Genomic DNA, 47227 nt, shown 5'->3' on the forward strand with positions numbered 1-47227 from the left:
GCTACTACATGCTGACCCGGCGCGAGGAGGAGTACGAGAGCCGGACGCTGGAGATGTACGACGCCCTCGGCTCCCAGTCGCTGCTCTTCTCCTTCCTGAAGCGGGCGGGTCATCGGGACGCCGTGTTCGTGGAGGAATCACAGAAGTGGTTCGACGCCCTCTGGGAAACCATCACCACTGACATGACACTCTCCTAGTGACTCCTGATACGGATCAGACGGAACCGGTGACCGAGCGGGCCGGCGGCCTGGGGGACCTGGTCGGGGGTGCCCGCGTCGTCCTGTGGGACTTCGACGGCCCCATCTGCAGACTGTTCGCGGGATACTCCGCCGACCGGGTGGCGGGCGAACTGGTGGACTGGCTGGAACGGCTGGGCCTCAAGGGGATGCTGACCGAGGAGGAGCAGGTCCACCCCGACCCGCACGTCCTGCTGGGTGCGGTCAACCGCCGGCGCCACGACAGCGACCTGGTCGCCGACTTCGAGGAGCGGCTGACCCGGGAGGAACTGCGCGCCGTACCGACCGCGTGGCCGACCGCGTACGCGGACCCGCTGATCCGCACCTGGGCGGCGCTCGGGGTCGGGCTGGCGGTGACGACCAACAACTCGCCCCGGGTGGTGGGCGAGTACCTCGCCACGCGCGGCCTGCTGGACTGCTTCGCCCCGCACATCTACGGCCGCACCCGGGACCTGCACCTGCTCAAACCCGACCCCTACTGCCTCAACCGCGCCCTCAGCGCCATGGGGGTGGCTCCCGCGCAGGCGCTGATGGTCGGGGACACCACGTCCGACCTCACCGCCGCCCAGCGGGCCGGGGTGCCGTTCCTGGGCTACGCGCGCAACGAGGAGAAGGCGAAGGCCCTCAGGGAGGCGGGCGCGGAGACGGTCGTCGACTCCCTGCAGCCGGTCCTGCGGCTGCTGTGGGAGGACGCGGCGGGGCGGGTGCACGTGTGAGCCGCGGGTGCTGCATGAGCGTGGAACGCGGTGCGGGAGGCGGCAGGGAGTTCGAGCGCGTCCTGGGGGCGCTGCGCGGGCAACTGGCCGACGGCACCTACGGACTGCACGCGACCCTCCCGGCCCAGCGCGAGCCGGCCGGTGCGTTCGGCGTCACGCTCGACACCGTGCAGCGGGTGCTCGGCGAGCTGAAGTCGGAGGGCTGGGTCGAGTCCCGGCAGGGCAGCGGGACCCGGGTGATCAAGCTCCCCATCCACGCGGCGGTCCGCCCGAAGACGGAGCCGGCACCGGTACGGGTCTCGCTCGGCCCCTTCGTCGCACGCGCCTTCGACCGGCCGGACGTGCGGCTCGACGTGTTCACCCTGACCTCGGAGAGCCTGGACGCGCACATCCGGCTCCAGGCGGAACGGATCCGGGCGGAGGAGATCGAGCCCGCCGGCATCACCCTGCGCATGCTGCTGCCCTCTGAGGGACTGGAGCTGCCGTATCCGCGCCCCAGGACGGCCCCGGACGGCCCCGGAGGCGAGGACTCCGCTCAGCGGCTGCGGGAGCGCTTGCAGCTCCGCTTTCGCGACATCACCGAGCGCCACACGGCTTCGCTGGTCGCGGCCCTGCGCGACCTGAGGACCGAGGGGCTGGTGCCGTCCGTGGACGTGGAGGTCCGGCACGTGCCGCTGGTGCCCACCTTCAAGCTCTACCTGCGCCCGGAGGCGGAGGCCCTCCACGGGCCGTACGAAGTCGTGGAGAGGACGATCCTGCTGGACGACGGCACCGAGGTCGAGGCACTGGACGTCCTGGGCCTGGGCTCGGTGCTGACCCGGCACGTGCACGACGAGGGGGACGCGGGCTCGGCGGGCTCGCTGTTCGTGCAGAGCATGCAGGCCTGGTTCGACTCGTGCTGGGAGCTGCTGGCCGACCCGGTCCGACCGGCGAACGTCCATCGGGAGTAGCGGTTCGCCCGTTCCGGTCACCCGAGTTGCCCCTGGGCGTCCCGAATACTGGAGTACTCACAGCGGACCGTGGGACGTGGCTGTACTGTGTGGCCACTTTCTTCGTCGCGGCGGAGATCTGGCGCGTGGCACGTCCCTCCTGGAGCACTCTGTGAGTCGTCCCTCCCCGCTCGGCAGTCCGGCGCTGGAGCGGGCGGCGGACGACGCGTTCGACCGGTTCCTGGCCTCGGCGACGGCGCTCGGGAAGTTCGGCCGGGGGCACCACAACCTGAACTACATGGTGCGGCCGCTGACCGAGGGGGACTCCAGGCTGGTCGCCGCCGAGCGCGGCGCGCGGGTCACCGTACGCAAGCGCATCCCCTCGGCGCTGCCGGTGGTGATCCGCACCTGGCAGGACGAGGCAGACCTGCTCAACCGGATCTGGGGGGTGCTGCACAACGTCCCGCGCTGCCTGGCCAAACACCGCGACGTCGTCGTCCTCAGCTATGTCGAGGGCGTGCCCCTGTCGAGCATCTGCCCCAACGACACGCCGGTCGACCACGACCTGATCGTCGCGCTGGCCGGGCTGCTGGCGGACATGACGCAGGTGCGCCGGCAGCACCTGCCGCCGCTGCCCGCGTACTGGCCGCGGTCGAGCCGGGACGGCGGGGCCTTCCTCAAGGCGCTGGCGTTCGCGGCGGACGAGCAGATCAGGCGGCGCAACCGGGCCGACTTCGGGGGACTGTTCGCCATGCTGGGTATTCCGGAGGACGCCCTGGTCCGGTTCGCCGAGCGGGTGCCCACGCTGGTCAGCCGGCCGTTCAGCCTGGTCCACACGGACCTGCACCGCGACAACGTGATCGTCTCCTACGCCGGGGACCCGCCGCTGATCTGCGTCGACTGGGAGCTGGCCAGCTACGGCGACCCCCTGCACGACCTCGCCACGCACCTGGTGCGGATGCGCTACCCCGACCACCAGTGGCCGGAGGTCGTCGAGGCCTGGCGCAAGGTGATGGGGGAGCGGCGCGGCAAGGCGGTCAACGGCCTGGACCGGGATCTGAGGCACTACGTCGCCTTCGAGCGGGCCCAGTCGGTCTATCCGGACGTCATGCGGGCGGCGAAGTCGCTGGGGGACTCCTTCGACCAGCGCGACCTGGACGCCGCGACCCGGGCGGTGCGCAGGGCGCTGCTGGCGGCCGAAGAACCGTTGCGGCTCAAGAGCGTGCCGGACGAGCCGGCCATCGAGCGCATCCTCTTCCGGTGGCACGAGTCCCGGGGGGTGCGGTCCAGCCGCGAACGGAAGCTGTCCCAGATCGTGTGGCAGCGCGACCAGCGGGTGCCGGTCCGTGGTGACTTCCCCCTGTGGGCGGTCAGCCGGGCGCTGCTCGAGGAGGGTGCGGCCTCCGCCGAGCGGGTCTTCAAGGGGACGGCCCACCAGAACACGGTCGTGAACGTCGAGGGCGTCGACCTTCCCGTCGTGGTGCGGCGCAAGGTCGCCATCAAGGAAACCCGGGAACGCAGGTTCCTCAGCGAACACGCCGTCCTGGGGGCGATCGAGACCTCCGGGGCTCGCGTACGGGCACCGCGCGTCCTGGCCCTGGGCACCAGTGGGCTGAGCGAGCTGTTCACCATCCACTCCTACGAGGGCCCGGCGGACGGCTTCGGTCCGCCGGAGCACCCGGCACAGGGGTTGAGTCCGTACGAGGCGGACGACCTGGTGGACCAACTGGGCGAGCTGACCCAGGTCGATTGCGGAGCGCTGGACCCCCTGAACAGGGCCGCCTTCTTCCCGTTTCTGCGCGGTGAGCTGGTCCGGCTGGTGGGCGAGCTGCCCAAGGCGACGATGGAACTGGCCCAGGAACTCGGGCTGCCGGACAACGTGCGACTGGGGCAGATTCTCACCCGCCACACCCTGAGCCGACGCAGTCCCGTGCTGCTCCACGGCGACCTCAACCCCTGGAATCTGGTGCGCCGACCGGACCGGGGTGGTCTGACGCTGATCGACTGGGAGATGGCGATGGTGGGCGATCCCCTGTACGACCTCGTGCGCCACATGCACCTGACCCCCACCCGGCCCGAGATCCGGGACCGGATGTTCCGTCGCTGGGAGCGTCGGCTGCCCCTCGACTGCACCCGCGACTGGCAGGCCGACTGGCGGGTGTACCGGTGGATCGAGACCGTCCGCTCCGCCTACATCGATCTCGACCGCCTGGTGACCCGCGCGAGCCTGGACGCCCCCAACGTCAAGCGCGCCGTCCAGAGCTACGCGATGACCCTGGCCGAGGCCACGGCGGCCCTGGGGCTGCCGGACAAGTCCATGGCCAATCCCTATCTCGCCCGCGCACTGCCGCACGGCGGAGAACCGAGCGCGAGCACGGTCAGGTTGCCGGCGGACGTCTGATCCGCCACCGGCACTTCGAGGCGGCGCCCTCGGCGTAGGGTCGTCGCATGGTGGAGAGCGGGCTGCGGGAGCGGAAGAGGCAGCGGACGTTGCAGGTGCTGTCGGACGTCGCCGTCGGGCTCTTCCTGGAGAAGGGGTTCGACGCGGTGTCCGTCGCGGAGGTGGCCGCCGCGGCCGAGGTGTCCAAGCCGACGCTCTTCCGGTACTTCCCGGCGAAGGAGGACCTCGTCCTGCACCGCATCGCCGACCACGAGGACGAGGCGGCGCGGGTCGCGGGGCAGGGGCCGGATCCGCTCGACGCGCTGCGGCTCCACTTCCTGGCGGGTCTGGAGCAGGGCGACCCGGTGACCGGGCTCAACGACCGTCCCGCCGTACTGGACTTCCACCGGCTGCTCTACGGCACGCCCGCCCTCGTCGCCCGGATGCACACGCAGCTCGAACGGTCCGAGGCCGCCCTCGCGCGGGTGCTCGGCGGTGATCTGGAGGCCCGGCTGGCCGCCGGTCAGATCATCGCCGTACAGCGGATCCTCGCGCTGGAGAACTGGCGGCGGATCGCGGCCGGGGAGCGGGTGGCGGACGTGCGGCCGGACGCGGTGGCGGCGGCGGAGCGGGCGTTCGGGGGGCTGGCGGCCGGGCTGCCGGGCTTGGCTGTTACTCGGTAAGTAATTTAACTCGGTTACGTAATCCGGTACGGTTGCTGGAATGACGTCGACCGAGCCCGCTCTCCAGCACGCCCTCGCCCTCGAACGCGCCCACCACGAGCACTGCCGGGACGTCCTCGCCGCCATGGTCGACGGGGCCCGGGAGCACGTCGTCACCGGCGAGGAGGTCTCCGCCTCCGGCGCCGACGCCGAGGTGCTGGGGTACCGGCTGCGCAGCCGGGCCAAGGAACTGCGCGAGCTGCCCGAGGGCCCGCTGTTCTTCGGGCGGCTGGACTTCGCGGAAGCGCAAGCGGAGGCGGAAGCGGAAGCGAGGGTGGAAGCGGGGGCGGAAGCGGAAGCGTCGGAGGCCGAGGCGCCGGTGCTGCATCTCGGGCGGCTGCGGATCAGCGAGCATCCCGCCTCCCCGCCCCTCGTCGTCGACTGGCGCGCCCCCGTCTCCCGCGCCTTCTACCAGGCCACCGCGGGCGACCCCCGGGGCGTCGCCGTCCGCCGCCGTTTCGGCTGGGCGCCCGGCAGCCGCGGGGACTCGGCCGACCTCACCGGGCTGGAGGACGAGCACCTCGGGCGCGGCGAGTCCCGGGCCAGTGCCCTCGTCGCCCGGGAGATCGAGCGGCCCCGCGTCGGACCCATGCGGGACATTGCCGCCACCATCCAGCCCGAGCAGGACGACCTCGTCCGGGCCGGCCTCACCACCACCCTCTGCGTCCAGGGTGCCCCGGGCACCGGCAAGACCGCCGTCGGCCTGCACCGGGCCGCGTACCTCCTCTACACCCACCCGCAGCGCATCCGGCGCGGCGGCATGCTGATCCTCGGCCCCAACCCCGCCTTCCTCTCCTACATCGCCGAGGTGCTCCCCGCCCTCGGCGAGACCGGCGTACGGCAGTCCACCCTCCCGGCGGAGATCGCCCGGCACCCGGTCACCGGCACCGACGGCGAGCGGACCGCCGCCGTCAAGCACGACGCCCGGACGGCCGAGGTGCTGCGCCGCGCCCTGTACGCGCGCGTGGCGCCCGAGGCGGCCGGCGACCTCGTCGTGCCGGACGGGGCCGCCCGCCGGCGCGTCCCGGCCGACGCGCTGGCCCGGATTGTCGCGGACGTGCGCGAGGAGGAGCCGCCGTACACCGTGGGGCGCGAGCGGGTGCGCGCCCGGATCGTGCGGTACGTCCAGGACCGGGCCGAACGGCGCGGCGGACCCCGCCCGCCCGCCTGGGTGCGCCGTGTCGAACGGGCCCGGCCGGTCGGCGCCCACCTCGACGCGGTGTGGCCCCGGGTGCGTCCGGAGGAGGTCGTCGCGGGGCTGCTCGGCGACCCCGGCGCCCTGGCGCGGGCCGCCGAAGGGCTGCTGGACGGCGACGAGCAGCGGGCGCTGCTGTGGCCCACGGGGGCGCCGCGGTCGTGGCGGTCGGCGCGCTGGTCCGCCGCCGACCTGGTCCTCCTCGACGAGGTGGCCGGGCTCCTCGAACATCCCGAGGGCTACGGCCACATCGTCGTCGACGAGGCCCAGGACCTCTCCCCGATGGAGTGCCGGGCGATCGCCCGCCGCTGCACCTTCGGCTCGCTCACCGTCCTCGGCGACCTCGCCCAGGGCACCACGCCGTGGGCCGCGCGGTCCTGGGCCGGGACCCTCGCCCACCTGGGCCGGCCGGACGCCGTCGTGGTGCCGCTGACCACCGGGTTCCGGGTGCCCCGGGAGGTCGTGGGCCTCGCCAACCGGCTGCTGGCCCGGCTGGACGTGGACGTACCGCCGGCCCGTTCACTGCGCGGCGACGGCGAGCTGACCCTGCGCGAGGTGGCTCCCGGCGCGGTGCCGGGGGCGGTCGTGGAGGCCGTACGGCACGCGCTCACCCGGGAGGGCTCGGTGGGTGTCGTCGCCGCCGACACGGACGTGCCCCGCCTGCGGGAGGCCCTCGGCGCGGCCGGGATCGAAACGGCCGGCCCGGAGGTGCCCGGCGCCCGGGCGGCCCTGCTGCCCGCGAGCGTCGTCAAGGGCCTGGAGTACGACCACGTCGTCGCCGTCGAACCGGCGGCGATCGCGGCGGCGGAGGGCCCCTCGGGGCGGGGCCTGCACCGCCTCTACGTGGTGCTCACCCGTGCGGTCTCCCGGCTGGACGTGGTGCACGGGCGGCCCCTGCCGTTCTGACCCCCCGGTGCGGGAGTCAGCGCCGGCTGATCACGTCCGCGACCCGGGTGTACCCGTCCGTGCCGTGCCCGAGCGCGATGACCCGCCGGGCCTGCCCCTCGATCACGCGCATCAGGCTCGCGTCGATGCCGTGCGCCTCGGAGGCGTGGACGATGTGCGCCATGGTCGACGCGGCCGAGGTGACCGGGTTCAGCTCGCCCGAGTACGTACCGGCGTCGGTGTCGGCGGCGAATTCGGTGAACAGCGGCGGCAGGATCGCGGCGATGCCCTGCGCGAAGGGGGCGAGTTCGGCGCCGGTGACACCCTCCGCCCGGGCCAGCGCGAGGGCGTGCGTGTAACCCGCCATCGCCGTCCAGAAGATGTCGAGCAGGGCGACGTCGTAGGCAGCGGCCCGCCCCGCGTCCTCGCCCAGGTGGGTGTGGCTGCCGCCGAGCGCCGCCAGCACGGGCCGGTGCTCCCCGTACAGCTCCTCGGCACCGCTGTACAGGAACACCGCGTCGTCCGTGCCGATGGCCGGCGTCGGGGTCATGATCGCGCCGTCCAGGTAGCGGATGCCGTGCCGCCCGGCCCACTCGGCCGTGTCCCGGGCGCGCTCGGGGGTGTCGGCGCTCAGGTTCACCACCGTACGGCCCTTGAGCGCGGCGGCGACGGGCTCCTGGCGCAGTACGGCGTCCGAGGCGTCGTAGTTCACCACACAGACGACGGTCAGCGGCGAGGCGGCGACCGCCTCCTCGGCCGACGCCGCCACGGCGGCGCCGCGGGCGGCGAGGTCGCCGTCCCGGCCAGCGGTGCGGTTCCAGACGGTGGTCCGCAGCCCGGCCTCCAGGAACGCGGCGGCCAGCGCCCGTCCCATGGGACCGAGCCCGAGAACAGTGACGGCGGCGGCAGAACGGTCGGTGTGCATGGCCATGTGATGAACTCCCCTGATGTAATGAGAAATTGGTGTAAGCGAGGGTCGTGTCGCACGTGTCGCACGTGCCGCCGCGGCGGTTGACGGCCGAAGGCTGACGGAAGGGATACGGCATGGCGCACCGACGCCAGGACGCGAACACCTGCGGAGTGACCGCCGCGATCGCCGTGATCGAGGGCAGGTGGAAGACCACGCTGCTGTGGCTGCTGGAGTCCGGCCCGCGCCGCCCGGCCGAACTGCGGCGGCTGGTGCCCGGCCTCAGCGAGAAGGTGCTGACCCAGGCGCTGCGCGAGATGGAGGCGGACGGGCTCGTGGACCGGCGGGTGTACGACGTGCTTCCGCTGAAGACCGAGTACTCCCTCACCGGCTTCGGCCGTGATCTCGCCGAGGCGCTCTCTCCTCTCTCCGACTGGGGCCACCGGCGCATGGCCAGGCAGGCCGGCCCGGACGCCGCCGCCCGCACGACTCCCTGACGTCCACCCGCCTCATCAGCTTCGGCGCGGCGGGCGCCGCTGCCAAGTACGCACAAAAAAGTGGGTGGGTGGGCCGGATGGCTCACTATTGCAAGCAGCTTGCTTGCAATAGTTAGCAAGGTCGGGCATGGTGGAGGCATGGCCTCGCTCAACGTCGGCAATCTCGGTGAGTACCTGCGCGAGCAGCGGCGCAACGCGCAGCTGTCGTTGCGGCAGCTCGCCGATGCCGCGGGCGTGTCCAACCCGTACCTGAGTCAGATCGAGCGCGGGCTGCGCAAGCCGAGCGCGGAGGTGCTCCAGCAGGTCGCCAAGGCGCTGCGCATCTCCGCCGAGACGCTGTACGTCCGCGCGGGGATCCTCGACGCCGAGCGGGACCGGGACGACGTGGAGACGCGCGCGGTCATCCTCGCCGACCCCTCGTTGAACGAGGGACAGAAGCAGGTCCTGCTCCAGGTCTACGAGTCCTTCCGCAGGGAGAACGGGTTCGGGACCGATGCGGACGGCGACGGCTCCGTCATACCGGGCCCGCCGACCGCCGAAGCACCACAAAACCCTCAGTAATACGTCATTCCGGAGGACCAGCATCATGGCCATCACCGACGACCTGCGCAAGACCCTCAGCGACCCCACCCCGCTCTACTTCGCCGCGGGCACCGCCGACCTGGCCTTCCAGCAGGCCAAGAAGGTGCCGGTGCTGGTGGAGCAGCTGCGCACCGAGGCGCCGGCGCGTATCGACGCCGTGCGCAACACCGACCCGAAGGCCGTCCAGGAGCGGGCGACGGCTCGGGTCAAGGAGACCCAGGGGACCCTCCAGGCCAAGGCCAACGAGCTGTTCGGCAACCTCGACGCCGACTTCAAGAAGCTCGGCGAGAGCGCCCAGGACCTCGCGCTGCGCTCGGTCGGCGTGGCCGCCGAGTACGCCGTCAAGGCCCGCGAGACCTACGAGAAGGTCGCCGAGCGCGGCGAGCACGCGGTGCGCACCTGGCGCGGCCAGGCCGCCGACGGCATCGAGGACATCGCCGAGGACGTGGAGGAGCTGGCCGTCGCCGTCGAGCCGGCGAAGCCCAAGCCCGCCCCGTCCGAGCCCGTCCGGGTCACGGACGACAAGGCCGCCGCCGCGAAGAAGACCCCGGCTCCGCGCAAGGCCCCGGCCAAGAAGGCCCCCGCCGCCAAGAAGACGACCCCGCCCGCCAAGTAGGCGGCGGAGCGGTCACCGGGAGCGGGCCGGGCACCCTTGGGGTGTCCGGCCCGTTCTCCGGGTACGGTGACCGCGTAATGACGACCCGATTCTGGTGGTGGACGTTGTGCTGATGCAGGGTTTCGCAGGCTTCATGTGGCTGCTGAGCATCGCCCTGATCCTTTTCAGCGGCTTCGCTTTGATCGACGCCGCCACGCGCCGCGAGGACGCCTACCGCGCGGCCGACAAGAAGACCAAGCCCTTCTGGCTGATCATCCTCGGGCTCGCCTTCGTGGTGAACCTGATCTTCAACATCCTGTCGTTCCTGCCGATCATCGGCCTCATCGCGACCATCGTGTACATGGTCGACGTGCGGCCCGCGCTGCGCGGACTGCCGGGCGGCGGCCGCAGCACCCGTCGCGGCTCCAGCAGCGACGGCCCCTACGGCCCGTACAACGGCGGCCGCTGACCGGCCCGACCGGGGCCCCACCCCGCGCGGCGCGCGGTCGCCGGGACCGGGCGGCTCAGGCCGTCCGGTCCAGCAGGACCACCGCCAGGTCGTCCGCCAGCTCGCCGCCGTTCAGCTCGCGCACCTCGTTGACGGTCGCCCGCAGCAACTGCTCGCCCTGCAGCCCCTCGGCGAACTGGCGGCGGACCATCTCCACCATGCCGTCCTGGCCCAGCCGCTCCCGGCCCTCGCCGATGTGGCCCTCGATCAGGCCGTCGGTGTAGAGCATCAGGCTCCACTCGGCACCCAGCTCCACCTGCATGCGCGGCCAGCGGGCTCCCGGCAGCAGACCCAGCGCCGGGCCGTTGTTGTCGTACGGCAGCAGCCGTGCGGGCCGGCCAGGGGCGGCGACCAGCGGGGATGGGTGCCCGGCCAGGCACAGGCCGGCCCGGCGGCCGTCCGGGGAGATGTCCACCGCGCACAGCGTCGCGAAGATCTCGTCGTCGGCGCGCTCGTGCTCCAGCACTTGCTGAAGGGTGCCGAGCAGCTCGTCGCCGCAGAGCCCCGCCAACGTCAGCGCACGCCACGCGATCCGCAGCTCCACGCCGAGCGCCGCCTCGTCCGGGCCGTGCCCGCAGACATCGCCGATCATGGCGTGCACGGTGCCGTCGGGGGTGCGCACGACGTCGTAGAAGTCACCGCCGAGCAGCGCCCGGGAACGGCCCGGGCGGTACCGGGCGGCGAAACGCAGCGAGGAGCCCGCGAGCAGCGGGGTCGGCAGCAGGCCGCGCTCGAGACGGCGGTTCTCCTGCGCCCGCAGCCGGCCCTCGGCCAGGCGCCGCTCCGCGAAGTCGGACCGCTTGCGCTCCACGGCGTACCGGATCGCCCGGCTCAGCAGGCGGCCGTCCAGCTCGTCGCGGAACAGGTAGTCCTGGGCGCCGACCGCCACGGCCTCCGCGCCGCGCTCGGCGTCGCTGGAGGAGGTGAGCGCGAGCACGGCGTGCCGGGGCGCCAGCTCCAGTACGTGCCTGAGCACCGCCAGCTCGTCGTGGCCCTCCCCGCTCCCGTCGCCGTCGGTGTCCGCGTGGGCGCGGGCCGGGGCCGGAGCCGGCAGGGCGAGGTCCAGCAGGATGCAGTGGACGTCGTCGGTCAGCAGCCGCTCGGCCTCGGTGAGGTTGCGGGCGGTGCGGACGCGGATCGGCTTGCCGGTCTGGTCGATCAGGTCGGGCACGATCGGCGAGCCGGCCGGATCGTCCTCGATCAGCAGCAGCGTCAGGTTCGTGGGGATGGTGCTCCCACGGCGGCTGGTGGGGTTCTCGCTCTTCTCCGTCGTGTTCTCTCGCTGACTGGTGGGGTTGTCGGCCGGGTTCGTCCCGGGCGGGGCCTGTTCCTTGGAAGGGCCGCTGTCCGGGGACGCGGCGGGCGCCTGACCACACTCCACGGCCGGGATCGCCCTCTGCCGCGGTACGGGTACGGGCATTGTCTTGGTTTCCTTCCCTCCCCCCGAGGGCATGGCGGGGCGAAGGACCTCGACCCACCGACGGGGACCATAACGGGTGACGGCACCGCTGCGGAATGGTCCAGCACACGCCGGTCCGCCATCGGCCACTGTCATATGCCGCGTTATCGGCCGCAGTTGGACAGGTCGCCCCCCGACCGGGGATGACGAACGTCACGCGGGGGGTGCGCCGGGCGTGCGGTGGGTCACGTGGCCCGCTTCACGTCCCCGGCGCGTCGCGCGTGGCCCGGGTCACTGATCCGGTGTCGCCGGGTCCGGCCGGACCACCCCGAGGATCGGCATCGTGCCCGCTCCGGCGATCGTGATCGAGCGCCCCGGGCGCGGGGCGTGCACCATGGAGCCGTCGCCGACGTACATGCCGACGTGGCTGGCGTCGTCGAAGTAGATGATCAGGTCGCCGGGGCGCATGTCCTCGACGTCGACGCGCTTCAGCTGCTTCCACTGCTCCTGCGAGGTGCGCGGGATCGTCTGTCCGGCCGCGATCCAGGCCTGGGAGGTCAGACCGGAGCAGTCGTAGGACGTGGGGCCCTCGGCGCCCCACTGGTACGGCTTGCCGATCTGGGCGGTGGCGTACTCGACCGCCTTCCGTCCCCGCTCGGTCGCCTCGCGGTCGAGGTCCTTGAGGATGCCGGAGTCGAGCCAGGCGGTCTGGGCCTTGGCCTGGGCCTCCCGCTCCAGCTTGGCGAGGCGCTCCTTCTCCTCCTGGGCCAGCTCGGACTCCAGCTTCTCGGCCGCCGCGATCTGCTTCTCGATCTTCTTCTGGGCGGTGGCCTTGGTCTTGCGGTTCGCCTCCAGCTTCTTGAAGCGGGCGGAGGCGTCCGCCGCGTAGGTCTTCAGGTCCTCCTGCGCGCGGGACAACTCGCCGAGCAGGCCCTTGGTCGCCCGCTGGCCCTGGAGCACCCGGCCGCTGCCGTCCAGGAAGTCGCCCGGGTCGTCGCTGAGCATCAGCTTGGCCTCGTCGGGCAGGCCGCCGGTGCGGTACTGGGCGCGGGCCGCGGCGCCGGCGCGGTCCTTGAGCCGGTCCAGCTTCTCCTGGCCCTGGACGATCTTCTTGGCAAGCTCGACGATCTCGGCGTTCTGCTGCTCGGCCTTCTCCTCGGCGGCGTTGTACTCGTCCGTGGCCAGGGCGGCCGCGCGGTAGAGCGAGTCGAGCTTCTTGCGCACGGCCTCCAGGTCCTTGGCGCGCCCGGGGTCCGGGGCGGGGGAGGCGGGGGAGGCGCTGGGCGTGCCCCGTGACGGTGTGGGGCCGGGGTCCGCGAACGCGGTGCCCGGTGCCGCGAGCACGGTGACCGCGCAGACCACGGTCACGGCAGCGGTCATCAAGCCATGCTTCCCCGTACGCATACCTCGCCCCCAAACTGGTTAACCGTCAGTAACATAGCGTCCGGGGGATCGTGCCATGCCGGCGCGGAAAGCGACAGAGGCCGCGCTTCCCTCCTGCTTCCCCTCTTCTACCGCGCCGTACGACGATTCCCCCGGTGTGTGACGAACGCCGCGCGGAGATCGTTCCCGCCGGGCCCGTGTCCCCGGTCCGGCCGGCCCCCGCCGCCCGCGGATTCAGCCGCGTGGTGCCAACGCCTCCCAGCGCACCGTCACTTCGCCCTGGCGCCAGCGCGCCGGTCCGTCCGTCACCGGCCAGTCGGCCGTCAGATCCCGCACCGCGCGCATCCAGCGCTGGCGGGCGCCGTAAGAGGCGTAGGGCGCGGCGGCGGCCCAGGCGCGGTCGAAGTCGCGCAGGAAGGCGTGCACGGGCTCGCCGGGGACGTTGCGGTGGATGAGCGCCTTCGGCAGCCGCTCGGCCAGGTCGGAGGGGCGGTCCAGGGAGCCGAGGCGGGTCGCGAGGGTGACCGTGCGAGGACCCTCGGGACCCAGCGCCACCCACACGTGCCGGCGCCCGATCTCGTCGCAGGTGCCCTCGACCAGGAGCCCTCCGCGCGAGTGCCCTGACGCCGGCGCGAGCCGCGCGCACAGCCGCCGCCAGACGGCGGCCACCTCGTCCTCGTCGTACTGGCGCAGCACGTTCGCCGCGCGGATCAGCGACGGGGGCGGGGAGACGGGCACCTCGAAGCCGCCGTGCCGGAAGACGAGCCCCGCGCGTGCGTACGGTTCGGCCGCCGCCACCCGGGCCGGGTCGATCTCGACGCCCACCACGCGCGCGTGCGGGGCGACGGTGCGCAGGCGGTGCAACAGCTCGACGGCCGTCCAGGGGGCGGCGCCGTAGCCGAGGTCGACGGCGACCGGGTCGGCGGCGCGGCGCAGTTCGGCGCCGTGCGTGGCCGTGATCCAACGGTCCATGCGGCGTAGGCGGTTCGGGTTCGTGGTCCCGCGCGTGACCGTGCCCAGGGGGCGGGGGGCGCGGGGAGGTGGCATGTGTACGAGGGTATGCGGCCGGGCGGGGGCGCGGTTCCGGGTGGCCGGGTGGTCGGGTGGTCGGGTGGCCGGGTGGTCGGCGGCTTGACTGGCTAATGGCGTTAGCCTTACTGTCCCTTGTGGCTAATGACGTTAGCCCGCTCGCTCTCCCGGGAGGCATCCATGAGCACGGTCGCACCGGCAGGCACCACCCGCACGGTCACCGCCCACACGACCACCCGCGCGGTCACCACCCGCGCGGTCGTGAGTCGCGCCGCGTGGCTGCTGGGCGCCCTCTTCTGGTCGGTGTTCGCCGTCCTGGAGGCTGTCGATCACGGCTGGGTCGCGGGTCTGCTCGCCTTCGCCTTCTTCCTGGCGCCCGACCTGACCTTCCTCGTCGGCCTGTCCGACGCGCCTCGCATGGAGAAGGGGCGGCTGACGCCCCGCGCGGTGCCGTACTACAACGCCGCCCACCGCGCCCTGATCCCGCTCGCGCTCGTGGTGCTCCACACCGTGACGCCGGTGACCTGGGCGCCCGCGTTCGCGGCGCTGTGCGGGTGGCTCGCGCACATCTCGTACGATCGCGCCTTCGGTTACGGACTGCGCACCAAGGAGGGCTACCAGCGTGACTGACCGCCTGTCCCCCCGGGCCCGGGAGATCGCCGCGGCCGCCCGCGCGCTCCTGGAGGAGTCCGGGCCCGCCGCGCTCACCCTGCGGGCCGTCGCCGACCGCCTCGGCATCAAGGCCCCCTCCCTGTACAAGCACTTCCCCGACAAGGAGGCGGTCGAGACCGAGCTGATCGTCCAGGCGCTCGCCGAGGCGGGCGAGGCCATGGAGGCCGCGGAGGCGAAGGATCCCGGCTCGTTGACGGCGCTCGCGGAGGCGTACCGGGCCTACGCGCTGGCCCACCCCCACCTGTACTGCCTGATGACCGAACGTCCGCTGCCCCGCGCGTCCCTCCCGGCCGGCCTGGAGGGCCGGGCCGCGGCGCCGCTGATGCGGGTCTGCGGCGGGGACCGGGACCTGGCCCGCTCGTTCTGGGCGTTCGCCCACGGGATGGTGGTACTCGAGATCCACGGCAGGTTTCCCGCCGACGCGGACCTGGGGGCGGCCTGGGCGCGGGGGGTCGGGGCGCTGCGCCCGTAGGGCAGCCCGTAGGGCGCAGGCGCACAGGCGGCCCGAGGGGTGGGACGCGTCCAGTGCTCGAACGGTTGAGCGACAGCCGGTAATGATTCGGCAAAGGTCGGGAAACCGGAAATGGAGCACGGTCGTCCGGTGTTCCCCCCTTGGAGGGCGGCGCGTGCCCTCCGACCGGCATGCCCGCAGCGAGGAGGAATGGCTCGTGAGCCAGTACGTCAGCAGGCTCGGGCGTCGCTCACCGGCGGCCTCCCCGCGGCTCCGGCTGCTGCGCAGGCCCCGCCGCGTCGCCATGCTCTCCGTGCACACCTCACCGCTCCACCAGCCCGGCACCGGCGACGCCGGCGGCATGAACGTGTACATCGTGGAGCTGGCGCAGCGCCTCGCCGCGATCAACATCGAGGTCGAGATCTTCACGCGCGCGACGGCCGGGGGACTCCCGCCGTCCGTCCAGCTGGCCCCCGGCGTCCTCGTCCGGCACGTCGACGCGGGCCCCTACGAGGGACTGGCCAAGGAGGAACTGCCCGCCCAGCTCTGCGCCTTCACCCACGGCGTCATGCAGGCGTGGGCCGGACACCGCCCCGGCCACTACGACCTGGTCCACTCCCACTACTGGCTCTCCGGCCACGTCGGCTGGCTCGCCGCCCAGCGCTGGGGCGCCCCCCTCGTGCACGCCATGCACACCATGGCCAAGGTCAAGAACGCCAACCTGGCCGACGGCGACACCCCCGAACCGGCCGCCCGCGTCATCGGCGAGACCCAGATCGTCTCCGCCTCCGACCGCCTCATCGCCAACACCGCGGAGGAGGCCGACGAACTCGTCCGCCACTACGCCGCGGACCCCGCCAAGGTCGCCGTCGTCCACCCCGGCGTGAACCTCGACCGCTTCCGCCCCTTCCCCAAGGGCGCCGTCCCCGGCCCGGACCGCAGCGGCAACGCCCGCGCCGCCGCCCGCGCCCGCCTCGGCCTGCCCCAGGACGCGCTGATCCCGCTCTTCGCGGGCCGCATACAGCCCCTCAAGGCACCGGACGTACTGCTGCGCGCCGTCGCCGTACTCCTCGACGAACGCCCGGACCTCCGCTCCCGCATCGTCGTCCCCGTCGTCGGCGGCCCCAGCGGCAGCGGCCTCGCCAAGCCGGAGGGCCTGCAGAAGCTCGCCGCGCGCCTCGGCATCGCTGACGTCGTGCGGTTCCGCCCGCCCGTCGGGCAGGAGCAGCTCGCCGACTGGTTCCGGGCCGCGTCCGTGCTCGTCATGCCGTCGTACAGCGAGTCCTTCGGCCTCGTCGCCATTGAGGCCCAGGCGGCCGGCACGCCGGTGCTCGCCGCGGCGGTCGGCGGCCTCCCGGTCGCCGTGCGGGACGGGCTCACCGGCCGCCTCGTCCAGGGCCACGACCCCGCCGCGTACGCGCGCGTGCTGCGCGACTTCGCCGACAACCCGGAGCTGACGCCGAGGATGGGCGACGCCGCCGCCCGGCACGCCCAGTCCTTCGGCTGGGAGAGCGCCGCCGCCGCCACGGCCGACGTCTACACGGCCGCGATCCAGGCCCACCGCCGTCGCGTACGCTCGCACCATGGCTGACGCGCGCGGGACGACGGCAGAGGTGATCGAGGAGGCGCTGGGGGACGCCGACGTCGAATGGGAGAGCCCCGAACCCGGCAACTACGTCGTCAAACTCCCCGGCACCCGCAAGCTGTCGACGACCGTCTCCCTCCTCCTGGGCCGGCACTCGCTCTCCCTCAACGCGTTCGTCATCCGCCACCCCGACGAGAACGAACCGGCCGTCCACCGCTGGCTGCTGGAGCGCAACCTCAAGCTCTACGGCGTCGGTTACGCCGTCGACCGCCTCGGCGACGTCTACGTCACCGCGAAACTCCCCCTGGCCGCCGTCACCCCCGACGAGATCGACCGGCTCCTCGGACAGGTCCTGGAGGCCGCCGACGGTGCCTTCAACACCCTGCTGGAGCTGGGCTTCGCGTCCGCCATCCGCAAGGAGCACGAGTGGCGCACCGCGCGGGGGGAGTCGACGCGGAACCTGGAGGCGTTCCGGCATCTGATCGAGCGCGGCGGGAAGTGACGTCCGCTCAGCGGGCGCCGCTGCCGCGGTAGCGCCCCGGGGTGACCCCCACCAGACGCTTGAAGTGCCGGGTCAGATGGGCCTGGTCGTAGAAGCCGGTGAGGCCGGCCGCGTCCGCCGGGGTGTGTCCCGCCAGCAGCAGCCGCCGGGCCCGGTCGACCCGCCGGGACATCAGGTACTGGTGCGGGGCGATGCCGTAGGCGCCGCTGAAAGCCCGTACCAGGTGGGCCGGATGGGCCGGCACCAGCGCGGCCGCCTCCGCCAGGCCGATGCCCTCGACGACCCGTTCGTCCAGCAGCTCCCGCAGCTGCCGGGCGAGGCCGGGGTCCCGGCGCTCCGCGCCCGCCTCGTCCCGGGGCACCAGATGGGACCGCAGCCGCTCGCCGACGAACGTCAGCCGGCTCTCCGCCTCCAGCTCGTCGCCGGGCAGGGCGAGCGTGGTGTGCAGCTGCCCGACCCGGCGGCGCAGCAGCGGATCACGCAGGTCCGGGGCGTCGACGGCCGGCCCGATCAGCTCGTCGCCCAGCCGGGAGGCGTCCAGGTACAGGACCCGCTTGCGGAAGCCGTCCGGCGTCGCGGGGGAGCCGTTGTGCGGCACGTGCGGCGGCAGCAGCGACACCGTGTCGTGCGGGGTGCCGTGCTCGTGCCGGTCCAGGTCGTACCGTACGGCGCCGTCGTCGACGATCAGGAGCGTCCACGCGTCGTGGACGTGCATCGGGTAGGCGTACTCGGTGTAGTGGGCGTGGAAGACCTCGACGACGCCCGGGACGCGGGGTCGCCAGGCGGAGACGCTCCGCTGGTCGTTTCGCCGGCCTGCCATGCAAAAAACGTACAAGACCCGGCGGGGCGCGGGTCGGCAGTCTCTCCGTATGAGCACGCACGAAGCAGCCCTCGAGGCTCCCAAGGCTCCTGAGGCCGAGACCCCCGTCCGCTTCGACACCAAGATCGCCGTCCTGCTCCGCGAGGACCTGGAGACGTGGCAGCGCCTGAACGTCACGGCCTTCCTGGTCAGCGGCCTGGGCAAGGAGTTCCCCGAGGTGATCGGGGAGCCGTACGAGGACGCGGACGCCGTCGGCTACCTGCCGATGTTCCGCCAGCCGGTGCTGGTCTTCGAGGGCACGAAGGAGACGCTGAAGAACGCCCACGCGCGCGTGCTGTCGCGCGCGCTGCCCCGCGCGCTGTTCACCTCCGACCTGTTCACCACGGGCAACGACCGCGACAACCGCGCGGCGGTACGGGCCGTGCCCACGGCGGAGCTGGACCTGGTGGGACTCGCGGTGTACGGGCCGAAGAACGCGGTGGACAAGGTGCTGAAGGGGGCGCGGATGCATCCGTGAGGGCGGGGCGACGGGGTGGGTGGGGCGCTCGGTGCGGGGTCAGGCGGCGCTGACCTCGGTCTCGGGCTTCGCGGGCGAAGGCGTTCCGGGCGAAGGCGTTCCGGCCGCGGCCACCTCCGTACCCTCCGCCCCCTCCGCCACCTCCGTCGGCAGCCCCCGCATCAGCGCCCAGTACCCGGCCGCCGCCACCGTGCCGACGACGGCGCAGATGCCCCACAGCCACTCGGCGCCCCAGCGGTCGATGACGAAACCGGACATCAGCGGGGCGACGAGCGAGGCGACGGCCCAGGACATGGTGTACATGCCCTGGTAGCGGCCGCGCCCGTGCACCGGGGAGAGGCGGACGACGAGCCCGGTCTGCGTCGGCGCGTTGACGATCTCGGCGAGCGTCCACACGCACACGGTGAGCGCGAAGACGCCGACCGACCCGGCGAAGGCGGTGAGCCCGAAGCCGTACCCGGCCAGCAGGGACGAGGCGACGAGCAGCAGCCGCGGATCACGGTGCTCGATGAACCGGGTGACGGGGATCTGGAGTACGACGATCAGGACGCCGTTGACGGCGATCGCCATGCCGAAGTCCGCGGGCGTGAACCCGGCCTCGCCCATGGCGACCGGCAGCCCCAGGTAACCCTGCTGGAAGATCACGGCGACGAGGAACGACAACCCGACGACGCTCATGTACCGCCCGTCGCGCAGCACGGTCCCGAGCGAGACCGCCGCGTCCTTGCCGAGGACGTCCGTGCCGGCCTGCGGCTCGGGCCTCGACTCGGGCAGCTTCACGAAGACGAGGACGGCGCAGACGAGGGTCATCCCCGCCTCGATCATGAAGCCGGCGAGATAGCTGACCTCGGCGATGAACCCGGCCGCCATCGAGGAGATCGCGAAGCCGAGGTTGATCGCCCAGTAGTTGAGCGAGAAGGCGCGGATACGGTCCTCGGGCCGCACGATGTCCGCCATCATCGCCTGCACGGCCGGCCGGGAGGCGTTGCTGGCCATGCCGACCACGAACGCGACGGCGGCGATGGCGACGGGGTGGTGCACGAAGCCGAGCGCGGCCACGGACAGGGCGGTCGAGGTCTGCGCGACCAGCAGCGTGGGCCGCCGCCCCAGCCGGTCGGTCATCACCCCGGCGCCCACCGAGGACACCACCCCGCCGAGCCCGTGCAGGGCGGCGACCAGACCGGCGTACGAGGCGGAGTAGCCGCGGTCGATGGTCAGGTACAGCGCCATGAAGGTGGCGACGAAGGCGCCGAGCCGGTTGACCAGGGTGCTGGTCCACAGCCACCAGAACTCGCGGGGGAGCCCGGAGACGGTCTCCCGTGCGGCACGTCTGAGACCGGCGACGGACATGGGACCCCCCGTGGAATGGCGCAAGCGTGTAGGCGTGTAAGCGGCTGAAGCGGCACGCACAACTTACGAACCCGGGGTCGCCGGAGGCCACCGGATTAACACTTCCCGTCAACCGTCCGCCCACCGGGCGCCCCGCGCGGGGGATCAGGAGGTTCGATTACGCTCGGAGCCATGGCCGACGCACCGTACAAGCTGATCCTCCTCCGCCACGGCGAGAGCGAGTGGAACGAGAAGAACCTGTTCACCGGCTGGGTGGACGTCAACCTCACCCCGAAGGGCGAGAAGGAGGCGACGCGCGGCGGCGAGCTGCTCAAGGACGCCGGCCTGCTGCCCGACGTGCTGCACACGTCCGTCCAGAAGCGCGCGATCCGCACGGCCCAGCTCGCGCTGGAGGCCGCCGACCGCCACTGGATCCCGGTCCACCGCCACTGGCGCCTGAACGAGCGCCACTACGGCGCCCTCCAGGGCAAGGACAAGGCGCAGACCCTCGCGGAGTTCGGCGAGGAGCAGTTCATGCTGTGGCGCCGTTCCTACGACACCCCGCCGCCCCCGCTGGACCGCGACGCCGAGTACTCCCAGTTCGACGACGCCCGCTACGCGACCCTCCCGCCGGAGCTGCGCCCGCAGACGGAGTGCCTGAAGGACGTCGTCGGCCGCATGCTGCCGTACTGGTTCGACGCGATCGTCCCCGACCTCCTCACCGGCCGCACGGTCCTGGTCGCCGCCCACGGCAACTCGCTGCGCGCCCTCGTCAAGCACCTCGACGGCATCTCGGACGCCGACATCGCGGGCCTGAACATCCCGACGGGCATCCCGCTGTCCTACGAACTCGACGCCGAGTTCAAGCCGCTGAACCCGGGCGGGACGTACCTGGACCCGGACGCGGCCGCGGCGGCGATCGAGGCGGTCAAGAATCAGGGCAAGAAGAAGTAAGCACCCACGAACAAGCCCCCTACCTGCGGGTTCTCCGCCGGGAGGGGGCTTTTCGCTACCTCTGGGCCGTGTTCGGTCATGAGCGAGGCTTCGTGAGGATCTCGGCCTTCACCTGGAAGGCCACCAGGAACGCCGTCACGGCAGCGGCCGCCATGAGGCCCCTCTGCTCCACTCCTATCCACTGCCGCCCTTTATGCGCCGTAGTCCGCTTGCTGGTCAGTCGTGCAGGACCGGTAAGTTGGGATGGAGGTAGCGCCAATCCAGGGCCATGTTGCGCAGGGCTTGGATGACCGCGTTCGGCAGGTCGCCAGCGGCCACGAGTTCCTCGTTCAGGTGCTCGCTTCCGCCGCGGAGGCGTCCTGTGCCGGTCGGCTCGCCGAGAAGGTCGGTGCTGAGCGTGTTCTCTAGCCACGGATCCCCCTGGACGCCGGAAGCAATGTGCAGTTCGATGGGTGGCGTGGGAATCGACGCAGTGCCGAGCAGCTCCAGGGTGAGGGTGGGCAGGGCGTGCCGGATCAGCGCGCGTACGGCCTCGTAGCACGCTTGCACCCACAAGTCGTTTGCGATCTTCTTGCCACCGGTCCAGACAAGCAGGTCAAAGAGCACGTCCAGGCTGCTGCCGCTGTTGGGCAGCGTGGCACTGCACTCCAGGCGTATGCCGGCCTGAAGCGGACCGGGAATGGGATGGCCGGCCGCTAGCCGGACGTGACGACCGTTCCCGTGCTCGGGGTCGATCGTCCATGGCCGCTGGCCCTGGTGGGTCCCTACCCGCTGCACAAGCGCGTGCAGCCGCTCCGGCAGCTCGTACGCGCATGTGAGACTGGGCGCACTTAGCGACCGCATGAGGGCGTCGACCGTTGTGCCGTGCAGTCGAAGACGGGCGGCGTCCCTTCGCAGTGGCCGGGAAACCGCGGCACGGATGACTAGGTCGGGCGGGGCCGCAGCCCTCTGAAAGCGTGTGGCCGAGCGGTGGTCAGGCAGGAAGCGCGGGTCACCGGTGTAGGCAAGCACCGGATCGGCGGCCTGCTGGAAGAGTGCGTACACGAGGCGACGGTCAGCAGGAATGTTGCGGCCGTCCAGACGGACTCGGACGACTCCCTGGTGGAACAGCGGTCGGGGCACGCTGTCCGGGTCAATCCGCACTACGAGGAGGAGCCGGTCGTCCACAGTGACCGGGATGACGTCCGGCGTCCAGCCAGGCGGGTCGAAGGTGGTCGCCATCTTGCTGACCAGCCGGTCTTTGTCGATCGCCTTGACCCCGACCAGTTCCCCGGGCAGGTTCTTGTCCTTAGGGTGGGCGTCAACACCGATGAGGACGATGCCGCCGTAACTGTTGGCCATGGCTGCGACGGTTTCGGACACTGCATCGACATTACGCTTGTAATCGAGGGTGAAACTCTCCTCCAACTCCAGCGCCAGGAAGCCGCGGACCATCTCGCTGTCGATCAGCTCGACGGGGGCGCTAAACAGAGGATGTGCGAGGTTCGGCATGGTCACCAGCATTGCGTTCCTGCATCCTTCGGCGCACACGGTTTCATTACATCGGCGACCGAGAATGGAACGCCCTCCAGCACTTCAGTGCCGGCCTCTGTTCGCGCGTGCGACTCTCTGCCCCACGGCTTGCGGCCGACTCCCAGATCGAAACTGAGCTGACGTCCGTTGATCCCTGCACCGGAGCCGCACCCAGGTGAGTGTCTAACTGCGTGACAACGCCGATGAACATCGGCGGACGAGCACGAACGCGTGCGGGCGTCAACAAAGGTCGGAGGTACGACCGCCCAAGGTAGAAGCCCCACGCAAGTTGCTTCGGGACGAAGAGGTCATCGCTCAAGGTCTCACCACCGCGCTTCGGCCGGCGTGGATTGCTGTGGTCGACGTGACCGGTGTTCGTGGCTGAGGCCGGTGAGGGTGCAGCGAGACCTCGGCGCACCCGCCATCGTGGCTGACTTTCGAAGGCCGGGGCCAGAACCCCGCTCGCGGGGCCCAACAAGGCAGAGAGTCGCGGCAACTCGACTGCTAAGGTCGCCACTTGATGTGATCCGGGTGACCGCTGTCGAGGAAGGCGAGCATGACCGCACTGCGTCCGCTGATTGTGTTTTTCGCATTCGTCCTCACTCTCGCCATCCTCATTCTCGGTCTGGCGTCTGGGGTCCTCGCCGTGTCCCATCGCGGCCTGAGCGCTGACCTATTCAAGGCACTGGCCCTCCTGGCTCTGTGCTTCGCCCTCCTCATGGGGTGCAACCGCGTTCTTACGGGCCAGTGGCACAGGTGGTCGCGCCGTTCAGTCAGTCGGGGCTGAAGCTCACGGCTGCGTAGCAGGCGTGCACCACAAGCGCACCAGATCGAGCGGGGAACAGCGGGGAACTACGGTGAAAACGATCTGGCCTGGCAAGGCCTCACCGTGAATGTCCGCGCAGGTCAGTGCCCGAACCGGCCGCAAGTAACCGCAGCTTCCCAAGCTGGTAGCTCAGGCAGTGTGCTCACGGACCGGTCATCCCAGCTTCTCCAGTCGACGGCGTCTCGACCAGCGTGGCTGAGACCAGTGGGAGTGCAGCGAGGCACACGCGCGCCTGGCCGGTCGGCAAACCCGCCATCGTGGCTGACTGTCGTCGGTTGAGGCACAGACGACTTGAGTCCACCGTGCACAGTGAGGACCAGCTGAGGTGACGCCCCTGTCCTGCGTGATTCTGAGATGTCGAAGGGGAATGCAGCCCTGTGGCGGAGTAGGGCCAGGGGAGGGGCAAACAGGTGGCGCAACGGGGCAGCGGCCGAGGCAATGACTATCAGCGGCAGCAGCAAGCTTTACGACGTGCCCAGGAGCAACGGGCGCGACAAGCGGAGCGGGAGCGTAAGGCCGCCGAGACGGCCAGCAAGCGGCAGGAACGCGAGCGGAAGGCCGCGTATCAGGAGCAGCAGGCCGAGCAGGCGCGGGTTGGCACGATCGGGGTCGAGCACGAGGTCGAGCAGCTTGGACAGTTACTCCGTGACGCGCTGGTGGGGGATCCGCCGACGACCTTTGAACGCCGGCGGAGGACTCACACGCCGAGGAAGTTAGACGAGCGTCCTTGGTCTCGTCCGGAGCCTTCCCCGCGATGGGAGGAGTTCGCACCACCGGAACCCGGTGGCCTGGCTGCTGTGCTTGGTCTTGGCAGGAAGCGCTATGAGGCTGAGGTTGCAGAGGCGCGTTCGCGGTTCGGCGAGGCACAGGATCGCCACCGGAGGGCCGAAGAGAAGCGGCTGGCAACGCTGGAGCGGAAGCGTGCCGAGCACCGCCAGGCCGAAGCGCAAGCCCTTGAGGAGGTGGCGACCTTCAACGCAAAGTTGGATGAGGAGCGCGAGGCGTACAGGGCCGGGGAGCCCGCGGCGGTCGAGGCTCATCTAGGAGCCGTTCTGGATGCGTCGGTGTACCCGGTGGGCTTCCCGCACGAGCATCGAATCGCCTTTCGACCCGCCACCGGTGACTTACTCGTTGAGATCCACATGCCGCCTGAGGCGATCGTTCCAACCGCGCGTGGCTACCGGTACGTGAAGAACCGAGACGAGACGACCGTCCTGCCTCGTCCGGAGAAGGAACGCAAGGAGATCTACGCCTCCGTCCTGGCACAAGTGGCCCTGAGGACAGTGCACGAGGTCCTGACGAGCGATCCGGACCGGGTAATCAAGGGCGTGATCCTGAACGGCCATGTGAAAACCGTCGACCGGGCCACCGGTCAAGAGGTCTCACCCTGTCTCGTGACGCTCAGCGCCAGCAGGGAGCAGTTCGGCAAGCTCCGTCTCAGTCAGGTTGATCCAGCGCAGTGCCTCAGGGGACTCAACGCCCTGGTATCGCCCAACCCCTACGATCTCGAACCGATTCGGCCCATCGTCGAGTTCGACCTGTCGAAGTATCGGCTCATGGACAGCATGGATGTTGTCGCTGGCCTGGACAGCAGGCCCGTGCTGGTGAAGCTGACGCCCACCGAGTTCGAGCACCTAATTCGCCAACTGTTTGAGGCGATCGGCATGGAGGCTTGGAACACCCAGGCGTCCAAAGACGAGGGCGTTGACGCGGTGGCCGTCAGCAAGGACCCCGTCTTCAACGGTGAGTGCATCATTCAGGCGAAGCGCTACAGCAAGCTCGTGGGTGTTGAGTCCGTCCAGGCGCTCGCCGGAGTGGTCGAGCACAAGCGTGCTGCCAAGGGGGTCCTGATCACCACATCGTGGTTCGGCAGGGCCAGCCACGACTTTGCCCGCCAACATGGCCGGCTCCAGCTCATCGAAGGGCCGGAACTCAAGTACCTGATCAAGGAACACCTTGGCAAGGATGTGATCCCGGGCCCGGTCCCTCCGAAGAGGCTCCCCTCGCGCTGAGGCCGGCGGGTCGCACACTCAGCCCGAGGAACTGGGTCCCTGGGCCGTCCGAGGCCGCTCGACAGTGGTCAATGACGACCAACGACGATCACCCGGCACACGAGCCCACCGCCCCTGAACAGCAAAAACCCAGCCCACTACGATACCCGGCAAGACCCAGGGCAAGAAGAAGTAAGCGGTACCGATCAAGCCCCCTGGCTGCGGGTTTCCCGTGCGCAGGGGGCTTGTTTCCGTGCTGGAGCCGTTGCGGATCCGGTAGAGCTGGTCACCGGCCACGGTGTACCTGTCACCGGTGATCACGACGGGTTGGTGTGGCCGCGGTGCCCGGCGAGGGCCGTGCGGTCGGCCCCGGTGTGTGGTCGGCGGCGTCAGCCGCTGTCGGCATCCGCCTCCTGAGCCTTTCGGGCGTTGTTCCTGAGGTTGGCGAAAGGCAGAGCGCCCCCGTGGAGTGCTCTGAACTCGTCGATCAGATCCTGCTCGGCCTCAGCCGCGTCCTCCCCGGCCATCGGTTGCCAGGCGACGAGCAGCGCGTCCGAGTCGGCCAGCTGCCAGATGTAGCGGCCACCCCAATGGCCGGCCAGCAGACCGGCGCCGTGGCGGCGGTATTCGGCGAGGCGCTGCCTCAGACCCTCCCGTCCCGCGGCCTTGCCGATGTACACGACCGTCGCCCCGTCCACCCAGGCAGCGCCGAGTCTGTCGGCCGTGACGGACGGGTCGCGGCCTTTGAGGTGCCCGGCAGGGCTGGCGGCGAGGAACGACGGCGGCGAGGTGTCCCGGCGGACCACCACGTAGATGCCGTGACCGGTGGGGACGTCGCTGTCGGGCAGTTCACGGAACGGCACGAAGCCGCGGAAGCCGCGTTCGGTCAGGGTCTGCTGCGCCAGTGCTGCTGTCGGGCTCATGCCGGCATGGTGCCAGGTGCCTGTCGTCGCGGGTACGGCTGCGTGGATGGACTCACTGACGGGGCGCTGACAGAGGTGCCTACCAGGGTTCGACACAAGGCCAGTTGGCCCCCTTCTGGCGGAAGCCCCGCCATCGGGGCGTCTGTCCGCTGCTCTTCTACGGGGGCCAGGCCTCGGCCATCACGAAGGAGACGGCCGTTCCTCCGAAGCGGCTCGGGCCGGAGTGCCAGGATGCGGCGATGCAATCGACCAGCAGCAGCTCTCGCCCATGGGCGTCGCCGGCATCCGGTCGGCGGAGGCGTACGTTCGCCGGAAGGCCCGGGTTGTGCACCTCTACGCGCAGGGAGGTCCCGTCACGGAACCACTCGACCCGTACGAGCCATGCGAATTCCGTAGTCCCGTAGAGAATCGCGTTGGTCACGAGCTCCGAGAGCATCAGCACGCAGTCGTCGATCGAGCAGCGTGGTTCGTACGGGGCGATGAACCTCCGGAACCAGCGACGGGCGCGGGGGACGGACTCCGGAGTCGGCAGCAATGCCATCATCCCGAGCCGTGGTGACTCTTCACAGGGATACCGGTCGATCAAGAAGAACATCCGCACTCACTTCCCCCACTGCCGTCGCCTTCGCGGCAAGGGCTGGCACCTCTCTAGACATCTCAGGATTGAGATTGAAGCTACCTCTCTAGAGACGTTAAGTGCAGTGCTGGACTGTCACCCCGATGAGGCGCCTACGACTACACGCAGCGAGCGCCCGCCCGACCTGTGGCCTAAGGTGTCTAGAGAGGCGAGTGAGGAGGGTCCCGGGATGGCCAAGACCGATGACGACCGTCGGCCCAAGTACCAGCGCATCGCGGACTCCCTGCGCGAGGCGATCGAGGCGGGCGACTACGGTCCCGGTGATCGGCTCCCGGGCGAGAACGACCTCATGGACGCGTACGGCGTGGCCCGTATGACGGCCCGGCAGGCCCTGGGTGTTCTCCGGGACGAAGGTATTGCCGAGGCCCGCAAGGGCGCCGGCGTCTTCGTCCGCGCATTTCGCCCCATCCGGCGCCGAGGCATCGACCGGCTGGCCCGCGAACAGTGGGGGAACGGCCGCTCCGTCTGGTCGGCAGACGTCGAGGACCGCGCACTTGAGGTCGACCGGATCACGGTGTCCGAGGAAGCGCCGCCGGAACGCGTCGGCGGGGTCCTGAATCTGGCCGACGAGGACTCGGCATGCGTGAGGCGCAGGCGCTTCGTCCTCGACAACAAGCCGGTCCTGCTCGCGACGAGCTATCTCCCCATGTCAGGGGTTGCCGGCTCCCGGATCACCGAGGAGGACACCGGACCGGGCGGGGCATACGCCAGGCTCGCCGAACTCGGCCACGAACCGGTGCACTTCCGTGAAGAGATCCGCTCGCGCATGCCGTCGAAGGACGAGGCGGCCCAGTTGGAAATCTCCCCGGGCACTCCGGTCGTCCTCATCTGCCGCACCGCGTTCACGGCCGACGGCCGCGCGGTCGAGGTCAACGAGATGACCCTGGACGCCGCTTCGTACGTCCTCGAGTACGACTTCGACGCCTGAGCCCGCGCGGCCCCGACCAGCCCCTCACCTGCGCGGGTGAGGGGCATTCGCATGCCCTGGTGCTCTCATGCTCCCTGGAAATTGCATGACCCGGTAATCGGCGGGACGCTGGAAACGTCAGCCTTACGGCGGCCGGATGGGCAATCGGCGGCCGATGCTGCGACCGGAAAGGCGGAGGCCGGGTGGGACGGCGGGGTGCCCTCGCCTCCTCCAAGGAGAACGTCATGCAGAGTGCAACCCTGGAAGCGATGCAGACCGAGCTGCGCGGGCCCGTCATAGGGCCGAAGGACGCCGAGTACTCCCAGGCCCGCAAGGTCTACAACGCGATGATCGACAGGCATCCCGCTGCCATCGTGCCGTGCAGGGATGCCGCTGATGTGATGTCCGCGCTCACCTTCGTCCGTGACGCCGGACTGGAAGTCGCCGTCCGAGGCGGCGGACACAGCGGCCCCGGCCTCTGTCTGGTGGACGGCGGCGTCACCATCGACCTCTCGCCGATGCGCGGAGTACGCGTCGACCCCGTCGCCAGGACCGCCCAGGCCGGCGGGGGAAGTCAGCTCGGCGACCTCGACCACGCCACCCACGCCTTCGGGCTCGCCACACCCACCGGCATCATCTCGATGACCGGTGTCGGGGGGCTGACGCTCGGCGGCGGTCACGGCTACCTCACCCGCAAGTACGGCCTGACCGTGGACAACTTGCTGGCCGCCGACGTCGTGCTGGCCGACGGCAGCTTCGTCACCGCGAGCGAGACCGAACATCCGGACCTGTTCTGGGCCCTGCGCGGTGGCGGCGGCAACTTCGGCATCGTGACCTCCTTCACCTACCGGCTCCACCCGGTGGACACCGTCGGAGGCGCGATCACCGTGTGGCCGGTCGAGCGCACCCGCGAGGTGCTGGCCTGGTACCGCGACTTCCTCCCGCAGGCTCCCGAGGACGTGTACGGATTCTTCTCGCTCTTCGTCATCCCGCCCGGCCCACCGTTCCCCGAGGAAATCCACGGGCGGAAGATGTGCGGCGTCGTGTGGTGCTACACCGGTGACCCGAGCCGCTTCGAAGAGACGCTCACGGCCGTGCGGGAGCCCGGACCGCCGGCCTTCCACTTCGCGGCACCGATGCCCTACCCGGCGTTGCAGGGCATGCTCGACGACGTGATCCCCTCCGGGTACCAGTGGTACTGGCGCGGCGACTTCTTCGACCGCATCCCGGACGCCGCCATGGACGTACACCTCAAGTACGGCGAGAACCTCCCCACCCCGCTCTCGCTGATGCACCTCTACCCGGTCGACGGGGCCGCCCACCGCGTGGGCACGGACGACACCGCGTGGAGCTACCGTGACGCCGTCTGGTCCGGCGTCCTGGCCGGTGTCGACCCCGACCCGGCCAACGCCGAGGCCATCAGGCAATGGTGCGTCGACTACTGGGAAGAGCTGCACCCGTACTCCATGGGCGGCTCGTACGTGAACTTCATGGGTACCGGCGAAGGCCAGGAGCGGGTCCGGGCCACCTATCGGGACCACTACGACCGGCTCGCACAGGTCAAGCGGACGTACGACCCGGACAACGTCCTGCACGCCAACCAGAACATCAGGCCGGCCCAGCGGCAATGACCACCGGGCCGTGCTGTCCGCGCGCCGGCAGCAGCGAGGCGCAGGAGGCTGACCATGCCCAAGTACCTCATCCAGGCCACCTACACGCACGAGGGCACGAAGGGGCTGCTCAGGGAAGGCGCGAGCGGTCGTCGCGCCGCCGTCGAGCAGGTCGTCACCGGCCTCGGCGGGCGGGTCGAGGCCATGTACTTCGCCTTCGGCGAGAGCGACGTCGTGCTCATCGTCGACTTCCCCGACCCGGTCTCCATGGCCGCCGTCAGCCTCACCGTGAAGGCCAGCGGTGCCCTCCACACCCGGGCCACCCCCCTCCTCACCCTCGACGAGATCGACGAGGCCGCCCGCCGACAGGTCACCTTCCGCGCTCCCGGCGACTGAACCCCTGCTCCCGCGCGGGCGGAGGACGTTCTAGACACCCACCCGCTCCACCAGCCGCACCGTCACCTCATCCCCCTCCCCCTTCCCGATCGCCCTCCGCACCTCCGCCTTCACCGGCAGTTTGTGGGTGCCGTCGCCCAGGGCCATGAAGGAGCTCTGGAAGGGGTGGCCGTCGATCGTGCCGCGGACCTTCACCAGGCCGTGGGTGCCGAAGAAGGCGGCCGACTCGGGCCAGACGACGTAGGTCCAGCCGCCCTTGTTCGGGCTCTTCCGCAGGGTCGCGGTGAATTGCTCGTCCATCGTCCGTACCGCCTGTTCGGGAGTTCTGCCTGTGCGTCCGTCATCAGTAGGTAGGACGGGAGCCGGCCACCGAACTCATCGGTGGCCGGGCGGATCGTGACTACGCCGGTTCCACCGGGAGCCACAGCTCGCACGTCGCCGTCGTGAAGTCCTCCGTGCGGTCCAGGACCGCCACGAGCGACGGGCCGGGGCGCAGGCGCCACGGGTTGGAGGGGAACCACTCGGTCGCCGTCGCCGCCCAGGCGGTCTGGAGGGATTCCGGGTGGGGGCCCGAGGTGCGGAAGACCGCCCACATGCCGGCCGGGACCTCGATGGCGTCGAGGTCGTCGGGGGCCGGGGTGTCCCGGGTGACCGCGACGCCGTGCAGGTAGGTCAGGTCGGTGCCCTCCGCGCCGTCGGGGGCGAGGTCGTCGCAGACCTGGAGGAGGCCCGCCGGGTCGGTGTCGCTCAGGGACTTCAGGCGGGCGTGCTCCTGCTGCGGCAGGGACGCGATGTGCTCCTGGATGTGCGGGTTGACGCCCTCGTGGATGAGGGGGACGCGGGTCGCGTGTCCGATCAGGCGGAACGCGGGGCGGTCGGCGAAACGGGTGTCCATGGGAGTGCTCCCTTCGACGGTCAGGCGGAACCTGAGCTGCGGTTGTGACTGAAGGGGGCCTCCGGCCCGGCGTACCTCGCGCGGGGCGGCGCCGTGCACGGCCCGGAACGCGCGTCCGAACGCCTCCGTCGAGCCGTATCCGTGGCGGACGGCGATGCTCAGCAGGTCGTCCTCGCCCCGTACGACATCGGCGGCGGCGACCGTCATACGGCGCCGGCGGACGTACTCCGACAGCGGCATGCCCGCCAGCGACGAGAACATCCGGCGCAGGTGGTACTCGGTCGTGCCGAGCGTCGCGGCCAGCGCGGGTACGTCGAGTTCCTCGGTGAGGCGCTCCTCGACGAGATCGATGAGCCTGTTCAGTGCCGAGATCACGGGGCCTCCCTTCCTGCGTCAACCGTGGCAGGGGGCCACGTCGCGGCGCCCGATCGTTGTGGTCCGGTGCGATCGGGGGGTTCCGCTCAGGCGGGTACGGCGGGTACGGCGGGCTGGTCGGGCCACGTGAAGGCGTAGCGCGGGTCGCCGCCGCGGGTGAGGCGTACGAAGCGCAGGAGCTCGCGGACGATGCCCGCGTTGCCCATGGCCCAGCCGACGCGCGGTTCCAGCGTGCTCGGGGTGGCGCGGTGCTCGACGTTGGACCAGCGGGCGCCGTCCTCGTCCCGGGTCGCGCGTGCGGCCAGGTCCGTCGCGAGGAGGTGGGCGAAACCTTCGGGGGTGTACGGGTCGAGTCCCTCGGCGATGCGGTCGCAGGCCAGGGCGAGGACGCCCGCGGTGCCGCAGCAGCGGCCGTTGTTGTCCCAGAAGCCGGGGCGCAGCCGCCGGGGCACGCCGGAGTGGGTGACCGTGTGCCAGCAGCGGTCGGCGAGGGCGGACCAGACGGGGTCGGCGGTGACGTCCCGCAGCAGCCGGAAGGCCTGGGCGTCGCCGGCCGGGCCGTGGCACCAGCCGTAGCTGAAGGGCTCGATCACGTCGGGGCGGAACGGGGGTGTGGAGTGGCGGACGAGGAAGCCGTCCGGGTCCTCCGGGCCCGTTTCGTCACGGGCCACGAAGTCCGTCGCACCGGCCAGCGCCAGATCCGTCAGATCCGCCCGGCCGGTGTCCGCGCCGACCCGGGCCAGCGCCAGGGCGATGCCGAGCGAGCCGTGCGAGACGTGGTGCAACCGGGCCTCGGTGTCAGGGCGGTGGGCCCACTGGACACCGTCGGGCGTGGGCTCCGCCGTGCGCAGATACGGCTCCATGGCCAGGACGGCCAGTCCGGCGTCGCCGGCCGCCAGGGCGCCGAGGCCGATGCCCGCGTTGCCGCCCATCAGCTCGAAGAGCGTGCCCCAGCGGGTTCCGTCGAAGCGGGACCGGACGAGGGCCAGCGCGTGGTCGGCCGCCGCGCCGGACGCCGCGTCGCCGAGCTGCTCCTGCACGGTCCGCAGGACGAGCGCCAGTCCGGTGCGGCCGAAGTAGAGGGAGTCGTCCTCGATCTCGTCCACGGAGTGCGCGAGGGCGCGGGCCGCGCGCAGGGCGGTGTCCGCGTAGGCGTCGTCGCCGAAGTGCCGCCACGCCTCCAGGAGTACGGGGATGTTGCCGGCCGTACCGCTGTAGAGCTGTGGGTCGGGCTCGGCGTCCGAGGGGCGTTCGGGCCAGGTGAGGCCACCTCCAGGGGCTTCCCGTGCCGCACCGGTCAGCCATCGCAGCGCGTCCACCGCGAGTTCCTCGAGCTCGTCGACCGCCACGACCGTGGCCTCAGGTGCCGTCATGCGGCCACTCTTCCATCCGCGTCCGGACCGGCCCAGGGGGGCCTACGGCGTCAGTTCGCCGCGCTGAGGCTCCCGCGGTTGCCGCGGCGGTCGCGCAGGCCCCGCCACACCGCACCCAGCGCCAGGGACTGGACCAGTGCCGAGAGCACGATGCCGCCGATGAGGAACCACGCGGGCGCGTCGCCGCCCCAGCCGCCCTCGCCGAGCCAGGCCACGAAGCCGAAGGCCGGGAAGGTGAACAGGGCGGGCCAGACCCAGATCAGGGACGCGTCCGGGTTGTCCGCGAACAGGGGCTCCAACGCCGCCACGGCCATCGCCCCGCCTACCAGGGCCAGATAGATCCCCGAGACGCGATTGGCGACGGCGAGGCGGGACAGGCGGGCGAGGGTGCGTATCGGGCTGGTCTTCTTCATGGGATCTCGATCTCCCCGGGTCCGGGTGCGGCTCCGTCTTCTTCCTGTGTCCAGGGTCGGACGTGGGAGGCTCCGGGGGCCTGAGTACCCGTACTCAAGTCGAATGACGCGACACCCGTGCGCGGCACTCGTCCGCGACACCCGTGCGCGAGACCCATGAGGTGTGGGCGGCCCGGGCGCCGTCCCAGGGCCGCCGCCACACCCGTCGTCCGAGTGCCCCGCGCCCGAGTGCCCCGCGCGGGTCGGTGTCAGGCGCCCTCGACCTGCGTGGTCGGCTGGATGTCCGCCTGGAGGTCGTCCGCGTGCTCGCCGGTGACCAGGTAGACCACGCGCTTGGCGACCGCGACGGCGTGGTCGGCGTAGCGCTCGTAGTAGCGGCCGAGCAGCGTCACGTCGACGGCGGTCTCGATGCCGTGCTTCCAGCGGTCGTCCATCAGGTGCTGGAAGAGCGTGCGGTGCAGGAGGTCCATCGCGTCGTCGTCCTGCTCCAGCTGGAGGGCCAGGTCGACGTCCTTCGTGATGATCACCTCGGCGGCCTTCGCCATCAGGCGCTGCGCGAGCTGCCCCATCTCCAGGATGGTCGCGTGCAGGTCGTGCGGGACGGCGCGCTCCGGGTAGCGCAGCCGGGCCAGCTTGGCGACGTGCTGGGCCAGGTCGCCCGAGCGCTCCAGGTCGGCGGACATCCGCAGCGAGGTGACGACGATCCGCAGGTCCGTCGCCACCGGCTGCTGCCGGGCCAGCAGGGTTATCGCCCGGGCCTCCAGCTCGTGCTGGAGTTCGTCGACCCGCTGATCGCCCTCGATGACGGCCTCGGCCAGCTTCAGGTCGGAGTCGAGGATCGCGGTCGTGGCGCGTCCGATCGCCGACCCGACCAGCCGGGCCATCTCCACCAGACCGTCGCCGATCGAATCAAGTTCCTCGTGGTACGCGTCCCGCATCAGGGTTCCCTCTCGTACGTCCGTTTAGGGGGCTCATAGAACTGGCTCGCACATGGCTCGCACCGGCTCGCACCCCTCGCCGTGCCCCCACGCTTACACGTTCCGGCCTGTACGCGTCCGTTTCCGGCACCACAAATGAACCATCACTGGCTCCAAGGTGAACTCTGGGCGACGAGTGTTCGAGGTCGCACCCCGATGGCTGGGGCGAGGACGTACGGCATGCCTAACCTGGAGACATGGACGTGAACGCGGCGGTCGCCGCAGTGGCAGCGATCGCCGGAGTACTCACCGGCGTCATCGCCATGCTGGCGTTCCGCTGGAGCGAGCGCGACCAGAAGCGCCCCACCCGCACCTCCCTGCACACGGACCCCGTCCTTCCGCCCGGGGTGGACACCGTCCTGTCGGTGCTCCGCTCCTCCGCCGTCGTCCTCGACGAGGCCGACGGGGTGGTCAAGGCCAGCTCGGCGGCGTACGCCCTCGGCCTGGTCCGGGGCGGCAAGCTCGCCGTGGAGCCCATGCTCCAGATGGCCCGGGACACCCGGAGGGACGGGGAGATACGGCAGGTCGAGCTGGACCTGCCCAGGCGCGGGAACGGACGGGGCGAGGCCCTGGCCGTCTCCGCGCGCGTCGCGCCGCTCGGGTCCCGGCTGGTGCTGCTGCTGGTCGAGGACCTCACCGAGGCCCGCCGCATCGAGGCCGTACGGCGCGACTTCGTCGCCAATGTGAGTCACGAGCTGAAGACGCCGGTCGGGGCGCTCTCCCTGCTGTCCGAGGCCGTCATGGACGCCGCGGACGATCCGGAGGCCGTGGAGCGGTTCGCCGGACGGATGCAGATCGAGGCCACCCGGCTCACCAACCTGGTGCAGGAGCTCATCGACCTGTCCCGGGTGCAGAACGACGACCCCCTCGACGACGCCGAGCCCGTCCGGGTGGACGAGCTGGTCGCCGAGGCCATCGACCGCTGCCGGCAGGCGGCCGGCAGCAAGCAGATCACCATGGCCGCCGGAGGAACGGCGGATCTGCACGTACGCGGCAACCGCGGCCAGCTCGCCGCCGCACTCGGCAACCTCGTCGAGAACGCCGTCAACTACTCGCCCGCCCGCACCCGCGTCGGCATAGCCGCCCGCCGCGTCAACGCCCCGGGCGGCGACCTGATCGAGATCGCCGTGACCGACCAGGGCATCGGCATCTCGGAGCGGGACAAGGAACGCGTCTTCGAACGCTTCTACCGCGTCGACCCGGCCCGCTCCCGGGCCACCGGAGGCACCGGTCTGGGTCTCGCCATCGTCAAACACGTGGTCGCCTCGCACGGCGGGGAGGTCACGGTGTGGAGCGCCGAAGGCCAGGGTTCCACCTTCACGCTGCGACTGCCGGAATCGGGCCTGTCCCGCGACCGCGCGGCGCGACGCCCGGACCACGACGCCGGACTCAGCGAAGAGACCGACGACACCGAACGGTCCCCCTCATCCCCCCAAACATCCCCGTACGAAACGCTTCCCGCCCCGGAGGTCCTTCCGTGACCCGTGTGCTCGTCGTCGAGGACGAGGAGTCCTTCTCCGACGCCCTGTCGTACATGCTCCGCAAGGAGGGCTTCGAGGTCGCCGTCGCGACCACCGGCCCCGACGGACTCGACGAGTTCGAGCGCAACGGCGCCGATCTCGTCCTCCTCGACCTGATGCTGCCCGGCCTGCCGGGCACCGAGGTCTGCCGCCAGCTGCGCGGCCGCTCGAACGTTCCCGTGATCATGGTGACCGCCAAGGACAGCGAGATCGACAAGGTTGTCGGGCTGGAGATAGGGGCCGACGACTACGTCACCAAGCCCTTCTCCTCCCGCGAGCTGGTCGCCCGCATCCGCGCCGTACTGCGCCGCCGCGGCGAGCCGGAGGAGGTCGCTCCCGCCGCGCTGGAGGCCGGCCCCGTCCGCATGGACGTCGACCGGCACGTGGTGACCGTGGGCGGCACCAAGATCGACCTGCCGCTCAAGGAGTTCGACCTGCTGGAGATGCTGCTGCGCAACGCCGGCCGCGTCCTCACCCGCATGCAGCTGATCGACCGGGTGTGGGGCGCCGACTACGTCGGCGACACCAAGACCCTCGACGTCCACGTCAAGCGGCTGCGCGCCAAGATCGAGCCCGACCCGGGCGCGCCGCGGTACCTCGTGACGGTGCGCGGGCTCGGCTACAAGTTCGAGCCGTAGGCCGGTAGGCCGGTCGGTACGCCGGTAGGCCGGTAAGCCGTCCCACGGACACGGCGAAGGGCGGGACCTCCCGGAGGTCCCGCCCTTCGTGCGTACGGTGCTCAGTGGCCGGCGTCGGTGCCCTCACCGGTGCCGGTGCCCTGCGAGGTGCCGGAGGTCGCCGTTCCGGTCTCGTTCGCCGAGCCGGAGGGCTCGCCCGAGGCTTCGCCGGTCTGCTCGCCCGTCCCGGGGGCCGAGGCGCCGTCGCCCGGGGTGCCCTGGCTCTCGCCGTCGGACGGCTCCCCGGAGGCCCCCTCGGAGGGCTGTGCGGACGCGCCGGGCGCCGCCGGGACGTCGCTGGGGCCCCAGCCGGAGAAGTAGCTCTCGGCGGGAACGACGAAGGCGCGCAGGCTCACCTCACCGGCCTTGCTGAAGGTGAAGGTGATCTTCTGCGCGTTGCCGTCCTGGATCGCCTCGCGGCTGCTGGGCAGGACGGCGGCGGCGTTGTCCTTGCCGCCGACGACCAGGGAGCCGCCTGCCGGGACGGTCAGGCCGCCCTTCTGGCCCTCGGCGGGCTTCAACTCGGCGGTCTTGTCGGTGCCGGCCACGGTGATGGACTCCAGCGTCTGGTCCGACCTGCCGTTGTTGAACAGCGTGGCGGAGACCACCGCCGGGCCCGTCGACTCCAGGTCCGGCTGCGTGATGACGACGGCGTTCTGGATCTGGATGTCACCGACCGTCGTCGCGGCGTTGTCCGGCTTGATCTCCAGCGACTGGGCGTTGTGACCGGCACCGCACGCGGCGAGCGAGGCGATCGAGAACGCGATGGCGGCGGCGGCGAGGGCACCGCGTCGAAGGCTGCTGCTCACGGCGGCGGCAACTCCTTGGACTCGAGCGGGGTGGCGGCAACGGATAAAGCCGCCCTAAGTGACTGTCAGCGGCCTCAGGCTACCGAGCCGTTCCCGGGCCGCCGCACCCGACCCTCCCCGAAGGGCCATGGGCTTCGCCCGGCAGGCGGCAGTCCCGGCCCTCTTCAGGGGCCGCTTTGCGGCTCGCATCCGTCCGCCATTCACCTATCAACCCGTCCGCCATACGGGTTGTCGATCGGTGCGCGAAATTTCGGTGAAGGAATGCGCGGGCCCCCGGAAATTGATCACCGAGGGCCCATCGGCGCGGCTCGTGATCAATTCCGGAATCGGCCGGAACCCCGGCGCGGCCACCGAACGGAGTAGCGGAAGTCGCACGTCTGGAACCGGACATATCGGGATGTTCAGCCCGGTGGGTGGCGCTCCGGTTGTGTGTGACGGGCCTGTTTCGCCCGGCCTGGAGAGCCGCTCCGACCTGCGAATTCTTTCTTCCGCTCACCTCGCGCAGCACGTTCCTGTTGCTGTTGTCAAGCCCCGAGATATGCCCTGACCTGCGAAAACGCCATTCAGAACCCGCCGTTTCCGTGTTACCCTGGATAGCCACGGAAGGGGTACCTGTCACATGACGTTCAAGGTTGGCGACACCGTGGTCTATCCCCATCACGGGGCCGCGCTGATCGAGGCTATCGAAACTCGTCAGATCAAAGGCGTGGACAAGACCTACTTGGTGCTGAAGGTCGCTCAGGGCGATCTGACGGTACGTGTGCCAGCGGACAATGCGGAGTTCGTCGGCGTGCGTGATGTGGTTGGTCAGGACGGGCTGGACCGGGTCTTCGAGGTGCTGCGCGCGCCGTACGCCGAGGAGCCCACGAACTGGTCGCGTCGCTACAAGGCAAACCTGGAGAAGCTCGCCTCCGGCGACGTCATCAAGGTCGCGGAAGTCGTACGCGATCTGTGGCGCCGCGAGCGCGAGCGCGGACTCTCCGCAGGTGAGAAGCGCATGCTCGCCAAGGCCCGCCAGATTCTGGTGAGCGAGCTGGCTCTCGCGGAGAACACCAACGAGGACAAGGCGGAGGCCCTGCTCGACGAGGTGCTCGCCTCCTGAGGCGAGGCGCGGACCGCCGCCCGCTCGGTTCAGCGCACTGAAATGCCGTGGTGCCCGATGACATCTTTGCCGTCGCCGGGCGCTGCGGCATGTTCGTACCCGGATGCTCTTTTGATTTCGTGCATCCGCACGTCCGGATGCCGATCATCCTCGTACGCTCCTCCCGGGAGGCTTCCCCCGGGTCCTGGTGTGCCGGGCCCGGACTCTGGGCTCGACCAGGGTCACGGAAGGGTCCGGTCAAGGCGTCGCGCCCGGCACGGTGAGGCCATACCCAACTAGGTCGAGCACACAAACCTGACAGGAACCGATGTCTGACGATTCGCGTCCCTCGCCCGCCCCGCTGTCGGCCGGCGCGGCCGCCGACGACCGTGCCAACGCCAGGACCGCGGCGGTCATTCCGGCCGCCGGCCGTGGCGTACGGCTCGGGCCGGGCGCCCCGAAAGCCCTCCGGGCGCTGGGCGGCACGCCCATGCTCATCCACGCGGTCCGGGCGATGGCCGCCTCCCGCGGGGTCTCCCTCGTGGTGGTCGTCGCCCCGCCCGACGGCGCGGCCGAGGTCAGGAGTCTGCTGGACGCGCACGCGCTGCCCGAGCGCACCGACTTCCTCGTCGTCCCGGGCGGCGAGACGCGCCAGGAGTCGGTACGGCTCGGACTGAACGCGCTGCCGCCCGAGTACGGCATCGTCCTCGTGCACGACGCGGCCCGGCCGCTGGTCCCCGTGGACACGGTGGACGCCGTGATCGAGGCGGTACGGGAGGGCGCGCCCGCCGTGGTGCCGGCCGTGCCGCTCGCCGACACCGTCAAGCAGGTCGAGCCCGCCGAGGTCCCCGGCGTGCCGGAGCCCGTGGTGGCGACGCCGGAGCGGGCGCTGCTGCGGGCGGTGCAGACGCCGCAGGGCTTCGACCGGGAGACGCTGGTGCGGGCCCACGCGACGGTGACCGACGACGTCACGGACGACGCGAGCATGGTCGAGCGGATGGGGTCGGCCGTGGTGGTCGTGCCGGGGCACGAGGAGGCGTTCAAGGTGACGCGCCCGCTGGATCTGGTCCTCGCGGAGGCGGTACTGGCGCGCAGGAGGCTCAACGATGGGTTCTGAGGGTTCTGGGGGTTCTGGGGGTTCTGAGGCGGCCGCGCTGCCGGTGTTGCCGCAGGTCGGGATCGGCACGGACATCCACGCCTTCGAGGCGGGGCGGGAACTGTGGTGCGCCGGGCTGAAGTGGGAGGGCGAGGGGGACGGGCTGGCCGGGCACTCCGACGCGGACGTCGTCGCGCACGCGGCGTGCAACGCGTTGTTCTCCGCGGCCGGGCTCGGGGATCTCGGGCAGCACTTCGGCACCGGGCGGCCGGAGTGGGCCGGGGCGTCCGGGGTGACGCTGCTGGCGGAGGCGGCGAGGATCGTGCGGGCGGCGGGGTTCCGGATCGGGAACGTCGCGGTGCAGGTGGTGGGGGCGCGGCCGAAGATCGGCAAGCGGCGGGACGAGGCGCAGCAGGTGCTGTCCGAGGTGGTGGGGGCGCCGGTGTCGGTGTCGGGGGCTACGACGGACGGGCTGGGGTTTCCCGGGCGGGGGGAAGGGCTGATGGCGGTGGCCACGGCGTTGGTGGCGCGGGTGGGGTGACGCGCTGTGCGGGGCTCCGCCCCGCGCCCCGCCAGGGGCTCCGCCCCTGGACCCCGGCCTATGCCCACCCGCCACCCGGCTCGGTCGGGCAAGAGGCTGGACTCGCCACGATCGTCCGGCTCGGTCGGGCAAGAGGCGGGGTACCAACGTCGGCCGTGTGCCCCTGGCACTGCTCGGGGCCTACTACCCTGGACTCGTGACTATTCGGCTGTACGACACCAGCGCCCGGCAGATCCGTGACTTCGCCCCCCTCACGCCGGGCTGCGTCTCGATCTACCTGTGTGGTGCCACCGTGCAGGCGGCCCCGCACATCGGGCACATCCGGTCGGGCCTGAACTTCGACATCATGCGCCGCTGGTTCGCGTACCGCGGCTACGACGTCACGTTCGTCCGCAACGTCACCGACATCGACGACAAGATCATCAGGAAGGCGGCCGACCAGAACCGCCCCTGGTGGTCCATCGGGTACGAGAACGAGCGGGCGTTCAACGACGCCTACGACGCCCTCGGATGCCTGCCGCCCACCTACGAGCCCCGCGCCACCGGGCACATCACCGAGATGGTCGAGATGATGCGCGGGCTCATCGAGCGCGGGCACGCCTACGAGGCCGAGGGCAACGTCTACTTCGACGTGCGCTCCCTGCCCGGCTACCTCTCGCTGTCCAACCAGGACCTCGACGAGCTGCGCCAGCCCTCCGGGGAGGGCGAGACCGGCAAGCGGGACCCGCGGGACTTCGCCATGTGGAAGGCGGTCAAGCCCGGGGAGCCGAGCTGGGAGACGCCGTGGGGGCGCGGGCGGCCGGGGTGGCACCTGGAGTGCTCCGCCATGGCGCACAAGTACCTGGGGAGCGAGTTCGACATCCACGGGGGCGGGATCGACCTGATCTTCCCGCACCACGAGAACGAGATCGCCCAGGCGGTGGGCTTCGGCGACGCCTTCGCCCGGTACTGGGTGCACAACGCCTGGGTCACCATGAGCGGCGAGAAGATGTCGAAGTCGCTCGGCAACAGCGTGCTCGTCTCCGAGATGGTCAAGCAGTGGCGGCCGGTCGTGCTGCGGTACTACCTCGGCACCCCGCACTACCGCTCCACCATCGAGTACAGCGAGGAGTCCCTGCGCGAGGCCGAGTCGGCGTACGCGCGCATCGAGGGCTTCGTGCAGCGCGTCACCGAGCTGGCCGGGCAGACCGTCGAGCCGGCCGCCGAGGTGCCGCCCGCCTTCGCCGAGGCGATGGACGACGACCTGGGCGTCCCGCAGGCGCTCGCCATCGTGCACACCACCGTCCGGCAGGGCAACAGCGCGCTGGCCGCCGACGACAAGGACGCCGCCGTGGCGCGGCTCGCCGAGGTGCGGGCCATGCTCGGTGTCCTCGGCCTCGACCCGCTGGCCCCGCACTGGGCGGGGGAGCAGGAGCAGGGCGAGGACCTGCGGCACGTCGTCGACAGCCTCGTACGCCTGGTGCTCGACCAGCGGGAGGCCGCGCGGGGACGGAAGGACTGGTCCACCGCGGACGCCATCCGCGACCAGCTCGGACAGTCCGGGCTGGTCATCGAGGACAGCCCGCAGGGGCCCCGCTGGAGCCTCGGGTCGCGCTGACCCGGCCGGTCGGAGAGGTCCGTCCCGTAGATCGATTGTGCCGCCCGGCCCTCCGGGCGGCACACTGCATAGAACACACCGCGTAGAACACAGCTTCACGCACACTCCCGTAGAGAGCGGAGACAGGTAACTCATGGCCGCGAACAACCGCCGCATGTCCGGCAAGAAGGGCGCGCAGGTCGGCAGCGGCGGCAAGCGGCGCCGGGGCCTGGAGGGCAAGGGGCCGACGCCTCCCGCCGAGATGCGCAAGGGGCACGCCAAGCAGCGCGCCGCCAACGCGAAGGCGCGCCGCGCCACGGGACGTCCGCAGCAGCAGCGGCGCGGGGGCGGACGGTCGACGTCCGAACTCGTCGTCGGCCGCAACCCCGTCTACGAGGCCCTGCGCGACGGTGTGCCCGCCTCGACGCTCTACGTCCAGCAGTTCATCGACAACGACGAGCGGGTGCGCGAGGCGCTCCAGCTCGCCGCCGAGCGCGGTGGCATCAACCTCATGGAGGCGCCGCGTCCCGAGCTGGACCGGATGACCAACGGGCTCAACCACCAGGGTCTCGTCCTCCAGGTCCCGCCTTACGAGTACGCGCACCCCGAGGACCTGGTCGCCGCCGCCCACGACGAGGGCGCGGACCCGCTGATCGTCGCCCTCGACGGGGTGACCGACCCGCGCAACCTCGGTGCCGTCGTCCGCTCCGTCTCCGCCTTCGGCGGCCACGGCGTCGTCGTGCCCGAGCGGCGCGCGGCCGGGATGACGGCCGGTGCGTGGAAGACGTCCGCCGGCACGGCCGCCCGTACACCGGTCGCCCGCGCCACCAACCTCACGCGCGCGCTGGAGTCGTACCAGAAGGCCGGGATCACGGTCGTGGGCCTCGCCGCCGACGGCGAGGCCGAACTCGGCGATCTGGAGGCCCTGGACGGACCCGTGGTCATCGTGGTCGGCAGCGAGGGCAAGGGACTGTCCCGGCTGGTCGGCGAGACGTGCGACTTCCGGGTGCGGATCCCGATGCCGGGCGGCGCGGAGTCGCTCAACGCGGGTGTGGCGGCGGGGATCGTGCTGTACGAGGCGGCGCGGCGGCGGCGCTGACGTCGGGTCGCCCGTGGAGCCGGCCGGGGTGATCGGTTCTTCGGGCGGGGGACGGGTGTGCGGATCCGTCCCCCACACGGGGTGTTCCGGGTGGTCCGGGCTGGTTTGACGCGGTCCGGACAGATCCGGGCGGTCAAGGCAGTGTCCTAACGACACATCACTCGGTTAGATGAGTGTGGACACCAGAACACCCCGCACACCCACGGGGGACCGCTCGTCGGGATACGACGACGCTCCCGCGTTGAGCATGGTGAAGGTGCCGAGCGATCCGGCCGAGGTCATCGTCAACCACGCGAGTTTCCGCGTGCAGTTCGGTGCCTCCGCCCGGCGGACCCATTCGCCTCGGATCGCACAGCACTTGAGCGCCACCCAGGCCACCCCCCGCATGCCCGCCGCCCCGGGCCGTCGCCGGGCCGTCGTGTGGAGCGGACGGTCCGACCCGGACGACACCGGCGCGCACCGGCTGCTCCAGGCGGTGCGGGCGGGAGCCGGTCACCACGTCGAGGACCCGGCCGCCGACGCCGGAGCCACCCAGGTCATCCCCAGAGTCGATCTCGGCGGGGGGCCCCTGGGCTACGACGACTACGACTCGGGCCCCGCCACCGAGACCCTCGAAACACCCCTCGTCGGCGCCCAGCGCGGCCCCGTACCCGAGGGCACCCGACTGCTGCCCGCCATGCGCACCGTCGGCAGCGCTTACGACGAACCCGCCTACGCCGGCCAGGACTTCGGCCGCGAAGACCACGGCGGCCACGGGGGCCACGAGGACCTCGACGGCTACGGCGACGACACGGACCCGGACGAGCCGCGCGGCAGGCGCCGTTCCGACGACCCGGCGCGGCACGCGTACTTCCCCGGCCGCCGCATGAACCTCGGCGTCGTGCTGCTGCCGCTGCGCGTCTTCCTCGGCTTCATCTCGATCTACGCCGGCATGGGCAAGCTCTGCGACCCCGTCTACTTCGACGGCGGCGAACGCGGCTCCATGGTGAAGTGGCTCAACACCCTTCACCCCTGGGACGTCGCCGAGCCGCTGCGCCAGTTCGCCCTCGCGCACCCGGTCGGCGCCGGGCTGGTCATCGCCTTCCTCCAGGTGCTGGTGGGCGTCCTGACCGTGCTGGGCTGCTGGCAGCGCGTGGCCGCCGTCGTCGGCGCGGGCCTGTCCGCCGCGCTCCTGGTCACCGTCAGCTGGAAGAGCGTCCCCGTCTACGACGCGCCGGACATCATCTACCTCGCCGCCTGGTCGCCGCTGATCATCGCCGGGGCGCCCGTCTACTCCGTGGACGGCAGACTCGCCGGCAGCGCCTGGCGCCGGCTCGGCCCGCGCGCCGACATCTGGGACCTGCGCCGCTACGTCCTGCGCCGCGGCGCCCTCGTCACCTTCCTGGTCGCCGGTGCGACCCTCCTGGTCGGCTCGGTGCTCGGCGGTGCCGTCCGGGACGCCGACCGCGTGGTCGTCCCCGGCCCCGGCGAGGCCCCGCGCAACGAACTGCCCGGCGCCCCGCTCCCGCAGGAGCCCGGAACGCGCGAGCCGAAGAGCCCTTCGGCCTCCGCCTCGCCCACCCAGGGCGCGACCAGCGGGGCCACCACCCCCTCCACGGGAGCCGCGACCACACCGGGAGCGACCCGGGAGAGCGGCACCACCGGCGGCGGTACGCCCAGCCAGACCCAGGGCGCCGGCGGACAGGCCCCGCCGCGGCAGTCGTCCCCGGCCGGCCGCAACCAGGCGCCGACCACCTCGGCCGGACCGACCGCCGGGGGCACCTCGACCGGCTCCGGGGGCTCCGGCGGCTCCACCGGCGGCTCCACCGGGGGCTCCGGAAGCGAGGAGGGCGGCGGCTCCTCCTCCACCGGCCAGCCGGGCAACGGCCGCCTCGTGGGCGGCCTGTTGGGCTAGCCGGTCCGGTGCCGTCCTCGGCAAGTTGGGGCCACTCACGAGATGAGGAGTGGCCCCACACTGTTCACAGGTGCGGGGCGGGTGCTTGGCTCGTCAGCGTTCCGACGCGTACGTCACGAAGCTCGCCCATGCGTCCGGTGCGAGGTCAAGCCGAGGACCTGCCGCGTCCTTGGAATCGCGGACATGGATGGTGCTAGGCGCTAGACCGGCGGAGTCGGCACCGCCGTCGGTCCCAGACGCCCTCCCCGCCGAACGCCTCGGCCTCGACTTCAGCGGGCCGACGGCCATGACAGGGCGTGCCGTTCCGCTGTCGCCCACGGTCAGTGGGCACAGCGCGTGCGGCCGCGGACGGCGTCGACGAGCCCCTCAGCGGCCGGACAGGGCCGCCAACTCCCGGGCCGCCTCCGTCAGGTCCTTCGCGGTGTCGATCGCGCGCCAGTAGGAGCCCTGCGGGATCGGGAAGCCGGAGAGCCGGCGTTCGCGGGCCAGCCCGGGGAACGTGGTCCGCTCGTGGTCGCCGCGCTCCGGGAGCATCGCGGCGAAGGCGGACGAGAAGACGTACACCCCGGCGTTGATCTCGAAGGTCGACGGCGGGGCCTCGATGAAGTCGGTGATGTGGCCGAAGCCGTCCGTCTGCACGGCGCCCCACGGCAGCCGCGGACGGGCCAGGGCGAGGGTCGCGACGGCGTCCCGCTCCGCGTGGAAGCCGGCCATGTCGCGCAGCGAGAAACGGGTCCAGATGTCGCCGTTGGTGGCGTACCAGGGCTGGTCCGGGTGCGGCAGGTGCGCGGCGGCGTACTTGAGGCCGCCGCCGCGGCCGAGGGGCTCGGTCTCGACGACCGTGGTGACGGAGAGCGGCAGCTCGGTGGTGTCCAGCCACTGCTGGAGCACCTCGGCCAGATGGCCGCAGGAGACCACGACGTCCGTCACGCCCTCGTCGGCGAGCCAGGCGAGCTGGTGGCCGATGATCGGAGTGCCGGTGCCCGGGATCTCGACCATCGGCTTGGGCCGGTCGTCGGTGTACGGGCGCAGCCGGGAACCCTGTCCGCCCGCCAGGACGACGGCTTGGACGGGGTGGCGGGACGCGGCGTTCGGATCGGTCATGCCCGAACTGTACGCGGCGCCCCGCCGGCCCCCGAAGCCTCCTCAGCCGTGCGCGGCCAGCACGCCCGAGGCGAAGGCGGTGTCGCAGACGGGGCGGGAGTACGACTGGGCACGCGTCGGCCCGTACACCTTGACGGCGGCGCGGCCGAGCGCGCGGGCGATGGACGCGCAGTGGCCGGCCAGCGACGGGCGTTCGTTCACCGCCTCCTGGAGGTGGGTGAGGGCGACGCCCGGGTCCTCCTCCTGCAGCTCGGTCAGCAGCCGGTCGCGCAGCACCTCGTGCGGCGCGCGGGCGGCGGTCCGGGAGGTGGATGCCTTGGCCGAGGAGGCCTCCGACGCGGCGAGCACCGAGTCCGAGGGGTCCCCGGACCAGTTGACCCTGGTGACCGCGAGGGTCCCGGAGAGCACCAGGACGACGGGCAGGACGAAGGCGAGAGAGCGGCCGATCCGGTGGGCGGGGCCCCGGCCGCGTCGCGTCTGTCGGGTAGTGGAGTGCTTCACGGAGTGCTTCACGCGAGTGAGGGTAGCGCCCGGTAATGATTTGGCGACATTTAGTCACCCTTTCGGGGGATGAAGAGCAGCCCCGAAGTGGGTAGGGGGTTGACGCGCGGGGAGTGAAAAGTCCGTTCTGCCCGGGTGTTTGACGACGACGAAAAGTGCCCCGCAGCAGGCCGCGGGGCACTTTTCGTCAACGCGGGTGAAAATCACCCGCGCGGGGACGTTCAGTCGGAGAGGCGCTCGCCCGTGGACGACGAGAACACGTGGGCCTCGCCCGGCCGCGGCACGACGTGGACCGTCGCGCCCTTCTCCGGCACCGAGCGGCTGCTGACGCGGACCACCAGGTCCTTCGACTCGCCGCCGACCTCGACCGTGCCGTAGATGTAGCCGTCGGCACCGGTCTCCTCCACGACGTTCACCGAGACGGCGAGGCCCGCCGGGGCGTCCGCGGAGTCCTTCGACAGGGTCTTGGCCGCGCCGCCGTTCAGCTCGACGACGTCGAAGTGCTCGGGGCGGACGCCGACGGTGACCGTGCGGTCGCCCTTGTCGGAGGCGGCCTTCAGGGCGTCGCGGTTGACCGGGACGACGCTGTTGCCGAACTTCACGCCGCCGTCGGTGATCGGGACCTCGACCAGGTTCATGGCCGGGGAGCCGATGAAGCCGGCGACGAAGAGGTTCGCGGGCTTGTCGTACATGTTCCGCGGGGAGTCGACCTGCTGGAGCAGACCGTCCTTGAGGACCGCCACACGGTCGCCCATCGTCATGGCCTCGACCTGGTCGTGGGTGACGTAGACGGTGGTGATGCCGAGACGGCGCTGGAGCGAGGCGATCTGGGTGCGGGTGGAGACGCGGAGCTTGGCGTCCAGGTTGGACAGCGGCTCGTCCATGAGGAACACCTGCGGCTCACGCACGATCGCGCGGCCCATCGCCACACGCTGGCGCTGACCGCCGGAGAGCGCCTTCGGCTTGCGGTCCAGGTACTCGGTGAGGTCGAGGATCTTCGCGGCCTCCTCGACCTTCTGCCGGATCTCCGCCTTGTTGACGCCGGCGATCTTGAGCGCGAAGCCCATGTTGTCGGCGACCGACATGTGCGGGTAGAGCGCGTAGTTCTGGAACACCATGGCGATGTCCCGGTCCTTCGGCGGCAGGTGCGTGACGTCGCGGTCGCCGATGCGGATGGCGCCGCCGTTGACGTCCTCGAGCCCCGCGAGCATGCGGAGCGAGGTGGACTTGCCACAACCGGAGGGGCCGACCAGGACGAGGAACTCGCCGTCCTCGATGTCGATGTCGAGACCGTCGACGGCGGGCTTGGTGGAACCCGGGTAGATGCGGGTCGCCTTGTCGAACGTAACTGTGGCCATGGTGAATGGGCCCCCTTCTACCGGCAGGAACGTGCCGGACGATCCGTTGTAGGAAGGTGGTGGTGTAGTCCACACGGGTGTAGCTGGCTCAGGACGGTACCCGGCGTTCACCTGGTCTGTCAGTACCTGTGGGCCTGTGAACTTCGCCGAAATTTTCGAATCCCACCGTTCACCGGGCTCTGTGTAGAGTGGAGCGACCCGCGCGCGCGTGCCGTCGCGCGAGTGCCTCCTTAGCTCAGCTGGTCAGAGCGCCGCTCTTGTAAAGCGAAGGTCGTCGGTTCGAATCCGACAGGGGGCTCGGAGAAGCAGCAGGCCGAAGGCCCGACACCGCGCGGTGTCGGGC

47 protein-coding genes and 1 tRNA gene (1 of these 48 running past the window's edge) are annotated in these 47227 nt (G+C 71.3%); 29 read left to right on the forward strand and 19 right to left on the reverse strand.

What is annotated here, in order from left to right; genetic code table 11:
- From ACFW01_RS24910 to ACFW01_RS24935, 6 genes are all read left to right on the forward strand, one after another.
- Nucleotides 1-197: the end of a winged helix-turn-helix domain-containing protein gene (locus ACFW01_RS24910; protein ID WP_234956992.1), read on the forward strand. 679 nt of this gene lie to the left of the window's left edge; only the last 197 of its 876 coding nucleotides appear in the window; the start codon falls outside the window, past its left edge; the stop codon is at nt 195-197.
- Complete coding sequence (locus ACFW01_RS24915) at nt 197-952, forward strand: HAD family hydrolase (RefSeq protein ID WP_234956993.1); 756 nt, start codon at nt 197-199, stop codon at nt 950-952. Before ACFW01_RS24910 ends, ACFW01_RS24915 begins: the two co-directional genes overlap by 1 nt.
- Before the next feature lie 14 nt (nt 953-966).
- Entirely contained in the window at nt 967-1902 is a 936-nt protein-coding gene (locus ACFW01_RS24920; RefSeq protein WP_384506717.1) for a GntR family transcriptional regulator, read from the forward strand.
- A 277-nt stretch (nt 1903-2179) separates the two neighbouring features.
- On the forward strand, nt 2180-4282 hold the full coding sequence (locus tag ACFW01_RS24925) for an aminoglycoside phosphotransferase family protein (RefSeq protein WP_234957294.1): 2103 nt from the start codon (nt 2180-2182) through the stop codon (nt 4280-4282).
- Nucleotides 4283-4329: 47 nt separating this feature from the next.
- Nucleotides 4330-4944, forward strand: a complete 615-nt coding sequence (locus ACFW01_RS24930; protein WP_234956995.1) for a TetR family transcriptional regulator — start codon at nt 4330-4332, stop codon at nt 4942-4944.
- Nucleotides 4945-4984: 40 nt separating this feature from the next.
- On the forward strand, nt 4985-7084 hold the full coding sequence (locus ACFW01_RS24935; protein WP_384506721.1) for a HelD family protein: 2100 nt from the start codon (nt 4985-4987) through the stop codon (nt 7082-7084).
- Nucleotides 7085-7100: 16 nt separating this feature from the next.
- On the opposite strand, the gene ACFW01_RS24940 is transcribed toward ACFW01_RS24935, so the two are convergent.
- Nucleotides 7101-7994: an NAD(P)-dependent oxidoreductase gene (locus tag ACFW01_RS24940; protein WP_384506724.1), complete on the reverse strand. Its 894-nt coding sequence runs from the start codon at nt 7992-7994 to the stop codon at nt 7101-7103.
- 113 nt (nt 7995-8107) lie between these two features.
- Here ACFW01_RS24940 and ACFW01_RS24945 point away from each other — a divergent pair, with 113 nt between their 5' ends.
- From ACFW01_RS24945 to ACFW01_RS24960, 4 genes are all read left to right on the forward strand, one after another.
- Nucleotides 8108-8467 (forward strand): winged helix-turn-helix transcriptional regulator, encoded by a 360-nt coding sequence (locus ACFW01_RS24945; RefSeq protein ID WP_384506727.1) that lies wholly within the window; start codon nt 8108-8110, stop codon nt 8465-8467.
- Nucleotides 8468-8605: 138 nt separating this feature from the next.
- Nucleotides 8606-9028: a helix-turn-helix transcriptional regulator gene (locus tag ACFW01_RS24950; protein WP_234956999.1), complete on the forward strand. Its 423-nt coding sequence runs from the start codon at nt 8606-8608 to the stop codon at nt 9026-9028.
- Between the two features lie 25 nt (nt 9029-9053).
- Nucleotides 9054-9665 (forward strand): hypothetical protein, encoded by a 612-nt coding sequence (locus ACFW01_RS24955; RefSeq protein ID WP_384506731.1) that lies wholly within the window; start codon nt 9054-9056, stop codon nt 9663-9665.
- A gap of 112 nt (nt 9666-9777) precedes the next feature.
- The gene (locus tag ACFW01_RS24960) at nt 9778-10113 is read left to right on the forward strand and encodes a DUF2516 family protein (protein WP_161342092.1); all 336 of its coding nucleotides are present in this window, start codon (nt 9778-9780) and stop codon (nt 10111-10113) included.
- A 55-nt stretch (nt 10114-10168) separates the two neighbouring features.
- Here the strand turns inward: ACFW01_RS24960 and ACFW01_RS24965 are convergent, their stop codons facing one another.
- The 3 genes from ACFW01_RS24965 to ACFW01_RS24975 form a co-directional block, all read right to left on the reverse strand.
- Nucleotides 10169-11572, reverse strand: a complete 1404-nt coding sequence (locus tag ACFW01_RS24965; RefSeq protein WP_234957001.1) for a response regulator — start codon at nt 11570-11572, stop codon at nt 10169-10171.
- A 270-nt stretch (nt 11573-11842) separates the two neighbouring features.
- On the reverse strand, nt 11843-12955 hold the full coding sequence (locus ACFW01_RS24970; protein ID WP_234957002.1) for a C40 family peptidase: 1113 nt from the start codon (nt 12953-12955) through the stop codon (nt 11843-11845).
- A gap of 213 nt (nt 12956-13168) precedes the next feature.
- The gene (locus ACFW01_RS24975; protein ID WP_234957003.1) at nt 13169-13981 is read right to left on the reverse strand and encodes a class I SAM-dependent methyltransferase; all 813 of its coding nucleotides are present in this window, start codon (nt 13979-13981) and stop codon (nt 13169-13171) included.
- Between the two features lie 162 nt (nt 13982-14143).
- Here ACFW01_RS24975 and ACFW01_RS24980 point away from each other — a divergent pair, with 162 nt between their 5' ends.
- The 4 genes from ACFW01_RS24980 (at nt 14144) to ACFW01_RS24995 (ending at nt 17173) form a co-directional block, all read left to right on the forward strand.
- Nucleotides 14144-14593: a DUF4260 family protein gene (locus ACFW01_RS24980; RefSeq protein ID WP_234957004.1), complete on the forward strand. Its 450-nt coding sequence runs from the start codon at nt 14144-14146 to the stop codon at nt 14591-14593.
- Entirely contained in the window at nt 14586-15107 is a 522-nt protein-coding gene (locus ACFW01_RS24985) for a TetR/AcrR family transcriptional regulator (protein WP_384506737.1), read from the forward strand. The genes ACFW01_RS24980 and ACFW01_RS24985 overlap by 8 nt, the downstream gene beginning before the upstream one ends.
- A gap of 196 nt (nt 15108-15303) precedes the next feature.
- Entirely contained in the window at nt 15304-16677 is a 1374-nt protein-coding gene (gene mshA / locus ACFW01_RS24990; protein ID WP_234957006.1) for a D-inositol-3-phosphate glycosyltransferase, read from the forward strand.
- A complete protein-coding gene (locus ACFW01_RS24995; protein ID WP_234957007.1) occupies nt 16670-17173 on the forward strand; it encodes a YbjN domain-containing protein in 504 nt (167 codons plus the stop codon). Before mshA ends, ACFW01_RS24995 begins: the two co-directional genes overlap by 8 nt.
- Nucleotides 17174-17180: 7 nt before the next feature.
- On the opposite strand, the gene ACFW01_RS25000 is transcribed toward ACFW01_RS24995, so the two are convergent.
- Nucleotides 17181-17993, reverse strand: coding sequence for an AraC family transcriptional regulator (locus tag ACFW01_RS25000; protein ID WP_234957008.1), 813 nt, complete (start codon nt 17991-17993; stop codon nt 17181-17183).
- A gap of 49 nt (nt 17994-18042) precedes the next feature.
- Between ACFW01_RS25000 and ACFW01_RS25005 the strand changes: the two genes are divergently transcribed.
- Entirely contained in the window at nt 18043-18510 is a 468-nt protein-coding gene (locus ACFW01_RS25005) for a DUF2000 family protein (protein WP_384506742.1), read from the forward strand.
- A gap of 39 nt (nt 18511-18549) precedes the next feature.
- Here the strand turns inward: ACFW01_RS25005 and ACFW01_RS25010 are convergent, their stop codons facing one another.
- Nucleotides 18550-19860 carry an MDR family MFS transporter gene (locus ACFW01_RS25010; protein ID WP_384506745.1) on the reverse strand — a complete coding sequence of 437 codons (1311 nt, stop codon included), beginning with the start codon at nt 19858-19860 and terminating at the stop codon, nt 18550-18552.
- A gap of 171 nt (nt 19861-20031) precedes the next feature.
- On the opposite strand from ACFW01_RS25010, the gene ACFW01_RS25015 reads away from it, so the two are divergent.
- Complete coding sequence (locus ACFW01_RS25015; RefSeq protein WP_234957011.1) at nt 20032-20793, forward strand: phosphoglyceromutase; 762 nt, start codon at nt 20032-20034, stop codon at nt 20791-20793.
- Between the two features lie 216 nt (nt 20794-21009).
- Here ACFW01_RS25015 and ACFW01_RS25020 read toward each other — a convergent pair whose 3' ends face one another.
- On the reverse strand, nt 21010-22296 hold the full coding sequence (locus ACFW01_RS25020) for an ATP-binding protein (protein ID WP_234957012.1): 1287 nt from the start codon (nt 22294-22296) through the stop codon (nt 21010-21012).
- Nucleotides 22297-23541: 1245 nt separating this feature from the next.
- Here ACFW01_RS25020 and ACFW01_RS25025 point away from each other — a divergent pair.
- A complete protein-coding gene (locus tag ACFW01_RS25025) occupies nt 23542-25143 on the forward strand; it encodes a restriction endonuclease (protein ID WP_234957013.1) in 1602 nt (533 codons plus the stop codon).
- Between the two features lie 368 nt (nt 25144-25511).
- On the opposite strand, the gene ACFW01_RS25030 is transcribed toward ACFW01_RS25025, so the two are convergent.
- Entirely contained in the window at nt 25512-26045 is a 534-nt protein-coding gene (locus ACFW01_RS25030) for a hypothetical protein (RefSeq protein ID WP_234957014.1), read from the reverse strand.
- Between the two features lie 157 nt (nt 26046-26202).
- The gene (locus tag ACFW01_RS25035) at nt 26203-26640 is read right to left on the reverse strand and encodes an ATP-binding protein (protein WP_234957015.1); all 438 of its coding nucleotides are present in this window, start codon (nt 26638-26640) and stop codon (nt 26203-26205) included.
- 211 nt (nt 26641-26851) lie between these two features.
- Here ACFW01_RS25035 and ACFW01_RS25040 point away from each other — a divergent pair, with 211 nt between their 5' ends.
- The 3 genes from ACFW01_RS25040 (at nt 26852) to ACFW01_RS25050 (ending at nt 29595) form a co-directional block, all read left to right on the forward strand.
- A complete protein-coding gene (locus ACFW01_RS25040) occupies nt 26852-27610 on the forward strand; it encodes a GntR family transcriptional regulator (RefSeq protein ID WP_234957016.1) in 759 nt (252 codons plus the stop codon).
- A 224-nt stretch (nt 27611-27834) separates the two neighbouring features.
- The gene (locus tag ACFW01_RS25045; protein ID WP_234957017.1) at nt 27835-29220 is read left to right on the forward strand and encodes an FAD-binding oxidoreductase; all 1386 of its coding nucleotides are present in this window, start codon (nt 27835-27837) and stop codon (nt 29218-29220) included.
- A gap of 54 nt (nt 29221-29274) precedes the next feature.
- The gene (locus ACFW01_RS25050) at nt 29275-29595 is read left to right on the forward strand and encodes a GYD domain-containing protein (RefSeq protein ID WP_234957018.1); all 321 of its coding nucleotides are present in this window, start codon (nt 29275-29277) and stop codon (nt 29593-29595) included.
- Between the two features lie 30 nt (nt 29596-29625).
- Here ACFW01_RS25050 and ACFW01_RS25055 read toward each other — a convergent pair whose 3' ends face one another.
- The 5 genes from ACFW01_RS25055 to phoU all read right to left on the reverse strand — a co-directional run bounded on the left by ACFW01_RS25055 (nt 29626) and on the right by phoU (nt 33589).
- Nucleotides 29626-29895: a DUF1905 domain-containing protein gene (locus ACFW01_RS25055; RefSeq protein ID WP_234957019.1), complete on the reverse strand. Its 270-nt coding sequence runs from the start codon at nt 29893-29895 to the stop codon at nt 29626-29628.
- A gap of 100 nt (nt 29896-29995) precedes the next feature.
- The gene (locus ACFW01_RS25060) at nt 29996-30865 is read right to left on the reverse strand and encodes an AraC family transcriptional regulator (RefSeq protein WP_234957020.1); all 870 of its coding nucleotides are present in this window, start codon (nt 30863-30865) and stop codon (nt 29996-29998) included.
- A gap of 86 nt (nt 30866-30951) precedes the next feature.
- Nucleotides 30952-32238: a lanthionine synthetase LanC family protein gene (locus tag ACFW01_RS25065; protein ID WP_384506754.1), complete on the reverse strand. Its 1287-nt coding sequence runs from the start codon at nt 32236-32238 to the stop codon at nt 30952-30954.
- 50 nt (nt 32239-32288) lie between these two features.
- Entirely contained in the window at nt 32289-32651 is a 363-nt protein-coding gene (locus tag ACFW01_RS25070) for an SCO4225 family membrane protein (RefSeq protein WP_234957022.1), read from the reverse strand.
- 248 nt (nt 32652-32899) lie between these two features.
- Nucleotides 32900-33589: a phosphate signaling complex protein PhoU gene (gene phoU, locus ACFW01_RS25075; protein WP_161326571.1), complete on the reverse strand. Its 690-nt coding sequence runs from the start codon at nt 33587-33589 to the stop codon at nt 32900-32902.
- Between the two features lie 236 nt (nt 33590-33825).
- Here phoU and ACFW01_RS25080 point away from each other — a divergent pair, with 236 nt between their 5' ends.
- Together ACFW01_RS25080 and ACFW01_RS25085 are read left to right on the forward strand one after the other, a co-directional pair.
- Nucleotides 33826-35109, forward strand: coding sequence for an ATP-binding protein (locus ACFW01_RS25080; protein WP_234957023.1), 1284 nt, complete (start codon nt 33826-33828; stop codon nt 35107-35109).
- Nucleotides 35106-35786, forward strand: a complete 681-nt coding sequence (locus ACFW01_RS25085) for a response regulator transcription factor (protein WP_019326704.1) — start codon at nt 35106-35108, stop codon at nt 35784-35786. The genes ACFW01_RS25080 and ACFW01_RS25085 overlap by 4 nt, the downstream gene beginning before the upstream one ends.
- A gap of 101 nt (nt 35787-35887) precedes the next feature.
- On the opposite strand, the gene ACFW01_RS25090 is transcribed toward ACFW01_RS25085, so the two are convergent.
- Nucleotides 35888-36634, reverse strand: a complete 747-nt coding sequence (locus ACFW01_RS25090) for a DUF461 domain-containing protein (protein ID WP_234957024.1) — start codon at nt 36632-36634, stop codon at nt 35888-35890.
- A gap of 619 nt (nt 36635-37253) precedes the next feature.
- Between ACFW01_RS25090 and ACFW01_RS25095 the strand changes: the two genes are divergently transcribed.
- From ACFW01_RS25095 to ACFW01_RS25120, 6 genes are all read left to right on the forward strand, one after another.
- Nucleotides 37254-37736 (forward strand): CarD family transcriptional regulator, encoded by a 483-nt coding sequence (locus tag ACFW01_RS25095; RefSeq protein WP_003953493.1) that lies wholly within the window; start codon nt 37254-37256, stop codon nt 37734-37736.
- A gap of 307 nt (nt 37737-38043) precedes the next feature.
- Nucleotides 38044-38832, forward strand: coding sequence for a 2-C-methyl-D-erythritol 4-phosphate cytidylyltransferase (ispD, locus tag ACFW01_RS25100; protein ID WP_384506760.1), 789 nt, complete (start codon nt 38044-38046; stop codon nt 38830-38832).
- Nucleotides 38822-39352 (forward strand): 2-C-methyl-D-erythritol 2,4-cyclodiphosphate synthase, encoded by a 531-nt coding sequence (gene ispF / locus ACFW01_RS25105; RefSeq protein WP_234957026.1) that lies wholly within the window; start codon nt 38822-38824, stop codon nt 39350-39352. The genes ispD and ispF overlap by 11 nt, the downstream gene beginning before the upstream one ends.
- 196 nt (nt 39353-39548) lie before the next feature.
- The gene (gene cysS / locus ACFW01_RS25110) at nt 39549-40949 is read left to right on the forward strand and encodes a cysteine--tRNA ligase (protein ID WP_234957027.1); all 1401 of its coding nucleotides are present in this window, start codon (nt 39549-39551) and stop codon (nt 40947-40949) included.
- 133 nt (nt 40950-41082) lie between these two features.
- Nucleotides 41083-42027 (forward strand): 23S rRNA (guanosine(2251)-2'-O)-methyltransferase RlmB, encoded by a 945-nt coding sequence (rlmB, locus tag ACFW01_RS25115; protein WP_234957028.1) that lies wholly within the window; start codon nt 41083-41085, stop codon nt 42025-42027.
- A gap of 169 nt (nt 42028-42196) precedes the next feature.
- Nucleotides 42197-43921, forward strand: a complete 1725-nt coding sequence (locus tag ACFW01_RS25120) for a DoxX family membrane protein (protein WP_384506766.1) — start codon at nt 42197-42199, stop codon at nt 43919-43921.
- A 93-nt stretch (nt 43922-44014) separates the two neighbouring features.
- Here the strand turns inward: ACFW01_RS25120 and ACFW01_RS25125 are convergent, their stop codons facing one another.
- The 4 genes from ACFW01_RS25125 to msiK all read right to left on the reverse strand — a co-directional run bounded on the left by ACFW01_RS25125 (nt 44015) and on the right by msiK (nt 46884).
- Nucleotides 44015-44209, reverse strand: a complete 195-nt coding sequence (locus ACFW01_RS25125; RefSeq protein ID WP_384506769.1) for a DUF397 domain-containing protein — start codon at nt 44207-44209, stop codon at nt 44015-44017.
- A 78-nt stretch (nt 44210-44287) separates the two neighbouring features.
- Nucleotides 44288-45025 (reverse strand): nucleotidyltransferase family protein, encoded by a 738-nt coding sequence (locus ACFW01_RS25130; RefSeq protein ID WP_234957030.1) that lies wholly within the window; start codon nt 45023-45025, stop codon nt 44288-44290.
- A 42-nt stretch (nt 45026-45067) separates the two neighbouring features.
- Complete coding sequence (locus ACFW01_RS25135) at nt 45068-45526, reverse strand: hypothetical protein (RefSeq protein ID WP_234957295.1); 459 nt, start codon at nt 45524-45526, stop codon at nt 45068-45070.
- 221 nt (nt 45527-45747) lie between these two features.
- On the reverse strand, nt 45748-46884 hold the full coding sequence (gene msiK / locus ACFW01_RS25140) for a diacetylchitobiose ABC transporter ATP-binding protein MsiK (protein ID WP_234957031.1): 1137 nt from the start codon (nt 46882-46884) through the stop codon (nt 45748-45750).
- 224 nt (nt 46885-47108) lie between these two features.
- Here msiK and ACFW01_RS25145 point away from each other — a divergent pair.
- Nucleotides 47109-47182, forward strand: a tRNA-Thr gene (locus ACFW01_RS25145).
- The last annotated feature ends 45 nt before the right edge of the window (nt 47183-47227 follow it).

The sequence above is a fragment of the Streptomyces sp. NPDC058985 genome (assembly GCF_042740985.1).
Classification (GTDB): Bacteria; Actinomycetota; Actinomycetes; order Streptomycetales; family Streptomycetaceae; genus Streptomyces.

What these genes read in the sequence shown, in the direction of transcription:
- ACFW01_RS24920 (WP_384506717.1), top strand. Translation starts at nt 967, where the DNA reads ATGAGCGTGGAACGCGGTGCGGGAGGCGGCAGGGAGTTCGAGCGCGTC.
- ACFW01_RS24925 (WP_234957294.1), top strand. Translation starts at nt 2,180, where the DNA reads ATGGTGCGGCCGCTGACCGAGGGGGACTCCAGGCTGGTCGCCGCCGAG.
- ACFW01_RS24930 (WP_234956995.1), top strand. Translation starts at nt 4,330, where the DNA reads ATGGTGGAGAGCGGGCTGCGGGAGCGGAAGAGGCAGCGGACGTTGCAG.
- ACFW01_RS24935 (WP_384506721.1), top strand. Translation starts at nt 4,985, where the DNA reads ATGACGTCGACCGAGCCCGCTCTCCAGCACGCCCTCGCCCTCGAACGC.
- ACFW01_RS24940 (WP_384506724.1), bottom strand. Translation starts at nt 7,994, where the DNA reads ATGGCCATGCACACCGACCGTTCTGCCGCCGCCGTCACTGTTCTCGGG.
- ACFW01_RS24945 (WP_384506727.1), top strand. Translation starts at nt 8,108, where the DNA reads ATGGCGCACCGACGCCAGGACGCGAACACCTGCGGAGTGACCGCCGCG.
- ACFW01_RS24950 (WP_234956999.1), top strand. Translation starts at nt 8,606, where the DNA reads ATGGCCTCGCTCAACGTCGGCAATCTCGGTGAGTACCTGCGCGAGCAG.
- ACFW01_RS24955 (WP_384506731.1), top strand. Translation starts at nt 9,054, where the DNA reads ATGGCCATCACCGACGACCTGCGCAAGACCCTCAGCGACCCCACCCCG.
- ACFW01_RS24960 (WP_161342092.1), top strand. Translation starts at nt 9,778, where the DNA reads ATGCAGGGTTTCGCAGGCTTCATGTGGCTGCTGAGCATCGCCCTGATC.
- ACFW01_RS24965 (WP_234957001.1), bottom strand. Translation starts at nt 11,572, where the DNA reads ATGCCCGTACCCGTACCGCGGCAGAGGGCGATCCCGGCCGTGGAGTGT.
- ACFW01_RS24970 (WP_234957002.1), bottom strand. Translation starts at nt 12,955, where the DNA reads ATGCGTACGGGGAAGCATGGCTTGATGACCGCTGCCGTGACCGTGGTC.
- ACFW01_RS24975 (WP_234957003.1), bottom strand. Translation starts at nt 13,981, where the DNA reads ATGCCACCTCCCCGCGCCCCCCGCCCCCTGGGCACGGTCACGCGCGGG.
- ACFW01_RS24980 (WP_234957004.1), top strand. Translation starts at nt 14,144, where the DNA reads ATGAGCACGGTCGCACCGGCAGGCACCACCCGCACGGTCACCGCCCAC.
- ACFW01_RS24995 (WP_234957007.1), top strand. Translation starts at nt 16,670, where the DNA reads ATGGCTGACGCGCGCGGGACGACGGCAGAGGTGATCGAGGAGGCGCTG.
- ACFW01_RS25000 (WP_234957008.1), bottom strand. Translation starts at nt 17,993, where the DNA reads ATGGCAGGCCGGCGAAACGACCAGCGGAGCGTCTCCGCCTGGCGACCC.
- ACFW01_RS25005 (WP_384506742.1), top strand. Translation starts at nt 18,043, where the DNA reads ATGAGCACGCACGAAGCAGCCCTCGAGGCTCCCAAGGCTCCTGAGGCC.
- ACFW01_RS25010 (WP_384506745.1), bottom strand. Translation starts at nt 19,860, where the DNA reads ATGTCCGTCGCCGGTCTCAGACGTGCCGCACGGGAGACCGTCTCCGGG.
- ACFW01_RS25015 (WP_234957011.1), top strand. Translation starts at nt 20,032, where the DNA reads ATGGCCGACGCACCGTACAAGCTGATCCTCCTCCGCCACGGCGAGAGC.
- ACFW01_RS25020 (WP_234957012.1), bottom strand. Translation starts at nt 22,296, where the DNA reads ATGCTGGTGACCATGCCGAACCTCGCACATCCTCTGTTTAGCGCCCCC.
- ACFW01_RS25030 (WP_234957014.1), bottom strand. Translation starts at nt 26,045, where the DNA reads ATGAGCCCGACAGCAGCACTGGCGCAGCAGACCCTGACCGAACGCGGC.
- ACFW01_RS25035 (WP_234957015.1), bottom strand. Translation starts at nt 26,640, where the DNA reads ATGTTCTTCTTGATCGACCGGTATCCCTGTGAAGAGTCACCACGGCTC.
- ACFW01_RS25040 (WP_234957016.1), top strand. Translation starts at nt 26,852, where the DNA reads ATGGCCAAGACCGATGACGACCGTCGGCCCAAGTACCAGCGCATCGCG.
- ACFW01_RS25045 (WP_234957017.1), top strand. Translation starts at nt 27,835, where the DNA reads ATGCAGAGTGCAACCCTGGAAGCGATGCAGACCGAGCTGCGCGGGCCC.
- ACFW01_RS25050 (WP_234957018.1), top strand. Translation starts at nt 29,275, where the DNA reads ATGCCCAAGTACCTCATCCAGGCCACCTACACGCACGAGGGCACGAAG.
- ACFW01_RS25055 (WP_234957019.1), bottom strand. Translation starts at nt 29,895, where the DNA reads ATGGACGAGCAATTCACCGCGACCCTGCGGAAGAGCCCGAACAAGGGC.
- ACFW01_RS25065 (WP_384506754.1), bottom strand. Translation starts at nt 32,238, where the DNA reads ATGACGGCACCTGAGGCCACGGTCGTGGCGGTCGACGAGCTCGAGGAA.
- ACFW01_RS25070 (WP_234957022.1), bottom strand. Translation starts at nt 32,651, where the DNA reads ATGAAGAAGACCAGCCCGATACGCACCCTCGCCCGCCTGTCCCGCCTC.
- phoU (WP_161326571.1), bottom strand. Translation starts at nt 33,589, where the DNA reads ATGCGGGACGCGTACCACGAGGAACTTGATTCGATCGGCGACGGTCTG.
- ACFW01_RS25080 (WP_234957023.1), top strand. Translation starts at nt 33,826, where the DNA reads ATGGACGTGAACGCGGCGGTCGCCGCAGTGGCAGCGATCGCCGGAGTA.
- ACFW01_RS25095 (WP_003953493.1), top strand. Translation starts at nt 37,254, where the DNA reads ATGACGTTCAAGGTTGGCGACACCGTGGTCTATCCCCATCACGGGGCC.
- ispD (WP_384506760.1), top strand. Translation starts at nt 38,044, where the DNA reads ATGTCTGACGATTCGCGTCCCTCGCCCGCCCCGCTGTCGGCCGGCGCG.
- ispF (WP_234957026.1), top strand. Translation starts at nt 38,822, where the DNA reads ATGGGTTCTGAGGGTTCTGGGGGTTCTGGGGGTTCTGAGGCGGCCGCG.
- rlmB (WP_234957028.1), top strand. Translation starts at nt 41,083, where the DNA reads ATGGCCGCGAACAACCGCCGCATGTCCGGCAAGAAGGGCGCGCAGGTC.
- ACFW01_RS25120 (WP_384506766.1), top strand. Translation starts at nt 42,197, where the DNA reads ATGAGTGTGGACACCAGAACACCCCGCACACCCACGGGGGACCGCTCG.
- ACFW01_RS25125 (WP_384506769.1), bottom strand. Translation starts at nt 44,209, where the DNA reads ATGGCCGTCGGCCCGCTGAAGTCGAGGCCGAGGCGTTCGGCGGGGAGG.
- ACFW01_RS25130 (WP_234957030.1), bottom strand. Translation starts at nt 45,025, where the DNA reads ATGACCGATCCGAACGCCGCGTCCCGCCACCCCGTCCAAGCCGTCGTC.
- msiK (WP_234957031.1), bottom strand. Translation starts at nt 46,884, where the DNA reads ATGGCCACAGTTACGTTCGACAAGGCGACCCGCATCTACCCGGGTTCC.